General features: G+C 40.5%; 49 protein-coding genes and 1 other annotated feature (1 of these 50 running past the window's edge). Of the genes, 17 read left to right on the top strand and 32 right to left on the bottom strand.

The window, feature by feature from the left end:
- Window positions 1-324, bottom strand: partial view of a tonB-system energizer ExbB gene (gene exbB, locus ACLPIE_RS08010; RefSeq protein ID WP_430260996.1) — the 5' portion only. Its footprint begins 600 nt before the window's first position; only the first 324 of its 924 coding nucleotides appear in the window; the start codon lies at window positions 322-324; its stop codon lies beyond the left edge, outside the window.
- Between the two features lie 449 nt (window positions 325-773).
- Here exbB and metC point away from each other — a divergent pair, with 449 nt between their 5' ends.
- Window positions 774-1,958 carry a cystathionine beta-lyase gene (gene metC, locus ACLPIE_RS08005; RefSeq protein WP_430260995.1) on the top strand — a complete coding sequence of 395 codons (1,185 nt, stop codon included), beginning with the start codon at window positions 774-776 and terminating at the stop codon, window positions 1,956-1,958.
- A gap of 160 nt (window positions 1,959-2,118) precedes the next feature.
- Complete coding sequence (locus ACLPIE_RS08000) at window positions 2,119-2,796, top strand: DedA family protein (RefSeq protein ID WP_430260994.1); 678 nt, start codon at window positions 2,119-2,121, stop codon at window positions 2,794-2,796.
- A 204-nt stretch (window positions 2,797-3,000) separates the two neighbouring features.
- On the opposite strand, the gene ACLPIE_RS07995 is transcribed toward ACLPIE_RS08000, so the two are convergent.
- The 9 genes from ACLPIE_RS07995 to ribF form a co-directional block, all read right to left on the bottom strand.
- Complete coding sequence (locus ACLPIE_RS07995) at window positions 3,001-4,026, bottom strand: MerR family transcriptional regulator (protein WP_004905612.1); 1,026 nt, start codon at window positions 4,024-4,026, stop codon at window positions 3,001-3,003.
- Window positions 4,027-4,229: 203 nt separating this feature from the next.
- Window positions 4,230-7,451: a carbamoyl-phosphate synthase large subunit gene (gene carB / locus ACLPIE_RS07990; protein WP_430260993.1), complete on the bottom strand. Its 3,222-nt coding sequence runs from the start codon at window positions 7,449-7,451 to the stop codon at window positions 4,230-4,232.
- Between the two features lie 13 nt (window positions 7,452-7,464).
- Window positions 7,465-8,628 carry a glutamine-hydrolyzing carbamoyl-phosphate synthase small subunit gene (gene carA, locus ACLPIE_RS07985; protein ID WP_430260992.1) on the bottom strand — a complete coding sequence of 388 codons (1,164 nt, stop codon included), beginning with the start codon at window positions 8,626-8,628 and terminating at the stop codon, window positions 7,465-7,467.
- 444 nt (window positions 8,629-9,072) lie between these two features.
- A complete protein-coding gene (gene dapB / locus ACLPIE_RS07980; protein WP_430260991.1) occupies window positions 9,073-9,894 on the bottom strand; it encodes a 4-hydroxy-tetrahydrodipicolinate reductase in 822 nt (273 codons plus the stop codon).
- 388 nt (window positions 9,895-10,282) lie between these two features.
- On the bottom strand, window positions 10,283-11,236 hold the full coding sequence (gene ispH, locus ACLPIE_RS07975; RefSeq protein ID WP_430260990.1) for a 4-hydroxy-3-methylbut-2-enyl diphosphate reductase: 954 nt from the start codon (window positions 11,234-11,236) through the stop codon (window positions 10,283-10,285).
- The gene (fkpB, locus tag ACLPIE_RS07970) at window positions 11,217-11,687 is read right to left on the bottom strand and encodes an FKBP-type peptidyl-prolyl cis-trans isomerase (protein ID WP_430260989.1); all 471 of its coding nucleotides are present in this window, start codon (window positions 11,685-11,687) and stop codon (window positions 11,217-11,219) included. Before fkpB ends, ispH begins: the two co-directional genes overlap by 20 nt.
- A gap of 82 nt (window positions 11,688-11,769) precedes the next feature.
- Complete coding sequence (gene lspA / locus ACLPIE_RS07965; protein WP_430260988.1) at window positions 11,770-12,273, bottom strand: signal peptidase II; 504 nt, start codon at window positions 12,271-12,273, stop codon at window positions 11,770-11,772.
- Window positions 12,273-15,083, bottom strand: coding sequence for an isoleucine--tRNA ligase (ileS, locus tag ACLPIE_RS07960; RefSeq protein ID WP_430260987.1), 2,811 nt, complete (start codon window positions 15,081-15,083; stop codon window positions 12,273-12,275). Before ileS ends, lspA begins: the two co-directional genes overlap by 1 nt.
- 28 nt (window positions 15,084-15,111) lie before the next feature.
- Window positions 15,112-16,050 (bottom strand): bifunctional riboflavin kinase/FAD synthetase, encoded by a 939-nt coding sequence (gene ribF, locus ACLPIE_RS07955; protein ID WP_430260986.1) that lies wholly within the window; start codon window positions 16,048-16,050, stop codon window positions 15,112-15,114.
- A gap of 589 nt (window positions 16,051-16,639) precedes the next feature.
- On the opposite strand from ribF, the gene rpsT reads away from it, so the two are divergent.
- Window positions 16,640-16,900 (top strand): 30S ribosomal protein S20, encoded by a 261-nt coding sequence (rpsT, locus tag ACLPIE_RS07950; protein ID WP_004914688.1) that lies wholly within the window; start codon window positions 16,640-16,642, stop codon window positions 16,898-16,900.
- A gap of 45 nt (window positions 16,901-16,945) precedes the next feature.
- On the opposite strand, the gene nhaR is transcribed toward rpsT, so the two are convergent.
- Together nhaR and nhaA are read right to left on the bottom strand one after the other, a co-directional pair.
- On the bottom strand, window positions 16,946-17,875 hold the full coding sequence (nhaR, locus tag ACLPIE_RS07945; RefSeq protein WP_430261153.1) for a transcriptional activator NhaR: 930 nt from the start codon (window positions 17,873-17,875) through the stop codon (window positions 16,946-16,948).
- Between the two features lie 189 nt (window positions 17,876-18,064).
- Window positions 18,065-19,240, bottom strand: a complete 1,176-nt coding sequence (gene nhaA, locus ACLPIE_RS07940) for a Na+/H+ antiporter NhaA (RefSeq protein ID WP_430260985.1) — start codon at window positions 19,238-19,240, stop codon at window positions 18,065-18,067.
- A gap of 387 nt (window positions 19,241-19,627) precedes the next feature.
- Between nhaA and ACLPIE_RS07935 the strand changes: the two genes are divergently transcribed.
- A complete protein-coding gene (locus tag ACLPIE_RS07935; protein ID WP_430260984.1) occupies window positions 19,628-20,476 on the top strand; it encodes an EamA family transporter in 849 nt (282 codons plus the stop codon).
- Window positions 20,477-20,518: 42 nt separating this feature from the next.
- On the opposite strand, the gene ACLPIE_RS07930 is transcribed toward ACLPIE_RS07935, so the two are convergent.
- From ACLPIE_RS07930 to ACLPIE_RS07920, 3 genes are read right to left on the bottom strand one after another with little or no spacing between them, the layout of a single operon-like run.
- A complete protein-coding gene (locus ACLPIE_RS07930) occupies window positions 20,519-21,430 on the bottom strand; it encodes an alpha/beta hydrolase (protein ID WP_430260983.1) in 912 nt (303 codons plus the stop codon).
- A 1-nt stretch (window position 21,431) separates the two neighbouring features.
- Window positions 21,432-22,289, bottom strand: a complete 858-nt coding sequence (locus ACLPIE_RS07925; RefSeq protein ID WP_430260982.1) for an alpha/beta fold hydrolase — start codon at window positions 22,287-22,289, stop codon at window positions 21,432-21,434.
- Window positions 22,290-22,314: 25 nt separating this feature from the next.
- A complete protein-coding gene (locus tag ACLPIE_RS07920) occupies window positions 22,315-23,373 on the bottom strand; it encodes a sugar phosphate isomerase/epimerase family protein (RefSeq protein WP_430260981.1) in 1,059 nt (352 codons plus the stop codon).
- A gap of 180 nt (window positions 23,374-23,553) precedes the next feature.
- Here ACLPIE_RS07920 and ACLPIE_RS07915 point away from each other — a divergent pair, with 180 nt between their 5' ends.
- Both ACLPIE_RS07915 and ACLPIE_RS07910 read left to right on the top strand, forming a co-directional pair.
- On the top strand, window positions 23,554-24,156 hold the full coding sequence (locus tag ACLPIE_RS07915; protein ID WP_430260980.1) for a TetR/AcrR family transcriptional regulator: 603 nt from the start codon (window positions 23,554-23,556) through the stop codon (window positions 24,154-24,156).
- A gap of 25 nt (window positions 24,157-24,181) precedes the next feature.
- Window positions 24,182-25,582, top strand: coding sequence for an amidohydrolase (locus ACLPIE_RS07910; protein ID WP_430260979.1), 1,401 nt, complete (start codon window positions 24,182-24,184; stop codon window positions 25,580-25,582).
- A gap of 66 nt (window positions 25,583-25,648) precedes the next feature.
- Here ACLPIE_RS07910 and dnaJ read toward each other — a convergent pair whose 3' ends face one another.
- Both dnaJ and dnaK read right to left on the bottom strand, forming a co-directional pair.
- Window positions 25,649-26,785, bottom strand: a complete 1,137-nt coding sequence (gene dnaJ, locus ACLPIE_RS07905; RefSeq protein ID WP_430260978.1) for a molecular chaperone DnaJ — start codon at window positions 26,783-26,785, stop codon at window positions 25,649-25,651.
- A 112-nt stretch (window positions 26,786-26,897) separates the two neighbouring features.
- On the bottom strand, window positions 26,898-28,811 hold the full coding sequence (gene dnaK, locus ACLPIE_RS07900) for a molecular chaperone DnaK (protein ID WP_430260977.1): 1,914 nt from the start codon (window positions 28,809-28,811) through the stop codon (window positions 26,898-26,900).
- 337 nt (window positions 28,812-29,148) lie between these two features.
- On the opposite strand from dnaK, the gene satP reads away from it, so the two are divergent.
- On the top strand, window positions 29,149-29,715 hold the full coding sequence (gene satP, locus ACLPIE_RS07895; RefSeq protein WP_430260976.1) for an acetate uptake transporter: 567 nt from the start codon (window positions 29,149-29,151) through the stop codon (window positions 29,713-29,715).
- A gap of 46 nt (window positions 29,716-29,761) precedes the next feature.
- Here the strand turns inward: satP and mog are convergent, their stop codons facing one another.
- Together mog and tal are read right to left on the bottom strand one after the other, a co-directional pair.
- Window positions 29,762-30,343 (bottom strand): molybdopterin adenylyltransferase, encoded by a 582-nt coding sequence (gene mog / locus ACLPIE_RS07890; RefSeq protein ID WP_430260975.1) that lies wholly within the window; start codon window positions 30,341-30,343, stop codon window positions 29,762-29,764.
- A gap of 201 nt (window positions 30,344-30,544) precedes the next feature.
- The gene (tal, locus tag ACLPIE_RS07885; protein WP_430260974.1) at window positions 30,545-31,498 is read right to left on the bottom strand and encodes a transaldolase; all 954 of its coding nucleotides are present in this window, start codon (window positions 31,496-31,498) and stop codon (window positions 30,545-30,547) included.
- Window positions 31,499-31,840: 342 nt separating this feature from the next.
- Here tal and yaaA point away from each other — a divergent pair, with 342 nt between their 5' ends.
- Complete coding sequence (gene yaaA, locus ACLPIE_RS07880; RefSeq protein WP_430260973.1) at window positions 31,841-32,617, top strand: peroxide stress protein YaaA; 777 nt, start codon at window positions 31,841-31,843, stop codon at window positions 32,615-32,617.
- A 184-nt stretch (window positions 32,618-32,801) separates the two neighbouring features.
- Entirely contained in the window at window positions 32,802-33,797 is a 996-nt protein-coding gene (locus ACLPIE_RS07875; RefSeq protein WP_430260972.1) for an aldo/keto reductase, read from the top strand.
- A gap of 55 nt (window positions 33,798-33,852) precedes the next feature.
- On the opposite strand, the gene ACLPIE_RS07870 is transcribed toward ACLPIE_RS07875, so the two are convergent.
- Genes ACLPIE_RS07870 through ACLPIE_RS07850 form a run of 5 tightly spaced genes read right to left on the bottom strand, consistent with a single transcriptional unit; the run spans window position 33,853 to window position 40,540 of the window.
- Entirely contained in the window at window positions 33,853-34,275 is a 423-nt protein-coding gene (locus tag ACLPIE_RS07870; RefSeq protein ID WP_430260971.1) for a DUF411 domain-containing protein, read from the bottom strand.
- Between the two features lie 42 nt (window positions 34,276-34,317).
- Window positions 34,318-37,455, bottom strand: coding sequence for an efflux RND transporter permease subunit (locus ACLPIE_RS07865; protein ID WP_430260970.1), 3,138 nt, complete (start codon window positions 37,453-37,455; stop codon window positions 34,318-34,320).
- A gap of 3 nt (window positions 37,456-37,458) precedes the next feature.
- Complete coding sequence (locus tag ACLPIE_RS07860; protein ID WP_430260969.1) at window positions 37,459-38,727, bottom strand: efflux RND transporter periplasmic adaptor subunit; 1,269 nt, start codon at window positions 38,725-38,727, stop codon at window positions 37,459-37,461.
- 17 nt (window positions 38,728-38,744) lie between these two features.
- Window positions 38,745-39,086 carry a copper-binding protein gene (locus ACLPIE_RS07855; protein WP_430260968.1) on the bottom strand — a complete coding sequence of 114 codons (342 nt, stop codon included), beginning with the start codon at window positions 39,084-39,086 and terminating at the stop codon, window positions 38,745-38,747.
- A gap of 11 nt (window positions 39,087-39,097) precedes the next feature.
- Window positions 39,098-40,540: an efflux transporter outer membrane subunit gene (locus ACLPIE_RS07850; protein ID WP_430260967.1), complete on the bottom strand. Its 1,443-nt coding sequence runs from the start codon at window positions 40,538-40,540 to the stop codon at window positions 39,098-39,100.
- A gap of 108 nt (window positions 40,541-40,648) precedes the next feature.
- Between ACLPIE_RS07850 and ACLPIE_RS07845 the strand changes: the two genes are divergently transcribed.
- From ACLPIE_RS07845 to ACLPIE_RS07825, 5 genes are all read left to right on the top strand, one after another.
- A complete protein-coding gene (locus tag ACLPIE_RS07845) occupies window positions 40,649-41,332 on the top strand; it encodes a heavy metal response regulator transcription factor (protein WP_430260966.1) in 684 nt (227 codons plus the stop codon).
- Entirely contained in the window at window positions 41,325-42,716 is a 1,392-nt protein-coding gene (locus tag ACLPIE_RS07840) for a Cu(+)/Ag(+) sensor histidine kinase (RefSeq protein ID WP_430260965.1), read from the top strand. Before ACLPIE_RS07845 ends, ACLPIE_RS07840 begins: the two co-directional genes overlap by 8 nt.
- A 115-nt stretch (window positions 42,717-42,831) precedes the next feature.
- Window positions 42,832-43,299 carry a hypothetical protein gene (locus ACLPIE_RS07835; protein WP_430260964.1) on the top strand — a complete coding sequence of 156 codons (468 nt, stop codon included), beginning with the start codon at window positions 42,832-42,834 and terminating at the stop codon, window positions 43,297-43,299.
- Window positions 43,300-43,518: 219 nt separating this feature from the next.
- Complete coding sequence (locus ACLPIE_RS07830; protein WP_430260963.1) at window positions 43,519-43,746, top strand: hypothetical protein; 228 nt, start codon at window positions 43,519-43,521, stop codon at window positions 43,744-43,746.
- 45 nt (window positions 43,747-43,791) lie between these two features.
- Window positions 43,792-44,433 carry a hypothetical protein gene (locus ACLPIE_RS07825; RefSeq protein WP_430260962.1) on the top strand — a complete coding sequence of 214 codons (642 nt, stop codon included), beginning with the start codon at window positions 43,792-43,794 and terminating at the stop codon, window positions 44,431-44,433.
- 99 nt (window positions 44,434-44,532) lie between these two features.
- On the opposite strand, the gene thrC is transcribed toward ACLPIE_RS07825, so the two are convergent.
- From thrC to thrL, 4 genes are all read right to left on the bottom strand, one after another.
- A complete protein-coding gene (gene thrC / locus ACLPIE_RS07820) occupies window positions 44,533-45,828 on the bottom strand; it encodes a threonine synthase (protein ID WP_430260961.1) in 1,296 nt (431 codons plus the stop codon).
- A 3-nt stretch (window positions 45,829-45,831) separates the two neighbouring features.
- Window positions 45,832-46,761 carry a homoserine kinase gene (gene thrB, locus ACLPIE_RS07815; RefSeq protein WP_430260960.1) on the bottom strand — a complete coding sequence of 310 codons (930 nt, stop codon included), beginning with the start codon at window positions 46,759-46,761 and terminating at the stop codon, window positions 45,832-45,834.
- Window positions 46,762-46,764: 3 nt separating this feature from the next.
- Window positions 46,765-49,224, bottom strand: coding sequence for a bifunctional aspartate kinase/homoserine dehydrogenase I (gene thrA, locus ACLPIE_RS07810; RefSeq protein ID WP_430260959.1), 2,460 nt, complete (start codon window positions 49,222-49,224; stop codon window positions 46,765-46,767).
- A gap of 24 nt (window positions 49,225-49,248) precedes the next feature.
- Window positions 49,249-49,370: a sequence feature (Thr leader region), on the bottom strand.
- Window positions 49,309-49,377, bottom strand: coding sequence for a thr operon leader peptide (gene thrL / locus ACLPIE_RS07805; RefSeq protein ID WP_071548816.1), 69 nt, complete (start codon window positions 49,375-49,377; stop codon window positions 49,309-49,311). (Overlaps the previous feature by 62 nt.)
- A gap of 1,094 nt (window positions 49,378-50,471) precedes the next feature.
- Between thrL and arcA the strand changes: the two genes are divergently transcribed.
- On the top strand, window positions 50,472-51,188 hold the full coding sequence (gene arcA, locus ACLPIE_RS07800) for a two-component system response regulator ArcA (RefSeq protein ID WP_004905684.1): 717 nt from the start codon (window positions 50,472-50,474) through the stop codon (window positions 51,186-51,188).
- A gap of 61 nt (window positions 51,189-51,249) precedes the next feature.
- On the opposite strand, the gene creA is transcribed toward arcA, so the two are convergent.
- Window positions 51,250-51,726: a protein CreA gene (gene creA, locus ACLPIE_RS07795; protein ID WP_430260958.1), complete on the bottom strand. Its 477-nt coding sequence runs from the start codon at window positions 51,724-51,726 to the stop codon at window positions 51,250-51,252.
- A gap of 191 nt (window positions 51,727-51,917) precedes the next feature.
- Between creA and robA the strand changes: the two genes are divergently transcribed.
- Window positions 51,918-52,832, top strand: coding sequence for an MDR efflux pump AcrAB transcriptional activator RobA (gene robA / locus ACLPIE_RS07790; protein ID WP_430260957.1), 915 nt, complete (start codon window positions 51,918-51,920; stop codon window positions 52,830-52,832).
- 43 nt (window positions 52,833-52,875) lie between these two features.
- On the opposite strand, the gene gpmB is transcribed toward robA, so the two are convergent.
- Window positions 52,876-53,523 carry a 2,3-diphosphoglycerate-dependent phosphoglycerate mutase GpmB gene (gene gpmB, locus ACLPIE_RS07785; RefSeq protein ID WP_430260956.1) on the bottom strand — a complete coding sequence of 216 codons (648 nt, stop codon included), beginning with the start codon at window positions 53,521-53,523 and terminating at the stop codon, window positions 52,876-52,878.
- Window positions 53,524-53,575: 52 nt separating this feature from the next.
- Here gpmB and yjjX point away from each other — a divergent pair, with 52 nt between their 5' ends.
- Window positions 53,576-54,112 (top strand): inosine/xanthosine triphosphatase, encoded by a 537-nt coding sequence (yjjX, locus tag ACLPIE_RS07780; protein ID WP_004914743.1) that lies wholly within the window; start codon window positions 53,576-53,578, stop codon window positions 54,110-54,112.
- A gap of 480 nt (window positions 54,113-54,592) precedes the next feature.
- Here the strand turns inward: yjjX and trpR are convergent, their stop codons facing one another.
- The gene (trpR, locus tag ACLPIE_RS07775) at window positions 54,593-54,910 is read right to left on the bottom strand and encodes a trp operon repressor (protein ID WP_430260955.1); all 318 of its coding nucleotides are present in this window, start codon (window positions 54,908-54,910) and stop codon (window positions 54,593-54,595) included.
- Between the two features lie 252 nt (window positions 54,911-55,162).
- Window positions 55,163-57,091, bottom strand: a complete 1,929-nt coding sequence (gene sltY, locus ACLPIE_RS07770) for a murein transglycosylase (RefSeq protein ID WP_430261151.1) — start codon at window positions 57,089-57,091, stop codon at window positions 55,163-55,165.
- Window positions 57,092-57,671: the final 580 nt, after the last annotated feature.

Below are 57,671 nucleotides of genomic sequence, written 5' to 3'. Positions count from 1 at the left end.
AGCAATCACTAACCCAATCATCACTGTTTTAACAACATTATCGGCGTTTTGGTACATTCCCCAAACAGATAAATCTTGGTCAAAACCGCCCGTTGGCGCCTCAGTCGCAATGTCAATATTTTCACTGACAACCTCGGTATTTACCGCTTGTCCTTGGTCGGGCTCAGAAGGTACTGATGAAACTTCAGCATTGAGTTGTGGTGTTGCCGGTGCTGCATTTGATGGTGTATTTTGAGACGCAGCGGGTGTTATAGGTGTGGTTTCAGCGACTGCCGTGCCCATCAAGCCGAACGCCAATAGAATAGAAGCTGTTAGTTTACGCATCAGTTGGCCTTTACTCTCTTTCTAGTGTTGTAGAATAAAATTTATATCGATGATTGTGCCATTCATCGACTAACCTTTAAAAGCGAAATTTGACTCGCGTTGTTTGTCCCTTTTAAAAAAGACGCTGCTGATGATATCAAACATGGCGCGAATTGATAGTAATTATCATTAGTATTCGCGAATTTTTTATCTTTTTTTGTTCTTCGACAAAGAAGCCCACATCGACTATACGGTTAGTCCCATCTTATTCTAATTCATTAAACACACTCATTCAGCGAAGGTATGTTTCCTTTACTAATGATAATGATTTAATTATGTTCATTTGCGCCATAAAGGTCACACTTACCTTAGTTGAAGAATACTCAGGTTACATTTCTTTCAGGATCATTTAACTTCTTAACATTACATATTTTAAATTTGGTAAATTGACATTCAGTGTAAGGAAAATCATGGCAAACATTAAACCTGAAACACAATTAGTCCACATAGGCCGGAACCCTAAATTTACACAAAAAGGGGTAAACCCTGTTATCCAGCGGGCATCTTCAATTATTTTTGATTCACTCGAAGAAAAACGCCATGCCACTCGTCATCGTGCAAACGGAGTTCTTTTTTACGGACGTCGAGGAACACAAACACATTTCGCATTTCAAGAAGCGATGACTGAATTAGAAGGAGGGGCGGGCTGTGTACTTTACCCTTCTGGCGCAGCGGCAATTACCAATGCTATTTTGTCTTTTATTTCTGCTGAGGATCATATTCTAGTCACCGGCTCTGCTTACGACCCTACACAAAACTTTTGTGACCGTATTTTAGCCAAATTGAATGTCCAAACAACGTATTTTGACCCACTCATTGGCGCTAATATTGTTGATTTAATTCAGCCAAATACTCGCATTGTCTTTTTGGAATCTCCCGGTTCTGTGACCATGGAAATCCAAGATTTACCCACTATAGTTAAAGCGATCCGCGCTAAATCCCCTGAAATTATCATTATGATTGATAATACTTGGGCAGCCGGTATCCTGCTAAAACCTTTATTATTAGGCGTTGATATCTCCATCCAATCTGCCACTAAATACATTAATGGTCATTCTGACGGTATGCTAGGCCTTGCTGTCGCTAATCAACGCTGCATCGAAATATTACGTGAAAACTCATACTTACTCGGCCAAACGGCAGACCCTGACACCGTTTATATGGCCAATCGTGGCCTTCATACCTTGCCAACCCGACTCAAGCAGCATCAAGTTAATGGCTTGCAGGTCGCTAATTGGTTACAACAACGCTCTGAAGTAGAACAAGTTTTTCATCCAGCCTTTCCTTCTACACCAGGTCATGAGTTCTTTGTGCGCGACTTCTCCGGCTGTAATGGTTTATTCTCTTTTCAGCTAAAAGCACGGTTAACACCTGAACAATTCACTGAATTTCTTAATAATTTTAACCATTTCAAGATGGGATACTCATGGGGGGGGTTCGAATCTCTCATTTTGGGTTATCAAAAAGAAGACTTACAAAGCATGCGTCAATACAACTTTACCCCAAAAGAAGGAACGTTCTTTCGTGTTCACATTGGACTAGAACACCCCGATGACTTAATTGAGGACTTGCAATTAGCATTTGAAAGAATTTAACTTAAATAAATCAAATAATTAATTGCAGGCTAACGGTATATCGTTACCTGCAATTACGTCACTAAATCGCTAATTCATCAAACAAATCAAACTTGAAGCATTTTTTTCCTGTAATATAAGTAATAACGAAATTCGCTTTTACACATATACAGGAACGATTATGGAAGTCCTACGCGAAATCGTACAGGCACTTTGGAACCACGATTTCCTTAAACTCTCCAACCCTGAGGTTCTTTGGGTTATTTATACCGTACTTTTTGTTGTCATAGTCTTAGAAAATGGCGTTTTACCTGCGGCATTTCTACCTGGGGACACCTTGCTTATCCTCTCAGGCGCGTTGATCGCTAAGGGAGTATTGCACTTTATTCCAACCATTTTATTGCTGACAACAGCCGCGAGTTTAGGTTGCTGGCTAGGCTTTTTACAAGGTAGGTGGTTAAGTGAAACTAAAGTTATAAAGCGTTGGTTATCACAAATACCTGAAGAATATCACACCAAAGCCAACAACATGTTTAATAAGCAAGGATTATACGCCCTGCTTATAGGTCGCTTTTTGGCATTTGTAAGGACTATATTGCCTTTGCTCGCTGGATTATCAGAATTAAGTCACCGCCGTTTCCAGTTTTTTAACTGGTTAAGTGGTTTGTTATGGGTTGGCTTGATTGTCACCTTAGGGTATGCCCTAAACCAAATTCCTTTTGTGAAAGAACACGAGCAAATTGTGATTAGTGCGTTGATGATTATCCCAGTTATCCTACTGATTAGTGGCCTAATTGGCTCAATTGTAATGTACTGGAAACACCGCAAAGCACTCTCGAGTAGCAAAGAGAAATCATAATATGACTGAACAATGGCCGCTAGTCAGCGGCCATTCAGACTGCTGACAAACATATTATGTTTGGCGGCAAGTCGAATAGGTTTTGAAAATAAACTAGGAAAATCAATTTATTGATTTTCGGCTGATAACACAAAGCGGGAAAATCCACGCTTTTATCCCGCTTTGTCAACAACCTCAATGGCCGCTAGTCAGCGGCCATTTGGTTTATTCAGTCATCAAACTACTAATAGCAGAAAATAAGTACTGACCAATTTCTGCAGTCATCCATGTCCCTTGAGAAATTTTGGGATCTTCACGATAAATAGCCCGAATTCTCTCTTGTAGCTCAGGATCTCCCCCCGTAAACTGGTTGAACATCGTTAACCATGTTTGTGCTAATTGTTGTACTTCAGGTGAATCTGGGGATTTTTGGGCTTTTAATGCATTATATAAACCCGCAATTAACTCAGGCCACACCTGCCCTGAAGCAAAATAATGTTGCTGAACAAAAGCAAATTGCTCCGCGGTTAAATGGGGTTTAAACAGTGATAATTGGTATTCACTAAAACCCTCTGCAACAAATTGGATCATTGCGACAGAAATGCCTGATGAATAAGCTAACGTGTTATCCGATAAATGAATTTGATTCAGTCGTGCAAAGAAATCAGGGTTTCCTCCAGTATCTCTTTCTAACGCTGTCATCCATTCATGTGCAATTTGTTGCACCTCTGTAGATTGAGGTGTTGCACCTTGTTCCATCAGCTTGCTTACCGTTGCTACGCGCTGTTGCCACTCTTGGTTTTTCAGCGTATGCGCCGTATATAATGGCAATTGTTCCAATTCTTGAGGGGTAAAATATTTATCAAACATCGACATCATCTCCAATACAGAAAACCAATCAGCCTGAGTTAAAGTATTCCCCGTTTGCATTTGCCTGTGTAATTGCTCTAATCGATTACGTAATGTCGCCATTTGCTCCATTTGTTCCGTTAATAATGCAATTCGCTCTTGCAGCAAACTCGTCATATCTCCACTCTGGCCATCCAGTAATTCACCGATGTTTTTCAGTTTGACTCCAACTTGCCGTAACAATTGAATTTGCGTTAAACGCTCTATGCATTGCATGTTGTAAAGCCGATAACCTGCATCGGTTCTTGCAGTTGGTACCAATAAGCCAATTTCTTCATAATGATGAAGTGTACGGATGGTTAATCCTGTTTTTTCCGCGATCTCACCAACTTGAAATAGCATATGTTCCTCCTGTAATTGCGACTAAGGTTAGTGCCTCACGTTACGTGAGAGTCAATCACTACTTTGTACTTTTTATTAAAATTCCATCTTATCCATTATATCAGCAGACAATTTCTCTCTCGTCAGGAGATGGCTTTATAGAATAGCAATAAAAAAGCCCCAGTAGATTGAATACTGAGGCTTATATAGATAACGTTAAATTATTACTTAATTAATGCATGCATTTCTTGTACAGAGATTACCGTATCGGTTGGGCCTGCACTGAGCGACATCGTAGTGGCAAACCCACCATTTAATGTCGTGTCATAGTGAACTTTATATTGTAAGGCACTACGGCGAATTAACTTAGAATCTTCAATCGCTTGACGCCCTGCGGTGGTATTCACGATATAATCGTATTCACCGTTCTTAATTCTATCTTGAATGTGCGGACGACCTTCATGAACCTTATTCACCAACCTAGGATTGATCCCGGCTTCACCTAATACAATCGCAGTGCCGTGTGTCGCATCCAGCTCAAAGCCGTGTTTTAACAGCTTAGCGGCTAAATCAACCACGCGAGTTTTATCTCCCTCACGAACAGATAACAGTGCACGGCCTGATTTTTTCATCGTCGAGCTACTGCCTAACATCGCTTTAGCAAAGGCTTCAGCAAATGTCCGGCCGACGCCCATTACTTCGCCTGTTGAACGCATTTCAGGCCCAAGAATTGGGTCAACACCAGGGAATTTATTGAATGGCAATACCACCTCTTTCACAGAGTAATATGGTGGAATAACCTCTTCCGTCACCCCTTGCTGTGCCAAGGTTTGCCCTACCATCACACGCGCTGCAACTTTCGCTAATGGCACACCCGTTGCTTTAGAGACAAAAGGCACAGTCCTTGCCGCACGTGGATTGACTTCAATTAAGTAAACTTCATTATTTTTGACTGCAAACTGCACGTTCATCAAGCCACGCACACGTAACTCAAAGGCAAGGTTACGAACTTGTTCACGCATGACATCTTGGATTTCTTGGCTAAGCGTATAAGCAGGTAGAGAACATGCGGAGTCACCAGAGTGCACACCAGCTTGCTCAATGTGTTCCATGATACCGCCGATCAGTACCATCTCACCGTCACAAATCGCATCTACGTCAACTTCAACCGCATCGTCTAGGAAACGGTCAAGTAGTACTGGCGCATCGTTAGAGACACTTACCGCGGTTTGGAAATAGCGACGTAAATCGACTTCGTCATAAACAATTTCCATTGCACGGCCCCCTAACACATAAGATGGCCGAACCACCAGCGGGTAACCTATTCCTGCGGCTTTTTCAACTGCTTGTTCTATCGTTGTCACCGTTGCATTTTGGGGTTGTTTCAAATTTAAACGGTTGACGGCTTGTTGGAAACGCTCGCGGTCTTCGGCACGATCAATCGCATCAGGGCTTGTTCCTATCACAGGAACACCCGCGGCCTCAAGCGCTCTAGCTAATTTCAGTGGGGTTTGACCACCATATTGAACAATGACACCTTGTGGCTGTTCGATGCGTACAATTTCAAGTACGTCTTCCAATGTGACAGGCTCAAAATATAAGCGATCTGATGTGTCATAGTCTGTTGAAACTGTTTCAGGGTTACAGTTAACCATAATGGTTTCATAACCATCTTCACGTAAAGCCAAAGAGGCATGAACACAGCAGTAATCAAACTCGATCCCTTGACCAATACGGTTCGGGCCACCGCCTAATACCATCACTTTTGGCTTACTGTTATTTGGATTAGATTCGCACTCATCCTCGTAGGTGGAGTACATATAAGCGGTATCCGTGGCGAATTCGGCTGCGCAGGTATCAACACGTTTATAGACTGGGTGTAAACCGTAACCTTGACGTAGTTTACGTAACTCCGCGTCAGAAACCCCCACTAACGTGGCTAAACGCGCATCGGCAAAACCTTTACGTTTAAGAATGCGCAGGAAATCTTTTGTCAGACCATTGATGCCTAACTCAGCGACTTGTTCCTCTAAACGAACGAGCTCTTCAATCTGCACTAAGAACCAGCGGTCAATATTCGTTAAGTTAAAGACACCATCAACAGACAGACCTGCGCGAAAAGCATCGGCAATGAACCAAATGCGTTCTGCACCCGCGTCTTTTAATTCACGACGGATACGTGTTAATGCCTCAGGGTCTTCTTGCGTCACTTTAGGGTCAAAACCCGTTGCTCCGACTTCTAACCCACGTAGTGCTTTTTGCATTGACTCTTGGAAAGTACGCCCAATGGCCATCACTTCCCCTACTGACTTCATTTGCGTCGTCAGGCGGTCATTCGTACCCGCAAATTTTTCAAAATTAAAGCGTGGAATTTTTGTAACAACGTAGTCAATGGAGGGTTCGAAGGATGCAGGAGTACGTCCCCCTGTGATGTCATTCATCAACTCATCGAGGGTATAACCAACGGCCAGTTTCGCGGCAATTTTAGCAATTGGGAACCCTGTTGCTTTCGATGCGAGTGCCGATGAACGTGAAACTCGTGGGTTCATTTCAATCACAATTAAGCGGCCATCTTTAGGGTTAACTGCGAACTGAACGTTAGAACCCCCCGTTTCGACACCGATTTCACGCAAAACAGCCATCGAGGCATCGCGCATAATTTGGTATTCTTTGTCTGTTAAGGTTTGTGCTGGCGCAACAGTAATTGAGTCACCCGTATGAATCCCCATTGCATCGAAGTTTTCGATAGAGCAAACAATAATACAGTTGTCTTTTTTGTCGCGGACAACCTCCATTTCATACTCTTTCCAACCAATCAATGACTCATCAATTAACAACTCATTTGTTGGTGATAAATCTAGACCACGGGTACAGATTTCTTCAAACTCTTCACGGTTGTAGGCGATACCTCCTCCTGTTCCCCCCATCGTAAATGATGGGCGGATAATACATGGAAAGCCAACTTCATCAGCCACGGCATAGGCTTCTTCCATATTATGAGCAATCCCTGAGCGAGCAGTACCCAAACCGATTTTTTTCATTGCTTTATCAAAACGTTGGCGATCTTCTGCTTTATCAATCGCATCCGCCGTCGCCCCAATCATTGTCACGCCAAATTCAGCTAAAACCCCTTTGCGTTCCAACTCAAGTGCGCAGTTCAAGGCGGTTTGCCCCCCCATCGTCGGTAACACAGCATCAGGACGCTCTTTTTCAATAATTTTGCGTACAACTTCCCAATGAATTGGCTCAATATACGTGGCATCCGCCATTTCAGGGTCGGTCATGATTGTCGCTGGGTTCGAGTTAACTAGGATGACTCGATAACCTTCTTCACGTAACGCTTTACACGCTTGCGCACCTGAGTAGTCAAATTCGCATGCTTGACCGATAACAATTGGGCCTGCGCCTAAAATCAGAATGCTTTTTATATCAGTACGTTTTGCCATTTTTTGCTCCCGATTATTTTGCGTTTTGACGTGAGGTGTTTTGACGATACTCATTAATTAAATCAATGAAGTGATCGAATAAATTTGCCGCATCATGTGGCCCTGAACTTGCTTCAGGGTGGCCTTGGAAACTAAATGCAGGTTTATCTGTACGGTGAATACCTTGCAATGTTCCATCAAACAGTGACTTATGCGTCACTCGCAATGTCTCAGGAAGTGTAGACTCATCGACTGCGAAACCGTGGTTTTGCGCAGTGATCATCACTACATCACTATCCAAATCTTTAACTGGATGGTTAGCGCCATGATGACCAAACTTCATTTTCATGGTATTTGCACCGCTGGCTAACGCTAGCAGCTGATGCCCTAAACAGATACCAAAGATAGGAATTTCGGTTGTTAAGAACGTTTTAATCGCTTCAATTGCATAATCACAAGGGGCAGGGTCACCCGGTCCATTCGATAAGAAAATACCGTCAGGTTCCATCGCCAAAACAGTTTTTGCTGGAGTTGTTGCTGGCACAACGGTTAAACGGCAGCCACGGTCAACTAACATGCGAAAAATATTACGTTTAGCACCAAAGTCATATGCCACGACATGTAATGGTAATTCTTCGACAGGCTTAGCGCCCTGTTGGCCATTTTCTAATGACCAAGTGCCTTGAGACCACTGATAAATTTCTTTGGTGCAGACTTCTTTTGCCAAATCCAACCCATTCAACCCTGAGAAGCTACGCGCTTTTTCAAGTGCCAGTGCAACATCAGGATACTCCCCTGCAATAATGCAACCGTTTTGCGCCCCTTTTTCTCTTAGCAAACGCGTTAATTTACGTGTATCGATATCTGCAATTGCAACAACATTATGGTGTTTCAGATATTCAGATAACCCTCTTTGCCCACGAAAGTTACTGTATACCAATGGTAAATCTCGAATTATTAAACCTTGAGCATGAACGTTGGGAGATTCTTCGTCGTCTGCATTAGTGCCGACATTACCAATATGAGGATAAGTGAGAGTAACAATTTGGCGGGAATAGGAAGGGTCTGTAATTATTTCTTGATATCCGGTCATTGACGTATTGAAAACGACTTCTCCAACTGCGGCGCCCTCTGCACCGATGGCACGCCCGTGGAATTGGGTTCCGTCTTCCAGAACCAATATAGCTGACTTAATCAAAACACCCTCCGGAGAATAATAAATCACGTTTTTTGCATATTAATTCAGATTTTGCGATCTAAATCAATGCCAAAATGAGTTTTTAATCAAATTTTTGGCAAATTGCGCGCATTCTAATGATGAGACGGGGTCTTGTCTAGAAAAAAATGCTTTTTTTTCACTTTTATCTTACATTTTTACTTAACTACCTATCTTTTATCTTAATAACCATTATAAATCATAACAAATGCAATTTAGTAAACGATTGCATATGAAAATAATTGAATTATTGATAGATGAGTAGTTAAAAATAAGACAAAAGGAAAAGTAACGGCCTAAAACGTAGATTTTCAACCAGAAAAAACAAAAAATAACAACTTCAAACGAAATAACACAAAAACAAAGAATAAATCAGGTTAACTAAACTATTAACCTGATTTAAAAGAGTTTTAATATGACAATTAATTACAAATCCTCAAGATTAAGAACATCTTTCATATCATATAACCCCTCTTTTTTAGCAAAAACCCAAGATGACGCCTTAATTGCTCCATTTGCGAATGTCATCCGGCTAGATGCTTTATGTGTAATCTCGACTCGCTCGCCAATATCAGCAAACATCGCCGTATGTTCACCAACAATATCTCCAGCGCGAACAGTGGCAAAGCCAATTGTCCCTGACTCACGTTCTCCGGTATAACCTTCCCGAGCATAAACGGCGCAATCTTTTAGGTCTTTCCCTAACGCGCTAGCAATGGACTCCCCCATCGCTAATGCAGTGCCAGAAGGCGCATCAACCTTATGGCGATGATGAGCTTCGACAATCTCAATATCGGTATAACTTCCCATCACTTTTGCTGCTTTTTCTAGCAATTTCAGAACTAAATTAACACCAACACTAAAATTTGCAGCAAATACAATCGGGATCAGCTTAGCAGCGTCTGCGATAGCTTGTTTACCCTGCTCATCGAATCCAGTCGTACCAATTACCATCGCTTTTTGATTTGCTTTACAAAAAGCTAAGTAATGCAATGTGCCTTCTGGTCGTGTAAAATCAATAACTACATCAAAATCATCAACAACTTTATCAAGTGAATCAACAATATGAACGCCCAATTGGCCAATGCCAGCAAGTTCACCCGCATCAACCCCAATTAGCGACGAGCCCTCACGTTCAATAGCTGCACCTAATTGAACACCTTCTTGTTCTTGTGCAGCCTGAATTAATTGCCGCCCCATACGCCCACCCGCGCCAACTATTGCAACTCGTACCACTGAATTTGCCATGGTTTATCCTTTTCATTATTAATGCAAATATCTAAATATGAACCGCGAGTAACACCCCCGCAGTTTAAAGAATGATTGTGATACAGATTAACGACCCTAACTGCATTCTGCTAGTGAAAATGCAGAGTTATTAACAAAAGCGTAGAAAGCGGAAGGATTATCAGTAAAAGTTTTAATCAAGAAAGGCATACTTAACTAGTTAATTGATATTGAGTTTATTCAATCTTAGTGCGTGTAAATGAGAAAGTATTGGATACCGATGGTAGGTATTACAGTGGTAAATGACTATTTTTACCGTATAAAAAAGATAATTATTGATACCATAAAATGAAAAACAGCTTCGAAGCAAAGCCAACGAAGCTGTTTTTCATAAATCGAAGCCAATTGATTAGTTAATCTCTTTCACTTCCACACGTAATTCTTTAGGCACTTCAAAAACAATATTTTCTTCACGGCCTTGTAACTCAACAACAGAACCTGCACCTAACTCTTTTAGCCTATCAATAACTTGCTGGACTAAAATATCAGGTGCAGAAGCACCGGCGGTCAAGCCAATAATATTTTTACCTGCTAGCCACTCTGTTTTAATGTCTTGTGCGCCATCAATTAAAAATGCAGGCTTTTGCATTCTAGATGCAAGTTCTGCCAAACGGTTTGAGTTTGACGAGTTTTTCGACCCCACAACTAAAACAATATCTGCACGCTCAGCTAATTCTCTCGCAGCTTCTTGGCGATTTGTTGTTGCGTAGCAAATATCATCTTTCCGAGGCCCTACAATGTTTGGAAAACGCGTGGTCAAAGCATCAATCACATCCGAAGTATCATCTACAGAAAGTGTTGTTTGAGTCATAAAAGACAAATTGTTTTCATCTTTCACCTTTAATTTCCATACATCTTCTGGGCTTTCGACAAGGTACATGCCGCCTTCAGGATTACTATATTGCCCCATTGTTCCTTCGACTTCCGGATGTCCTGCGTGACCAATCAAAATAGCCTCTTTTCCTTTACGGCTAGCTCTTGCCACTTCCATATGAACTTTAGTCACTAGCGGGCAAGTTGCATCAAACAACATAGTCAAATCACGGGAACGGGCTTCCTGACGAATGGCTTGTGAAACACCGTGAGCTGAAAAAATTAAAATAGAACCGTCTGGCACCTCTGAAATTTCTTCAATAAAAATAGCACCACGTTGACGGAGATCATCCACAACATAACGGTTGTGAACCACTTCATGGCGAACATAGATTGGCGCGCCATAAAGTTCTAACGCTCTTTCTACAATGCTAATTGCGCGGTCTACACCGGCACAAAATCCACGAGGGTTAGCCATTAATATTTGCATTGTGGTTCTCCAATTGCGGGTCTACTTCGAGCACTTCTATGTCAAAACTAATTTGTTGCTCAGCGAGTGGATGATTGAAATCAACAGTGATCGACTCGCCTTCTATTGATTTTACTATACCAGGCATTTCACTGCCATTCATGGCAGTAAACAGCATGATTGTACCAATTTCAGGAATACCCGTCTCAGTAAAATCACGCAATGAAAAGTATTGAACTAAATCTGGATTATGTTTACCAAAAACAGTATGCCCCGGTAATGAAAAACTTTTCTTTTCGCCTTCACTAAGACCTAAAAGTTGCTCTTCAAGTTCCGGAGATAAAGAATCATTCCCTAAGACAAACAACGCAGGCTTTCCTTGTGCCTGAGAAGAATCGGCTGTCGAGCCATCTTCCAGTTTCAGTGTGAAATGGAGTAAAACAGAGCTCTGAGCCTGTATTTGAGTAGACATAAATCAAACCTATTTGACATAAAATACAGCCCAGAAAATCTGGGCTGTGAGATATTGCATTGTAACCTAATATGCCGCCATTCTATTTTGCTTTTTCTTGCTTAGATTTATCTGGCAAGAAACCTTCAATAATGACTAATGCAGCACCGATACAAATAGCCATATCCGCAAGATTAAAGGTTGGCCAGTGCCAATTACCGACGTAAAAGTCTAAGTAATCAACAACAAAACCATGCACTAGTCGGTCACTAAGATTGCCGATAGCGCCACCAATAATTAATGCGTAAGCGATATTAGATAAGCGCTTTTGTGCACTTTGCCGGAACATCATCACCATCAAAATAATGGAAATGCCAATCGCAATACCTGCAAAGAACCAACGCTGCCAGCCACTCTCATCTGCCAAGAAACTGAATGCTGCACCAAAGTTCTGCGCATACATTATGTTAAAAAATGGCATTATTGGATGCGGCTCGTACAGATTCAGGTCTTTTAACACTAACTGTTTAATCCCTAAATCTGCAACGATGATCACAATGGTTAGCCATAACCAACGCAAACCGGTAGAACAAATTGGCGCTTTCATTAAGCAAACTTACGAACTTCGCCGTTACCGGCTACGTTAGTGACACAGCGACCACAAATTTCTGGTTGCTCGCTAGAAGAACCAATATCACTCGCATAATGCCAACAACGAGGACATTTCTCACCAGCTGCTTTGCTAAAGGCGATTTTCAGGCCTTTTAATTCACTTTCTTGTGCATCCGCAGGTGCTGTATCAATATCTGCAACTTTCACTTGTGATGTCAGCAATACAAAGCGTAATTCATCACCTAAGCTGTGCAGCTTAGCAGCAAGGTCTTTATCTGCATACAATGTTACAGCAGCCTCCAAAGAACCACCAATCAGTTTATCAGTACGAGCTTGCTCTAATACTTTATTGACTTCACCGCGTACCGCTAGTAATTGTGCCCAGAAATGGTTATTCATTTCATTTGACTCATCTAAGCCAAATAAGTCGTCATACCACTCTTCAGTCAGGACAAATTGAGTCCGCTTACCTGGCAGCTCATTCCAAATCTCATCAGATGTGAAGGAAAGAACAGGTGCAATCCAACGCACTAATGCTTCAACGATATGGAATAAAGCAGTTTGGCAGCTACGACGCGCTAAGCTATCACTTTTCGCTGTATACTGGCGATCTTTGATGATATCCAGATAGAACGACCCCATCTCGATAGAACAAAAATGCATTAAGCGCTGAATAACGGATAAGAAATCATACTCATCATAAGCTTTAATTATTTCTTGTTGTGCTTCTAAAGCACGGCTGACAGCCCAGCGATCTAAGACCACCATATCTTCTGGCTTCACCATGTCTGTTTCTGGGTTGAAACCATTAAGGTTAGCCAATAAGAAACGAGCTGTATTACGAATACGACGGTAAGAATCTGCAGCACGTTTCAATATTTCATCAGAAACCGCAATTTCACCCGTATAATCGGTTGATGCAACCCATAAGCGTAAGATATCCGCACCCAGTTTGTTCATCACATCTTGTGGGCTTACCGTATTGCCTAAAGATTTAGACATTTTGCGGCCTTGCCCATCAACGGTGAAACCGTGAGTCAGAACTTGTCGATAAGGCGCTTTACCTTTCATCGCTGTTGATAACATCAATGAAGACATGAACCAACCGCGGTGCTGGTCAGAACCTTCTAAATACATATCTGCTGCATTACCGTGGAATTCAGGACGTACATCAACAACCGCAAAATGTGTTGAGCCTGAGTCAAACCACACATCAAGCGTATCGGGGACTTTACGGTAAATTTCTGCTTCATCACCCAGTAATTCCGCAGGGTCCAGATCCCACCATGCTTGAATACCGTCAATTTCAACACGCTTAGCCACTTCTTCCATCAACTCTAAAGTACGAGGGTGAAGCTCTTCGGTGTCTTTGTGAACGAACAAAGACATTGGTGTGCCCCATGTACGTTGACGGGAAATGCACCAGTCAGGGCGATTTTCAACCATCGATTCAATACGTGCGCGACCCCAACCAGGTATCCACTGAACTATATCGATCTCTTTCAAAGATTGTTCACGTAAACCGTTTTTATCCATGCCGATAAACCATTGTGGTGTCGCACGGAAAATAACTGGAGTTTTATGACGCCAGCAACATGGATAGCTATGTTGGATCGCTTGCTTAAACAACAATGCGCCTTTTTCGTTCAATAATTCAACGATAAGGTCATTAGCTTTAAAAATAAATACGCCATCTAATGTTGGGTAAGTATTAGGTAAAAAACAGCCGTCTGGTCCCACAGGGTTTGCTGTTTCCAAACCATACTGCTGACCAACCACGTAGTCTTCAGGACCGTGGCCTGGAGCCGTATGTACCGCACCTGTACCTGCATCTAATGTAACGTGATCACCTAAGATAGCAGGGACATCAAAGCCCATAAATGGATGTTGGAAACGTAAAAGTTCAAGTGCAGAACCTTCACATTCCCCTAAAACCGCCCACGCCTCAACCCCTATCGTTTTCATCACCTCTTCGACAAGGTCAGCAGCTAAAATGAGTAATTCGCCATTTGCTTCGATTAAATTATATTTAAACTCAGGATTTAACGAAATCGCGCGGTTCGCTGGCAGTGTCCAAGGTGTCGTTGTCCAAATAACCAATGACGGTGTTTTATCGCTTACCACGCCAAATTTTTCACACACAGCTTTGCTATCTACTGCCGGAAAACGAACGTAAATAGAAGGCGATGTTTTATCATAGTATTCAACTTCAGCTTCAGCCAGTGAAGAACCACAGGCCGTACACCAGTGAACAGGCTTAGCCCCTTTCACCAAATGACCATTGGCGATAGTTTTCGCTAGTGCTCTAATAATGTGTGCTTCAGTTTTGAAATCCATGGTTAAGTAAGGTTTATCCCACTCACCTAAAACCCCCAGACGCATAAAGTCTGCTTTTTGCCCTTCAATCTGCTCTTTGGCATATTGGCGGCATTGTGCACGAAATTCAGCGGCGGAAACTTTTTCACCTGGTTTACCTACGATTTGCTCAACTTTATGTTCAATAGGTAATCCATGGCAATCCCAGCCTGGGATGTAAGGTGAATCATACCCCGACAACCCTTTGGACTTAATAATAATATCTTTGAGAATTTTGTTAACTGAGTGACCAATATGAATACTGCCGTTAGCATACGGAGGGCCATCGTGCAGAATAAATGTCTTCTTGCCCGATTTTGCTTTACGGATTGCCTGATACAAACCTTCTTTGTACCAGCGCTCTAACATCTGTGGTTCGCGTTTAGCGAGGTCGCCACGCATTGGGAACCCTGTTTCTGGTAGATTCAGGGTATTTTTATAGTCACTCATCGATTCTCAGTTCCAATTTTCCGCTAAATTATCTGATTCCTATTGCGCAGAGGTATTCTCTTGCTGCAATTACATCATTAGCAATTTGCTCCTTAAGCGCTTCCAACGAAGCAAACCGCTGCTCATCACGTAATTTCTTACGCAACACTACATCAATATGACGCCCATATAAATCCATAGTGGCGTCAATCAGATGAACTTCTAACTGCGTTCCTTTTCCAGATACAGTCGGCCGTGTGCCAATATTAGCCACACCAGGTAAAGGTTTATCACCTAACCCATAAACTTCTACAGCATACACACCAGTAACCGGTGTGACTAAACGTTTTAACGGTAGGTTTGCTGTCGGAAAACCTATTGTTCTGCCGAGTTGATTGCCATGTACAACCCGTCCGCTAATCCGATAAGTGTGCCCTAACAAGTTTTCTGCAAGCCCAAGATTGTTATCTTGAATTGCTTTTCTAATGGCTGTACTGCTGATACGAAGCCCTGAATCACAAAAGCTTTCTGTATCTGCAACTTCAAAACCGTATTCTTCACCCGCTTGTTGTAAAAACGCAAAGTCACCCATGCGATTTTTTCCAAAACGAAAATCGTCCCCAATAGCGAGGTATTTCACACCAAGTTTACTGACCAGCAAGTCAGACACAAACTCAGAAGGTGTCAATGAGGCAAAGTGCTGGTTAAATTCAACACATAAGAGGTAATCAATACCACTGTCTGCAAGATATTTCACTTTATCTCGTAAACGTGTCAAACGCGCTGGCGCTTTATCACCCATAAAAAACTCTAAGGGCTGTGGTTCGAAAATCATCACAACCGAAGGCAAGCCTAATTGTGCACCTTTACGTTTTAAATTTTGAAGTAACACCTGATGTCCACGATGGACACCATCAAAATTACCAATAGTCAGCACGCAACCATGATGGCACGCCCGGATATTCTGTATACCGCGAATTAGCTCCATAACAGGCTCAATACCGAGGAAATTGCAGGATTATACCTTGTACGACGCATAAGGTTAACCTTAGTTCGCAAAAGGTTTCATTAAACCCTAATTTTTTGATCTCCACACGACTTATTACCGACTAATTTTATGCGATCCGTCGATCATAATGCTACCCAAACAAAGCTATTGGGTACGAATATCAAAAACGTTGGGATAACCAATGGATTATCAATACAACAAATTTGTTCTGAGGTCTCTAAAAATATTATATTTTTTGGGTTTTATCATCAAAGGCCATAGCTAAATATAGCTTTTGCTCAATAAACAACCAATTGCCGTGCAAATTTTATACGGGACTCTGATTGATAACTCAAAATTTTTTTTCAGTTTTAATTCTTTTCAAATATCTATCATCAATTACGCATTTTTTCACGCTAAGATCTGTATTCTTCTCATATTTGCTGATAGAATCTTGCACCATTCACAACGCATATACATCGAAGTACACGATGTTTATTTGCACAAATCCATTGACAAATGAAGGGCGAAAGGGCATATTCCTCGACCTTTGAATTGTCCTCAATAGAATACATTTGGGAGTTGGACCTTGGCTAATATCAAATCAGCTAAGAAACGTGCCGTTCAGTCAGAGAAACGTCGCCAGCATAACGCTAGCCGTCGCTCTATGGTACGTACTTTTATCAAGAAAGTTTACCTTGCTATCGCTGCAGGCGATAAAGAAGCTGCTCAGAAAGCATTCAATGACATGCAACCTATTGTTGATCGCCATGCAACTAAAGGCCTGATCCACAAAAATAAAGCAGCACGTCATAAAGCTAACTTAGTTGCTCAAATCAAAGCAATGTAATTTTGCTTCTTGATTAGCTAAAAAAACCGGCTTCTGCCGGTTTTTTTATGCACTAAACTTTTTCTCAACACGCTCAATAGGTACTGGAAATAAATCTGAAAAATCTTTATTACAAACTCGCTGTACAGCAGGATGCTGGATCATTCTTTCTGCAAAAATAACATAGTATTCTTCTTTTACACTATCTAGACGACCCAGTTCTACAATATCATCACCACCCAATAAGTCAGGGGTGTATTGGGACGGCGCAACAAAAATCGCATTGTAATGCATACCGAATGCTTTCATTAAGGCCGCATCATCAAACTCACCTAATACTTCAACTTGTAAATTTTTATTACGTATCCAAGTCAGTATATGCCGACCTAACAAATAACGCCTGCCCGGAATTAATAAGCGGCGCTCTTCTAAACACTCAGGAAATGGTTTCTTTGGAATTGGCTGACGACAGAAAAAACTCATGTTACATTCACCCAATTTTACAGAAAACAAACCTTCTTGCTGTGATGAGTCAACAGGACAATCGGATAAAATCATATCCAGTTTATGCTGGCTAAGTTGCTCCAACAGTAGTTCATGGGTTGACTCAAAGCAACGTAAATGGATTTGTTCATGTTCAACAACTGCGGTTTCTAATATTTTACTCACTAGTTGTTTTGATAGTGTATCAGCCACTCCTACATCAAACAGTAGATTAGACTCACGGCTATAATTAACAATATCTAGCATTTCTTGGCTAAGCATAAACATTTTATCGGCATAGCGAAAAATGAGCTGCCCAAGCTCAGAAGGTACTAACCCACGCCCTTGCCTTTTAAACAATTTTCCACCTAAGCGCTCTTCTAACGCTTTTATTTGCCCTGTAATAGTTTGCGGAGTCAGGTAAAGTGCTTCCGCAGCACCAACTACAGAGCCTTCTTTGCATACATGCCAGAAGTAGTAAAGGTGGTTAAAATTAAGATGTGAAACCCGCATATCGATTCCTTTTGTACCGCCAACAGCAATCATTTCTCACCATTGACCATACACGTTTACCTGTACTCCATTAGTGAGGAGCTTTTATTGTGAATACCGCTGCATGTTCATAACATACCACGGTATATCATAGTGTATTAGCTCGGAAATTATTACTAATAATTCACAAAATTACGTTGATAATATGAACTACGCTGACTCTTTTTGTTTCGGTAACACCACCCTTAACATAAAATAACCTAAGAGTGCGGCTAATGTAGAACCAATTAAAATACCTAGACGAGAATAGGTACTATACGCCTCATCAAGGCCATCAAATGCGAGCCCAGTAATAAAAATAGACATAGTAAAACCGATCCCACAGAGTACAGAAACTGCGAAGACTTGTTTTAAGTTAATCGACTCAGGTAGTTTTGCAAACCCAAGTTTTACCGAAACCCAACTAAACAGAAAAATCCCGATTGGCTTACCAAATATCAACCCTGCCGCTACCCCTAGAGGTAATGGGGTTAATAAGCCATCAAAGGTTACCCCTTGTAACTGTACCCCTGAATTTGCAAATGCAAAGATAGGTAGGATCAAATAAACAACCCACGGATGCAATACATGCTCTAACTCTTCAGAAGGCTTTGTTTGATTTGTTCCACGTAATGGAATCAAAAAACCAACAATGACCCCTGCTAATGTCGCATGCACACCGGATTTTAAAATGCACACCCACAGTATTAGACCGATCACCAAGTATGCGGCAGTATTTTCAACTCTACGCCAATTCATTACACATAGCACTGCAATACATAATGCAGATAACCCCAAAGCCACCAGTGACACAGAGCTTGTGTAGAAAAAAGCAATAATGACGATGACACCGAGGTCATCAATAATCGCCAATGCTAATAAAAATACCTTGAGTTCTGTCGGCACTCGCTTGCCTAATAACGCCATGACACCTAGCGCAAATGCAATGTCTGTTGCCGCAGGGATTGCCCATCCTTGTTGGGTAACACTGTCCCCCCCATTAAATAAAAGGTAAATTAATGCAGGTGCAATCATTCCCCCCAAGGCCGCAATTGCTGGAAATATGGCTTTATCCCGCCCCGAAAGAGATCCTTCTAATAATTCACGTTTTACTTCAAGGCCAACTACCAAGAAAAAAATGGCCATTAGAAAGTCGTTAATCCATAATATCAGTGGCTTATCTAAACCAAACTCCGATATTTTAATCGATACTGGAACATCTAAAAATTGCTGATAAACCCCTTGCAATGGCGAGTTAGCCATTATTAAAGCGACGATGGCAGCAATAATCAGGAGTAAGCCCCCTGCTGCTTCTAACCTTAAAAATTTACGAATAATTGCTGTCATATAATTAACCTCAATATTTTTTGAATGTTAATGTTATGCTAATAATTAACTCGTAAAAAATCGTTTATTTATCCATTAAACATCGGAATTAACGAATCATTTGAGTTAGAGATCACGTCAGATGATAAAAAAACGTTAATTTGGCTATAGACAAATTTTATAAAAATAAATAATAAATTTTGTTAAAAACAGACTTTATAAATTCAATTTTTTGTTGCATGCCAATCTACCGTTTTTAACTATCAGGTAAAAACATTCCTATTTCGTTGTTCGACACCTTTCGTAAAAATTTTAAATGTGGGAGACTTCTTGCAAAAGGTTTACTAAGCGCTTCGCAAAAAAACGTAGCTCATTTACCCATAAAATATTCGTGATTACCCTTTAACGATGACAACTTACGTATTATTTGCCGTACTTTTTGCTGCTTTTTGCCATGCAAGTTGGAATGCCTTAGTCAAATTTGGCAACGATCGCTTTTTTGGCCTTGTCATGATTTCCTTTTTTTCAGGAGTATTGGCCATTCCAGCGCTCCTTTGGTTCGGCTTACCTTCCCCTGAAGCTATCCGCTGGTTAATTCTGTCTGTATTATTTCATATTGGCTATACCTACTTCTTAAGCCAAGCTTACACTCATGGTGATTTAGGCCAGATTTATCCAATATCTCGGGGCTCAGCGCCCTTAATTACCGCCTTATTGAGCGCAATATTATTCCATGAGTTAATCCCATTATTTGGCCTCATCGGTATCTTAATGATTATCAGTGGCGTAGTTCTGATTGCTTTCGCAGGAAAAAAATTCACGTTAAATATTAAAGGAAAAGCATTATTTTTTGCTTTGTGTACCGCCTTTTTTACCGCTTGTTATACCTTATCTGATGGGCACGGTGCACGGGCCAGTGAAGACCCTATTGTTTATACGCTATGGCTATTTTTATTAAATGGGATTGTTTTAACCATTGCTGGAGTCATTAAATACCGAGGGGCTTTATTACTCGGAGTCCAACAATATTACCGTTCAGGGTTATTGGGTGGGTTAATGCAACTTATTAGCTACGGTATTGCGATATGGGCAATGAGCCAAGCACCTATTGTTGTCGTTGCAGCCATAAGGGAAACCAGTGTGTTATTTGCTATGTTCTTATCTATTGTCTTTCTAAAAGAAAAATTCAATATGATGCGAGTCATTGCCTGTACTATTATTTTGGGTGGTGTATTACTTGCCAAGCTTAGTGTATAGAAGTAAGAGGTTGGACATCCAGTCCCCCCTTACCTGTAACCATTAAAGCTCTATTTTTTGGTAGATCTCTATAGCCGCTTCACTAACATCCATCATATGAATAGCACCATGGAGCATCCCTTCTAACATAATGAAATTGACGGGTATACCCGCTTCTAACAAACGAGTTTTATATAACTCCCCATCACTGCGAACGGGATCATATTCACAGACCAAAATTGTTGCCGGAGGCACCCCCGTCAATGAGGAAGCCATCAATGGATTTGCAAGTTCATTCTTACGTTCTGATGAGTCTCCCAAATAGTTTTCCCAACAATAAGCCATGGTGTTTGCTGTTAAATCATAACCTTCACCATATTGCTGGTAAGAATCCCCTTCCATCAACGCATCCAGCGCAGGATAAAATAATAATTGATGTCGAATATGCAGATCAGGCCTTTTTCTTGCCATTAAACACGCCGCTGCTGCTAAGTTAGCGCCTGCACTATCCCCTGCAACCGAAATTTGTAGCTTAGACACCCCAAGCTGTTGAGCATTATTATAAATAAATCTTATTGCTGTGAAATAATCCCTAAGTGGAGTGGGAAACTTAAACTCGGGCGCTAAACGATAATCAACTGAAAACACAATATGTTTTGTTGACTCAGCTAATAAGCGACAGGCTCTATCCCATGCAGCTAGACTCCCTAGGCACCAACCTCCACCATGAGCAAACACTATCGCAGGACGGTTTTGTTGCCTTTCCATGCCATAAGGAACGTATGTTCGTACTTCTCGTTGTGCACCATCTTCCATCACGACAAAAAAAGCGCCTTGAAAATAGCTATCACGGTGCGCGCCTTGCTGTGCAATAATATCTTTATCAACAGCTTGCCTCAGTAACTTGAGGTCGTTAATCGGTTCATCGTTGACACGAGAAATGAGCCAATTCGTGATTTCAGGTCTTAAAGCCATTTCATTTACCTTGTTGTAAGAACTCAATAATTAGCGTGTTAAATTCTTCAGGTTTTTCTTCCATGACAAAGTGCCCACAATCCGCAACAAGGGCGCTAGATAGGTATTTTGCTACCTTTTTCATGGTTTGATACGGCGCATCTTTAGTTGCGTGCTCAGCACCTATCGCAAGTACAGGCATCGATAAAAGTTTCTGCTCACGTAAAAGATTTTGTGAAATAGTCTCAGGGATTGCACGATAGTAATTAAATCCCGCAGCTAGTCTCCCAGGAATACTGTACGCTTCAATATAGGTTTGTACGGCAACTTTATCGCGGTGCCATGACCATTTATCAAAAATATAATTTAAATAAATTGATTCACGCCCTGTAATCAATGTCTCGGGTAAGTCAGCCAGTTGGTTAAACATGAAATGCCATAAAAAAATATTTTCATCCGGTGAAACAAAAATAGAGGGTGCTGGTGCAAGTCCTGGAATAACAGCCTCTGTTACAATTAAGTATTCCACTTTGTCTGGGTAGTCCGCAGCTAAGGCATAACCCACCCACATCCCTATATCATGACCAATCACGGAGTAGTATGAATGCCCTAATTGACTCATTAAATTGGCCGCGATAGAGGCGATTCTTCCTGTATCATAACTTCCGATTAAAGGTGCGGAGTGCCCAGTACCTGGAGGGTCTATGGCTATCGCTTGATAGCCGTTTTCAGCGAGTGCCACCATCACATTACGCCACGCGTACCATGTCTGTGGCCAACCGGGTAAAAGTAGCACTGCAGGCCCTTGCCCTAAAGTCACGCAGTGTAATTTATTGCCATCCACATATTGATAATGATGTTTAAAATTAGAGTATTCCATAATATTTTCCATTTAAATGCTTATGCTATTTTGCGATGCCTAATAGGGTATCTAACTGAGATTGATTAACTGGGACGGCAGCAAAATCATCAAAAATTTTGTCAGTAACTCGAATAATATGTTGATTAATAAATTCAACACCTTCACGAGCGCCGTCGTCTTTATTTTTCAAACAGCATTCCCATTCCAATGTTGCCCACCCTTGATAACCATTTTGTGTTAACTTAGAAAAGATGCTTTTAAAGTCCACCTGACCATCGCCTGTCGAACGAAAACGTCCTGCTCTATCAGCCCAATTTTGATAACCACCATACATCCCTTGGCGACCTGTTGGATTAAACTCCGCATCCTTGACATGAAACATCCGAATGAAATCTTTATATATATCAAGGTATTCTATGTAATTGAGTTGTTGTAGTACAAAGTGACTAGGATCGAATAACATCTTGCAACGTGGGTGATTCCCTGTACGCTCATAAAACATTTCAAAACTGATACCATCGTGTAAGTCTTCACCGGGGTGAATTTCAAAGCACAGGTTCACGTTATACTCATCACAAGCATCTAATATTGGCATCCAACGGCGTGCGAGTTCATCAAAAGCAGTTTCGATTAAACCAGATGGACGTTGAGGGAAAGGAAACACATAAGGCCAAGCTAAAGCGCCTGAAAATGTCCCCATATCCGTTAAGCCTAAACGTTTTGATGCTGTTATTGAGTCTAATAATTGTTGTTTAGCCCATTCTGTTCTGCCAATAGGATCACCTCGAAGTGCTAAAGGTGCAAAGTTATCGCATAACACATCATAAGCAGGGTGAACGGCCATCAATTGACCAAAAATATGAGTCGTCAATTCACTTATGACTAATCCATATCGATCTAAAAGGGCATTGATTTCATCACAATACTCCTGACTAGTAGCCGCTTTGTTAACATCAAACAGGCGGCTATCCCATGCTGGAAGTTGGATCGCTTTGAATCCTGTATCTGCCGCCCATTGAGCAATGCTATCTAAGCTATTGAAAGGATAAGTATCATCACTAAATTGTGCTAAATGCACACTTGGGCCTTTAATTTTTTGCATGTTATTTACTCTATTGTTTGTCAGTCGACAAACAATAGAGACTTTGTATAATAAACACAACACTTTTTAGTGAAAAAATATCGTTAGCACACATTTTTAATTCAATCTTATTGATTTATTTGTAATAAAATTTTTTTCAATAAATAATGTGAATAATCAGAATCGTATAAAGGATAAACAATGGCAGGCAGACCACGGGAATTTGATCGAGATGAGGCGCTTATTAAGGCTCGTAATTTCTTCTGGCAACATGGCTATGAAGGCACATCAATGTCCGATTTAGTCAATGCGCTGGGAATTGCTTCTGCTCGAATTTATAAAGCATTTGGGTCTAAGGAAGCCTTATTCCGCGAAGCCGTGATCCATTATGAAACCCATGAGGGCAGCTTCGCGTTATCTGCTTTGCAAAAAAAAGACATACGCAACGCTATCGCAGAACTCTTAACTGAAGCTATCAATTTATATACCCGTGAGGATCATGCAATGGGCTGTATGGTCGTTTCTTCAGCAAATGCATTAAGCGAGGAAAATCATTTATTGCTTGAATGGATGACGCAGCAACGTATTGAACGCGGTAAAGGAATTGTGGCGCGTTTTAAACAGGCAAAGCAAGAAGGTCAGCTCATGGAAAATGCAAATCCAGAGTTACTTGGCCAGTATTATTCTTTAATTCTCCATGGGTTATCTGTGCAAGCACGCGATGGTGCAACAAAAGAGACCCTGTTCGATATTGTTAATTTTACCTTAAGCCACCTAGATCCTCTTATAAAAAATAATACTTAACTTATCATGTTAATATGAGGTAATAATGTCATTTTCCAAGTCTTTACTAGCGTTATCTGCCATTAGTGCATCTTTTACAAGCTTTGCTATAACGCCTGCTGACCTTATGATTGTTGATGGTACCGTGTTAACTATGGATAATAAAAAACAGGTTTTTAATCACGGTACTGTTGTCGTCAAAGGTAATAAAATCATCGCCGTTGGCGGCCCTGAAATATCAAAAGACTACCAAGCCGAAACGGTATTGAATGTTGAGGGAGACATCGTCATGCCTGGGCTGATCAATACTCATACCCATGCATCCATGACCGTTTTTCGCTCACTCGCCGATGATGTTCCCGACCGCCTGCACCGTTATATTTTCCCACTTGAAAGTAAAATGGTTAGCCGTGAAATGGTTCGTATCGGCGCAAATCTCGCCAACGTTGAAATGATCAAAGGCGGAGTGACCACCTATGTGGATATGTATTACTTTGAAGATGAAGTGGCTAAAACTGTTGATAAAATAGGGCTAAGAGCGGTGCTCGGTGAATCCGTGATTAAATTCCCTGTCGCTGATGCTAAAAATGCAAATGAAGGCATCAACTATGCTGTTAATTTTATTAATCAATACAAAGACCATCCAAGAATAACCCCTGCTTTCGCACCGCATGCACCTTATACCAATACAACAGAACATTTGCAGCAGGTTGCTAAATTATCACAAGAACTAGATGTTCCTGTGATGATCCACCTCGCCGAAACCGATCGTGAGCAAGAAGAAATAGCTAAACGCACCGGTGGGAAGAGCCCTGTACAATATATGGCTGATATAGGGGCTCTGAATAATAAAGTTATCGCAGCCCATGCCATTATGGTCGATGAGAAAGATATGGATTTGCTAAAGCAGTATGATGTCGGTGTCGCACATAATATCAGTGCGAATACTAAGTCAGCTAAGGGGGTTGCTCCTGTCACTGCCATGCTTGAAAAAGGGATTCGTGTTGGGTTAGGGACTGATGGGCCGATGTCGAGCAATACCCTAACAACGTTAAATGAGCTGAATTTAGTCGGTAAAATTCACAAACTTGAAAATAAAGACCGTTCTGCAATGCCACCAATTACCGTTGTTGAGATGGCAACAATGGGCTCTGCTCGCGCATTGCATATGGAAGATAAATTAGGTTCCCTCGAAGTCGGAAAATTAGCTGACATTATTGTTATTGATACTAAATCACCAAACATGGTTCCTATGTATAGTCCCTACGCAGCGTTAGTCTATGGCGCGAACGGAGCCAATGTTCGCCATACTCTTGTTGATGGTAAACTGTTGATGCAAGACCGTCAGCTACTAACCGCAGATGAGGGCGCCATTATTAAAGAAGCTCAAGATTTTGCCAATAAAGTACGTGAGACTGTGATTGCCAGCGGTGAAGTGGTTAAATAAAACAAAAAATGGCTGACTCCGCAATCTGCTAAGTCAGCCACTCTAATTTTACCAATTACTAACTAATTATTTATTAGTTAAATCATCAAAAAATTTCTTCACACCATCTAAAAAGCTTTTAGAGCGCGGGCTATTTTTCTCACCCCCCTTGCCCCCTAATGACTCACCAAACTCTTTGAGTAACTCTTTTTGTTTCTCATTAAGTTTGACAGGTGTTTCGACGACGATATGGCACATCAAATCACCTTGCAGACCACCGCGTACAGATTTTACGCCTTTTCCTTTCATACGGAAAATTTTACCGGTTTGAGTTTCTGCTGGAATTTTCAGTTTTACACGACCATCTAGGGTTGGGACTTCAATTTCGCCACCGAGAGCAGCATCCGCAAAATTAATTGGAACTTCACAATGCAGATTATTGCCATCACGTTCAAAAATATTGTGAGGTAATACATGAACCTGAACGAATAAATCCCCTGCTGGAGCTCCGTTATCTCCGGCCTCACCTTCACCTGATAAACGAACGCGATCCCCTGTATCAACACCCGCTGGGATTTTAACCGACAATGTTTTATATCTTTCAACACGGCCATGACCATGACATTTATTGCATGGATCTTTAATCACTTTCCCGCGACCATGACAGGTTGGACAAGGCTGCTGAACAGAGAAAAAGCCTTGGCGCATATGTACTTGGCCCATACCATGACAAGTAGAACATGTGTCTGCACTGGTTCCTGGCTTAGCACCATTCCCATGACACACATCACAAGTTTCAAGTGTTGGGATACGAATTTCTTTGGTCACTCCACGGACAGCCTCTTCAAGAGTCAGTTCCATGTTGTATTGCAGATCAGAACCGCGGCTTGGGCGCTGCTGTCTGCGGCCGCCTCCAAAAATATCACCGAAGACGTCACCAAAGATATCGCTAAAGTCTGCACCACCGCCGAAGCCACCACCCCCCATGCCACCTTGTTCAAAAGCGGCATGACCGTATTGATCATAAGCTGCACGTTTTTGGTCGTCAGATAGGACTTCGTATGCTTCTTTAATTTCTTTAAATTTAGCTTCTGATTCGTCTTTGCTTCCCTGATTACGGTCAGGATGGTACTTCATTGCTAAACGCTTATAAGCACGTTTAATGTCTTTGTCAGATGCGTTTTTTTCGAGGCCTAATACCTCGTAAAAATCTCTTTTCGCCATTCATTTTACCCTTAACATACGGAACGGGCGTAGAGTTTCCTCAACGCCCGTATCCGGTATCAGTAACTATTAATAAGCATATTCGCTACAGCTACTGTGCCCGCTAAGGGCATTATTTTTTGTCTTTATCGTTAACTTCTTCAAATTCAGCGTCAACAACATCATCATCTTTCTTCGCTTCTGCATCCGGCGCTGCGCCACCCGCTTGAGCTTGTTGCTGTGCAATTTCCAGCAGTTTCGCTGATGCAGTGACTAAGGCTTGGATTTTCGCTTCGATATCCGCTTTATCTTCACCTTTAGCTGCAACCTCTAACTCAGAAGTAGCTTTTTCGATATTCGTTTTATCTTCTGCTGGTAATTTATCGCCAGCTTCTTCAATTTGTTTACGAGTACCGTGAATCAATTGGTCTGCTTGGTTACGAATTTGAACCAATTCTTCAAATTTACGGTCGGCTTCTGCGTTCGCTTCTGCGTCACGTACCATTTTTTCGATTTCCTCGTCATTCAGACCAGAAGACGCTTTAATGGTGATATTTTGCTCACGACCACTATTTTTATCTTTTGCAGATACATGCAAGATACCATCCGCATCGATGTCAAAAGTCACTTCGATTTGCGGCATACCACGTGGTGCAGCTTGGATACCATCTAAGTTAAACTGACCCAGTGATTTGTTGTCACTCGCACGTTTACGTTCACCTTGCAGTACATGAATGGTGACTGCTGCTTGGTTATCTTCCGCTGTTGAGAACACTTGGCTATGTTTAGTTGGGATAGTGGTATTCTTCGAAATTAACGAAGTCATCACGCCACCCATAGTTTCGATACCTAAAGACAATGGTGTTACGTCAAGTAACAGAACGTCTTTAACATCACCTGCTAAAACACCACCTTGTACTGCCGCACCCATTGCCACTGCTTCATCTGGGTTAACGTCTTTACGCGGTTCTTTGCCAAAGAAATCAGCAACGACTTTTTGTACCATTGGCATACGTGTTTGACCACCAACCAAAATAACATCGTTGATTTCACTAACACTTAAGCCTGCGTCTTGCAGAGCCACTTTTACTGGCTCCATTGAACGTTTAACTAAATCTTCAACCAGTGACTCTAATTTTGCACGAGTCACTTTGATATTCATGTGTTTAGGACCTGTTGCATCCGCAGTAATGTACGGCAAATTAACATCTGTTTGTTGTGCAGAAGAAAGCTCAATTTTTGCTTTTTCCGCAGACTCTTTCAGACGTTGCATTGCTAACGGATCGTTACGCAGGTCAACACCTTGTTCTTTCTTAAACTCTTCAACTAAGTAGTTGATTAAACGTGTATCGAAGTCTTCACCACCTAAGTGAGTATCACCGTTAGTCGCCAGAACTTCATAAGTTTTTTCACCATCAACTTCATCGATTTCGATGATTGATAAGTCGAATGTACCACCACCTAAGTCATAAACTGCGATAGTACGGTTTCCAACTTCTCTATCTAAGCCATATGCTAATGCAGCTGCCGTTGGTTCGTTAATGATACGTTTTACTTCTAAACCAGCGATACGGCCTGCATCTTTAGTTGCTTGGCGTTGTGCGTCATTAAAGTAAGCAGGAACAGTGATAACAGCTTCAGTAACTGGTTCACCTAAGTAGTCTTCCGCTGTTTTTTTCATTTTTTTCAGAACTTCAGCAGACACTTGTGGTGGAGCCATTTTTTGGCCTTTCACATCTAACCAAGCATCGCCATTATCAGCCGCGATAATTTTGTACGGCATAATAGAAACGTCACGCTGAACTTCTTCGTCTTGGAAACGACGACCGATCAAACGTTTGATCGCAAATAATGTATTTTCTGGGTTAGTCACTGCCTGACGTTTTGCCGGCTGACCAACTAAAATTTCACCATCTTGAGTGTACGCAATGATGGAAGGAGTAGTTCTGTCACCTTCGCTGTTCTCAAGAACACGCGCGGTAGTACCATCCATAATTGCAACGCATGAGTTAGTTGTACCCAAGTCGATACCAATAATTTTACCCATCTAAAACGCCTCCAAAGGAATTCTTTTCACTATGATTTCGATATCAATCTATATGTGGCTCAATATTTCATTTTCAAGGGAGTTTTCACTCTGAGCGCAAAATTATTTTTTAAAACTCAATAATTCTGATCGATATCCGTTGATGTCTTAAAGATGGGGTCACAAATTCATTCATCAAGGGGGAGAATTAAAAAAATTTTGCATTTATTGCAAAAAAAGCAGTCTTGTGATCAAGGTTTGAACAATAAAAGCTGCGTATGATGCACCGCCAATGCTGATTTCACAGCATTTTTACCTTTATATTTACTTGAATTTCACATATTTTACCAGAGGTTATATGCTGTCAAGCTCTCTTGCAAATCCAGGCCCACTTGGTTTACTCGGCTTTGGTATGACAACCATCCTGCTGAATATCCATAATGCAGGTTTTTTCCCACTTTCATCCGTTATTTTAAGTATGGGTATTTTTTACGGTGGGCTTGCTCAATTTATTGCTGGATTGATTGAATATAAAAAAGGCAATACTTTTGGTGCAACTGCATTCACCTCTTACGGCATGTTTTGGATTTCATTAGTTAGCTTATTATTTTTACCAACGTTGGGATTAGCCGAAGCCACTTCCCCTGAATTTTTAGGTGTTTTTCTTGCTATTTGGGGTGTCTTTACCTTCTTCATGTTCTTAGGAACATTCAAAGCAAACGTAGTGCTGCAATTTGTTTTCGGCAGTTTAACCATACTGTTTGCATTATTAGCTATCGGCAATATCGCGGGCAATGCTGCCTTATTAAAATTTGCAGGATTTGAAGGGATCATCTGTGGTGCGAGCGCATTTTACTTGGCCGTTGCCGAGGTGCTCAATGAACAATATGGCAGAACAATTTTGCCTATTGGACAACGCAGGTAATTCTATTTAATCAGGTGAGCGAATACTCACCTGATTACACTGAGGCTTATTTAGAACGAAGGGCTGACTTAGGTCTAAAAGCCTTTACAACCGCAGGGTCAGTTTCGACATAAGGGCCATCCAATAATTGGATGCAATAAGGTACACTGGCGAAAATTCCAGAAACCAATACATTCCCTTCTTTATCTTTTAAACCTTCTAACGTCTCAGCTATCGCTTTTGGCTGCCCCGGTAAGTTCAAAATTAACGCTTGATTACGGATCACGCCTACCTGACGCGACAAAATTGCTGTTGGTACAAACTTTAAGCTAATCTGACGCATTTGCTCGCCAAACCCGGGCATTTCACGGTCTGCAATGGCAAGAGTTGCGTCTGGCGTCACATCACGACGAGCAGGCCCTGTTCCGCCCGTAGTTAAAACTAACTGGCAAGCAAACTCATCCACCAGCTCACATAATGTTTGCTCAATCATGATTTGCTCATCGGGAATAAGGCGAGTTTCAATACGAAAAGGGGTCGTCAGGGTTTTTGCTAACCACTCTTCTAACGCTGGAATACCTTTGTCTTCATAAATACCGCTCGAAGCACGATCAGAAACTGAAACCAGACCTATGCGCAATTCATTCATACAAACCTCAAGAAAATTATTCAATCCAAAACTGTTTATTGAAAAATAAACAGTTGGAATATCATATCATGATGAAAGATTGCATACAGCGCCCTCAATTTTATATCTTGAAATTGAGAACTAATTCAATAAAAAATATCCACAAAAAACCCAGCTAACGGGTCACCTCAATTAGCTGGGCTGAAATGGAAAAAGAATGAATTACAGTAAATCTGCAATCATTTTTTCCAGTTTTTCTTGGTCTACCGCAAACTTACGGATACCATCAGACAGTTTATCAACCGCCATTGGGTCTTGGTTATGCTGCCAATAGAACTCAGCTTCCGTCAGTTTAGCACCTGGTTCTTGAGTTTTACCTGAATCAGTTAGTTTGCGAACTAATTCGCCTTGCGACTCAGACAGCTCTTTCAGTAAGCCCGGAGAAATCGTCAGACGGTCACAGCCCGCTAACTCGATAATTTCACCGACGTTACGGAAACTTGCACCCATTACAACCGTTTTATAACCGTGAGCTTTATAGTAGTTATAAATTTCAGTCACAGAAATCACGCCTGGATCTTCTTGTGGTGCAAATTCTTTTTTATCAGTATTTGCTTTGTACCAATCAAGGATACGACCTACGAATGGAGAGATCAGGTAAACACCCGCTTCCGCACAAGCTCGTGCCTGAGCAAAAGAGAATAATAAGGTTAAGTTACAGTTGATGCCTTCTTTTTCCAGTTTCTCTGCAGCACGAATACCCTGCCAAGTTGAAGCCAGTTTAATCAAAATACGATCGTTGCTAATACCCGCGTCGTTGTACATTTTGATTAAATGACGAGCTTTAGCAATACAAGCTTCTTCGTCATAAGAAAGGCGTGCGTCAACTTCAGTAGAAATACGACCTGGAACTAATTTCAGAATTTCCAGACCGATATTAACAGCCAGTTTGTCACAAGCATCAATAATTTGTTGCTCACGATTGCTGCTTTGCTTACGCGCCCACTCTACCGCTTCATCAATTAATTTACGGTACTCAGGAATTTGTGCAGCATTTAAGATCAGCGACGGGTTAGTGGTCGCATCTTGTGGTTTGTAAAGCTTCATCGCTTCAATGTCGCCAGTATCAGCAACAACAGTTGTCAGACTACGTAAGGAGGTTAGTTTATCGGTCATTTCTTTAATCTCGTTGTTATACCCGTCATATTCCAAGTTGTAGGGTAGTTAGCTGCAACTTGAACTACTTTGCGTATTATAAAGGAATTGTGGCTATCGCCGCACCGTACACAGATAATATCATGCATCCACATTGCTGCAAGCAAGGAAATCCAGTCTAAAGCAACTATTTGATTGGCAATCGGTTTCGCATGCTGATACAGAACTGAATCCTTTTAGCTATACGCATATTCACAAGAGAGTAACAAAAAACAATATTGGTTTGGCTTATTATATCAATTCGCCATTTAGGATGAATCTTTGCTAAAGTAGCAGTTATCATTGTTTAAAAAGGGTCAAGTCATGCTGATTACTATTTCACCTGCAAAAACATTAGACTACGAAAGCCCGCTGGCAACACAGCAGTTCACCCAACCAGAGTTATTAGGGGAATCGCAAAAATTGATGAATGTGTGCCGTAAGTTAACACCTGCAGATATCGCAAGTTTAATGAAAATTAGTGATAAATTAGCGGGGCTCAATGCCGCTCGTTTCGCAGAATGGCATGCTGATTTTACACCAAGCAATGCAAGGCAAGCTATTTTAGCATTTAAGGGGGATGTTTATACGGGTATGCAAGCCGAGACTTTCTCCCAAGCTGATTTTGAATTTGCCCAGTCTCACTTACGAATTTTATCTGGCCTGTATGGTATTTTAAGGCCTTTGGACTTGATGCAGCCTTATCGTTTAGAGATGGGTATTCGTTTAAAAAATACTCGAGGAAAAGATTTATATGAGTTTTGGGGCGATATTATTACCAAGCAACTCAACCAAGCACTTGCCGAGCAAAAAGATCAAGTCTTAGTCAACCTCGCCTCCGATGAATATTTCAAATCAGTGAATACAAAAAAACTGGAGGGTGAGATTATTAAGCCAGTTTTTCTTGATGAAAAAAACGGCAAATATAAAGTCATCAGCTTTTATGCAAAAAAAGCACGCGGCTTAATGAGCCGATTTATTATCCAAAATAAATTGACAAAAACAGATCAACTTTCTGATTTCAATTTAGAAGGCTATCAATTCGACGAAAGCCAATCTAAAGGCAATGAACTTGTCTTTACTCGCCCTCAGCAAATTTAATCCCATGAAAATGGAGTTTGCATTAGGTAAATTCCATTTTTACAAGCCTCATGTTTCATGCACCGTCATAGCTTGCCGACGAAACAGCGATTATAAAAATAAATTAGCATTGATTCCTCAGTCAGCTTTTTAGGTTTATGGCAGAATTAGTTTGGATGTTGCCCACTCATTTTGGAGGTAATGTATGCCCTATATTGCATCATCAAAGCGCTATACTGAAATGGAATACCGGTTATGTGGTCGTAGTGGGTTACGTTTACCACTGATTTCATTAGGGTTATGGCATAATTTTGGTGATAACAAATCTTTCGATAATTGCCAAGCCATGCTTCGTCATGCTTTTGATCTTGGGATTACTCATTTTGATCTCGCCAATAATTATGGGCCTCCTCCTGGATCTGCCGAAGTTAAATTTGGCCAAGTCATGCAACGCGATTTCCTCCCATATCGTGATGAAATGCTCATTTCATCTAAAGCGGGCTTTACCATGTGGGATGGCCCCTATGGTGACTGGGGCAGTAAAAAATATTTAGTTGCCAGCCTCAATCAAAGCTTAAAGCGTATGGGACTTGATTATGTCGATATTTTTTATCATCACAGACCAGACCCCAACACACCTTTAGAAGAAACAATGGGGGCTCTTGATCTCATCGTTCGCCAAGGGAAGGCTTTGTACGTGGGAATATCTAACTACCCAGCAGATTTAGCAAAAGAGGCAATCACTATACTCAATGAGTTAGGAACTCCTTGCCTTATTCATCAACCAAAATATTCCATGCTGGAGCGTACACCAGAACAAGGACTTCTTGATTTACTTGAAGAAGAAGGTGTTGGTTCTATTGCATATTCGCCACTCGCAGGTGGTATCTTAACGGATCGTTATTTGAATGGTATTCCCGCTGATTCACGAGCGGCAGGTAATCCTTCTCTTCCACCTGAAAAGCTCACTTCAAGCGTTCTTTCTAAAGTTAAAAAACTCAACGAAATTGCAGCAAAAAGAGGGCAAAAGCTCAACCAAATGGCTCTCGCGTGGCTACTACGCCATGATAGGATTACATCAGTATTAATTGGTGCAAGTCGTATCAGCCAAATTGATGATGCAATGGGAATCTTAACAAACCGTAATTTTACCCAAGAAGAGCTGAAAAGTATCGAGTTGATCTTAGAAGACGCTATGTAAAAAGCCCTAAGACAAGTTGCAGAAAATATCTGCAACTTGAGCATCATCTTATAAATTAACGATATTGACCTTCTGCTTTGAATTGCACAACAGAATAAGGCTGTGTTCTTCCATCAAGTTGTTCCATCCCTAAACTGCCAATCGGCATTCCAGGAACAGAGATACCAACCACATCAGTAGATAATTCATCAATCGTATCAAGACTACTGACTGGAACATGTCCTACAATGACTTTATTTTTATAGGTTGCAATATGACAACTACGCAGATGGTGAGGGACTTTTAATTTGTTATTTAACTGACTTAACTCATCGTAGCTGATCTCATTAACCACCACATCATAACCTGCTTTATGAACCCCTTCTCCCCATAATTGGCAGCAACCACAGCTTGCATCTTTATAGAGATGTACACTTTCCCCTTGAGAAAATGCAGAGAATGACAATAACAGCATTCCACTTAAAATTAACTCTTTCATTCTAATTTACCTTATAAATAGTCACGATTAATTATTTGAAAGCTACTTTTTATTACGTGTTTGGCAGATTAACTTATACGCGGCAGGGATTATAAATAATGATAGTACTGGCGCAGTTATCATTCCTCCAATCATAGGAGCTGCAATTCGACTCATAACTTCAGAACCTACCCCTGTTCCTAATAAAATAGGTAATAATCCAGCTAAAATAACAGCCACAGTCATTGCCTTTGGCCTAACTCTAAGAACAGCGCCTTCATATAACGCACTATCTAATTCTTGTGATGATAACGTCTTAATTCCCTGCACTTTTTCTTTATCTTCTATGGCATGCCTTAAATAAATCAGCATCACAACACCAAATTCAGCAGCAACCCCCGCTAGTGCAATAAACCCTGTTCCTGTCGCCACCGATAAATTAAAATTCATCCAATACAGAAACCAAATACCTCCCACTAATGCAAAAGGTAAGCTGAGTAAAATCAAGAGTGCTTCGCTAAATCGCCTAAAAGCTAAATAAAGCAATACAAAAATAATCATTATCGTTGCAGGTACCATTAACATTAATTTTTGATTAGCTCTTTCTAACAATTCAAACTGCCCTGTGAAGGAATAGCTCACCCCCGGTTTCATTTGAACTTTAGTCCTAATTTCACTATCAATATCATTAATGACAGAAACCATATCTCGGTCACGCGCATCAATATAAATCCAGCTTGTTGGTCGTGCATTTTCAGTTTTCAGCATTGGAGGCCCCATAACTATCATCACCTCAGCGACATCACTAAGAACGATTTGCTGTTTACTTGGGGTCAAAATTGGCAATAATTTCAATGCAGATACGCTATTTCGATAATCTTGTGGGTATCTTAAACTAATAGGATAACGTTCGATGCCTTCCACCGTTTCACCGATCATTTCTCCTCCTGTCGCCATAGAAATGAAAACTTGCACGTCGTTGATGCTCATTCCATAGCGAGCAGCTTTTTCCCTATCAATCTTAACATCGACATACCGCCCTCCGACCAATCGTTCTGCCAATACGGAAACAACCCCAGGAACCGATTTAGTCACTTTTTCAATTTGTTGTGCTAATTCATCAATTTCCTCTAAATCTTTTCCTGAGACTTTAATGCCTATTGGGCTTTTTACCCCCGTAGAAAGCATATCAATACGATTACGAATTGGAGGAACCCATAAGTTAGCAACGCCGGGTAATCTAACCGTTTCATCCAACTCATCGATGATTTTTTCTAATGTCATCCCTTCTCGCCACTGCGATTGTGGTTTTAAACGAATCGTGGTTTCGAGCATTTCCATTGGTGCTGAGTCAGTTGCAGTTTCTGCTTTCCCTACTTTGCCAAAAACAGTATCAACTTCAGGAATAGTTTTAATTAACTTATCTGTATTTTGGAGTAAGAATGCGGCCTGAGCAGGAGATACTCCCGGTAATGTGGAGGGCATATACAATAAGTCTCCTTCATTAATTGACGGAAGGAATTCGCCTCCTAAATGTTTTAGTGGCCATATCACTGTAAATAGTGACAACAACGCAATTAATAATGTCGTTTTCGGCCATGCTAAAACTTTCAGTAACAGGGGGCTATATAGGGAAATTAGCCAACGATTCAGCGGATTTTTATTTTCATTTGGAATATTTCCGCGTATCCAATATCCCATTAAAATCGGGATCACGACTAAAGCTAAAGCAGCAGCGCCTGCCATCGCATAGGTTTTAGTAAATGCCAACGGACCAAATAAACGCCCCTCTTGCCCTTCCAACGTAAAAATGGGAATAAAAGAAAGCGTGATAATTAATAAACTAATAAATAATGCAGGGCCCACTTCTACGGCAGAATCCGTTATCAGTTTCCAGCGCTGCGCATTATCTAGCATTTTTCCTTCATTTTGATGTTGCCATTTTTCTAATTTTTTATGGGCGTTTTCTATCATCACAATCGCAGCATCAACCATAGCCCCAATCGCAATCGCAATCCCGCCCAAGGACATAATGTTTGCATTAATTCCTTGGTAACGCATCACAATAAAGGCAATAAACAATCCAAGAGGCAAAGAAATAATCGCCACCAGCGCTGAACGGAAATGCCATAAAAAGACGGCACAAACAAGAGCGACGACAATAAATTCCTCTAACAACTTGTAACTTAAATTATCAATCGCGTTGTCAATTAATATGCTTCTATCGTAGGTGGTAACTATTTCAATACCTTCAGGTAAACTACTTTTTAGATCCTCAAGCTTTTGTTTGACATCGTGGATCACATTACGTGCATTTTCACCCGAACGCAGTAAAATGATCCCACCAACCACTTCACCTTCACCATTAAGTTCAGCTACTCCACGACGCATTTCAGATCCTTCTTGAATGCGAGCAACATCCCGTAAATAAATAGGTATACCACTTTCAGATGTCTTCAAGTAAGTTTTATTAAAATCATCTATCGATTGAAGATAACCACTAGCACGAACCATGAATTCCGCTTCAGCAATTTCAATTGAAGAACCGCCCGCCTCTTGATTCCCCATTTCGACGGCTTGCTTTATTTCAGGTAATGTAATTGAGAATTGGGCCAGTTTAAGGGGATCGACCACTATCTGATACGATTTAACAATCCCACCAACCGTTGCTACTTCCGAAACATTTGGCAGCGCTTTTAACTCATATTTTAAAAACCAATCTTGTAATGAGCGCAGCTCTGCTAAATTATGCTTCCCTGTTTTATCAATAAGTGCATATTCAAAAATCCAACCCACCCCTGTTGCATCAGGGCCTATCGATGCTACCGCACCTTTAGGTAATTTAGTTTGCACTTGATTTAAATATTCTAAAACACGCGATCGAGCCCAATAGAGATCCGTATTATCTTCAAAAATAACATATACATATGAATCACCAAAGGCAGAAAATCCCCTTACTGTTTTTGCCCCTGGTACCGATAACATTGTCGTTGTTATCGGGTAAGTCACTTGGTTTTCAACAAGCTGAGGAGCTTGTCCGGGGTATGTTGTTTTGATAATCACCTGTACATCTGACAAATCAGGTAAGGCATCAACTGGCGTGCTACGTATGCTCCATATCCCCGCAATAACAAGAAAAGCCACCCCCATGAGCACCAAAAACCGATTCGCAACTGAGCGTCTTATAATCCATTCCAACATTATCTACTCCTTAGATGTATGTGATGAATGATTAGAAGATACAGCCTGTTTTATTGGTTCTTCCATTTTGGCTAATGCACCTGAAATATTCGCTTCCGAATCAATGAGGAAGATCCCTTGAGTCACAATGCGCTCTCCAACTTGTAACCCATCAGATATGGCAGTCATTTGCTGAGATTCTTTAATTACTCGTACTTTTTTCGGGATAAATTCACCATTTTCTCCCACAGCAATAACATGCTGTGTTCTTCCAGAATCCACTATTGCTTGAGAAGGGATTAACATGCTTTCTTGCTCTTGGGCAACAAAATTTAGATATGCGGTCATACCCGGCTTTAATAAATTGCGGCTATCAGCTATTTCTGCACGAATATTAATTGTGCGACTTGATTTATCAGCGCTAGGTAATATGAGCCAGTTGCTAACCGTAAATTTTTCAGTTGGATAGGCTGGAATAGAAAGTGATAATTGTGTCTGCTTCATCAATAGCTCAGCCACTGATTGAGATATTGATGCATTCACCCATAATGGGCTAGTCCCTTGAATTTGAGCAATAGCCACATCCTTGGATATATTCATCCCTAAGCGCAGATTTAATGCAGTAATTACCCCAGAAATAGGGGCTTGAATAGTAAAACGTGTTTGTACTTTTCCAGTTTTAATAAATTGGGAAAGCGCACCGTCCGGCATACCATTTAACCGTAAACGTTCAAGTACACTATTAAGATCTTTTTGGCTTGCATTCATTTGCTTTAATGCAAGATATTCGCTCTGCGCCTCAACCCATGCAGGGATCGTCAAGTCTGCAATTGGTGCACCTTCTTGGATCTGCTCACCAATAGAAAATGGGTACACTTTTTCAACAAATCCACTTTCTCGAGCTTGTACAATGGCAAACTGGTGGTCATTAAATGCAATTTCAGCCGGAAATGTTAGGTCATAGCTTAGTTTTCCCCATTCCACCGCAACTGTTTTTAACCCTAAATTTTGGGTTTGCGTTGGGTTGATAGTCACCCCTTTACTATTCGCTGAGGTATGATTTTCATCCGCATATTTAGGAACGAGATCCATATCCATAAAAGGTGATGGGCCGGGTTGTTCAAATTTAGTATTTGGATACATAGGATCATACCAATACAACACCGTACGCTCTTTTTTTTCCAATAATTCACTATTATTTTCTGCAACAGAGAAATAACGATAAAGTAAGATTGAAATCACACTCGATAAAATAATGACTACCAGCAATTTAGTGAGGTTAACTAATGACATAACATCTCTCTACCTATTTAGTTTATCTTTTCAATGGATGTCAATATTGAAAGGTTACCTTGTTGTACAAAGGAAAAGGCTAACTCATCATTTTCTTGTAGGCCTTTAATCATATTTTCGTCTTGGTAGCTAAAACGCATTGTCATCGGTGGCCAGCCAATACTTTCTATTGCTTTATGATTTATCGTTAATTTCTTATTATCTTTATCTATAGAAATTAACTTTCCTTCCGTACTAATTGTTGACTCAGCTACATTTTCTGGGTGGATAGAATGGTTATGTTCTGCAGCATTTACGTATCCTACAGCTGTAAATATTGCAATTGATAAAGCAAAAGTAACGCTATTTAATTTTCTCATGTTTATCCTCATTATTTTATTAAACCGCCACCTAATGCAGAGAATAAATTAATTTCATTCTTCTGCTGTTCTATTTTCAACATTAATAAATTTTGTTGTTCAGTGAATAAACTTCTTTGGGCTTCAAGTACATCAAGATAACTCAAGCTGCCATATTGGTAACTTGTCTGTTTTTGATTTAATATGTTTATTAAAGTCTGAACGTATTGCTCTTGAGCGATACCTTGTTTTTCTAAACTGAATTTTATCACCAGCGCATCTTTCACTTCACGAAAAGCGACTTGAATACTTTTTTCATAATTAACAATTGCTTTATTTTTTCGTATTTCCGCTAGCTCTAAATTTCGGCTATTTGCCCCCCCTGTAAAAATAGGTAAGGTAATTTTCGGAATGAAATTCCAAATACCATTTGAGGAATCAAATAACCCAGATAAAGAGTCATTACTATTAGCAACACTGGTATTAAATGAAATAGAAGGGAAAAATGCGGCCCTTGCTACACCAATATTGGCATTTTCAGAAATAATATTTTGTTCTGCGGCCATAATATCAGGGCGTTTTAATAATATTTCAGACGAAAGCATTAAAGGCGTGGCAATGAATGAGTCGTTAAAATCAGCATTATCAGAAAGTACTATTTCATGGCTATAGTCATTAGTTAAAAAGCTCACTAAGTTTTTATTTCTTGCAATGTCACTACGGATCTTTTCAATATTGATATCTATGGATTGAATTTGCCCTTTCGCCTGTTCTAAATCTGATAAGGAGGCTTTACCAGCAGCAACTTTTTGTATCACAATAGATTGGCTATTGAGGTAACTGTCCCTCGTCTGCTGTGCAATTAATAACAACTTTTGGTTGTATACAATATCCAAATAGGCTTGAGCCACCGTTTTAATAGTAATAATTTGAGTTGCCCGATTCATTTCTTGTGAAGCAATAAACTTCGCTTTGTCAACTTCAGTTAAATTTTGAATACGTCCCCAAAAATCTAGTTCATAACTAATATCTACACTTGTATTATATTTTTTATCAAATGAAGCACCTTGATTTAATCCTTGACTATAATTTCCACTCGCTGAAGATGAAACTTGTGGATATTTTTCAGCACCAGCTAAGCCAAATTTTACACGTGCTTCTTCCACATCCAAGGCTGTTAAATAAAGATCTTTGTTTTTTTCCAGTGCCATCTGGATCAGCGTTTTCATTTGTGGATCACGAATAAAACTTTGCCAACTTGGTATGAATATTTCCATTTCATTAGCATTCACCTTATTCAAGGGATCTGTAGCTAGTTGTTCAGGAACCTGTAATTCAGGCCTCTGATACTCAGGAGCCAATGAAACACAGCCACTAAGAATAAGGGCATTGGCTATCAATAATATCCTTGAAAAATACATGGTATAGCCATGCCTTCTAGTGATTGAAATTACTTTTATAGTAAAAAATACCACCTGTTAGATTGATGACATGAAAATGACAAATTTGTCATTTTACATTTATTGATTTCAATGCTTAGAATAAAGCGTACAACAGGTGTAATTTGGGTTATTGAGGTACTTGTGAAATTATTGATTGTAGAAGATGAACCAAAAACCAGAGAATATTTATCGAAAGGATTAACGGAGTCTGGCTTTATTATCGATGCAATAGAAAATGGCATCACAGGCCTGCACATGGCATCAACTGAAGAATATGATTTAATTATTCTTGATGTCATGTTACCTGATATCAATGGTTGGGAAATAGCAAAACACCTGCGAACCATAGGTAAAAATACCCCAATATTAATGCTTACTGCACTAGGTAATGTTGAGCACCGAGTAAAAGGCCTTGAGCTTGGTGCTGATGATTATTTAGTTAAACCTTTTGATTTCTCTGAATTGCTTGCTCGAGTAAGAACATTATTACGTCGGGGAAATAACACGATTCAAAAAACACAGTTCAGTATTGCTAACCTACATATTGATTTAATTAAAAGACGTGTAACTCGTGCTAATGAAAAAATAAATTTAACTAGCAAAGAGTTTGCATTATTGGAATTTTTTGTATTGCACCAAGGGGAAGTATTATCCCGCTCCTTAATTGCATCAAAAGTTTGGGATATGAATTTTGACAGTGATACTAATGTAATTGATGTCGCAATTAAACGGTTAAGATCAAAAGTCGATCAAAACTATGAGCCTAAACTGATCCACACTATTAGAGGAATGGGTTATTTACTTGAGATCCCAGAAAATGAATAAACTATTCAGCCACCCTATTTCTATCTCAACACGTCTCATTTTCTTGATAAGCATTACGCTTTCTCTCGCTTTACTCTTATTTAGTTGGATCATGATTAATTCCGTTATTTTACATTTTAAACAACAAGATGAATATGCATTAAGCCAAATAAGTCTCACTATACGTAGTTTTTTGAGTGAAAATACCAATTCACAAAACGAACAATTTTCACGTATCAGAACTATTTTGAATGAGCACCAAAATTTGGTTGTCTATCTCATTGACCAAAATGGAAATGTCCTGACTTCCCCAAATGCAACAATCGACATCATTTCACGTTTAAAAAATTACGATCCAACTAAAGATAATGCCGACCAATACCTTGATAATTATCGCTTAGCCGAAAGTAAAATTAAGGTATATCGCAGCAATGATATACAACAATACCGCCTAGTAACGGCACTTTCTCTTAATTTTCATCATGATTATCTTAACGCTCTGATATATAAGTTGATAATCAGTGCTATTTTATTGTGTTTATTTACGATTGCTGTAGTTTATTTTTTAGTTATCAAAGGCCTCAAACCACTTAAAGAAGTTAGCGATGAAATAAAAAATGTGACCTCTGAAAATTTAAGTATTCGCTTAGACCCAGACTCTGTGCCTAACGAACTAAAGCAATTAACTATTTCATTTAATCAGATGTTAATCAAAATTGAAGATGTTTTTGTTCGGCAGACTAATTTCTCCGCAGATATTGCCCATGAAATGCGAACACCTATAACAAATTTAATGACAGAAACACAAATTTCACTCAGTAAAAACCGGACAAAAGAAGAGCTTGCTGAGGTGCTTTATTCAAATTTAGAAGAATATAGCCGCCTTTCGAGGATGATCTCCGATATGTTATTTCTCGCTCAAGCAGATAATAATATGTTGACCCCTGACCAAAAACAGGTTGATATAAAAGCTGAAATAACATTTATTTTAGAGTATTTTGAGTTTTTAGCTGAAGATAATGATATCCAACTTAAAATGGTTGGTTCTGCCGGCCTTATTTTTGCCGATAAAGAGATGTTAAGAAGAGCAATAACCAATTTAATTTCTAATGCAATTCGTTATACACCTAAAGGTGATTCAGTCAGTATAAATCTTACCGATGTAAAAAATGGTATTGAAATCATTATCAGTAACCCAGGAAAAAAAATTCCAGAAGAACATTTGCCTAAATTATTTGACCGTTTTTACCGTGTTGACAAATCACGTCAACGAAAAAATGAAGGTAGTGGTATTGGTTTAGCAATTGTAAAATCCATTATATTAGCGCATAAAGGTTCGATATTCGTAACTTCTGATGAATATTCTACTCGTTTTACCATTTTTTTACCCTACAATTATGGGTAAACTATAATGTAAAACCCTAAAATGGCAATATTGTCATTTTAGGGTCAGCATTGAGAAAGAATATATCCATTATTATGGCCTTATTGAGATACATTTAATTAAATAAGGAAAGATAATGAACAAAGTCATTTTTACACTTAGCTTTGTATTTTTCACAACGAGTCTAGCACATGCTCAGTCACCAATTGATATGCATAAAAATGCAGCTTCTGCATTAACCTTTACAGAAAATAACAGCTCACCATCAACTCAACAAGCGATAAAAAAACATTTAAACCAAGCTGGTATAGATACTAAAACAAATATAGCCCCAGGAAAATCATTTTCTCAATTAAGCAGCGAGGAAAAAAGAGCCGTTTCATTAAGTTTCACTCAGAATAACACATCTCCAACGATACAAAAAATGACTCAAGATAGCCTGAAACACAGTGAAGAAAATAATGAATACCATACAAAATCAATCACATCTTTCAGTGATATGAATGAGCATGAAATCGCAATCATTACACTAAATTCACATAAAAATAGTGCTTCCGAACCAATTCAAAATGAAATAAAAAAACATTCAAAAATAACCAAATAGCCAAATAGCCAAATAGCCAAATAGCCAATTTAAAGGAATATTATTTTAATTTAAATAATATTCCTTTTATCGATTAAACCCCTAAAATATCTTGTCATTTTATATTAATCATTAAATAAATTTAATTTTCTGATTGTAAATTTGAATCATTGCTTGTTTTCAATAATAAATTATACTTTTTTATGCAACACCATTAATTAAATCAACCAAGGAAAAAATATGCATAAAACATCTATTTTATTTATATCGCTACTATTCCCATTATTATCTTATGCAACACCAAACTCATCTTCAACCTATGGTGTAGAAGTATCCAAAGTATATTCTACACTCGAATCTCATAATGGTGGTAATGGTGGTAACGGTGGACATGGAGGCAATGGTGGTAACGGCGGAAATGGCGGTAATGGGGGTAATGGAGGTAATGGATATTCATTAATTATATAACATTAATACTTGCCCCTTTAAATAAAGGGGCAAGTGGAGGAGCCTATGAATAATCAGTCTACTATTTTATGCTATTCATTATTATTAATGAGTATATCAATAGCAAGCCATGCAAATGATTCTATCTCTATTTTAACTAATGACTCATCCCAGCTAAAAAAAATAGCTATTGAGCAATACCTACCACCATTACCTTGCGACCTTACCAACCATAAAGAATATGACATTCAATTCGTTTCTCCGCAAACTATCAGCTATTCCATTCGAAATGGTTCGAATGGAAGAAATGGTGATGATAGGCAAAATGGTAAAAACGACTGCAATGGCGGAAACAGTTCCCCCCAGAGCCACGGAACTCACGGTGGAAATGCATCCCCAGGCAGTAATGGTAACGGTGGAAATGGCGGTGATGGGGGAGTCTATGGTGGAGATGGGGGCAATGGAGGTAGTGGAGACGGTCGAGGAAATGGCGGTAATGGAGGCAATGGTTCCGTCAATGGTAATGGTGGAAATGGGGGGAATGGCGGACTAAGTGGCGGAAACGGGGGGAATGGAGGTGATGGAGCCGGCTCTGGGAATGGCGGTAATGGCGGTAATGCAGGCTCTAATGGCGGCAAAGGTGGAAAAGGTGGGCGAGGAGGACCTAATGGCGGCCAAGACGGTACCGATGGCATCAATGCAATATAGTTCACTAATCAACCAATCAATCGATAAACAATATTGTCTCTTTAGGCTTCAGTAACGTAAAACGGAAGCCTAAGCTTCCGTTTCATGCGTAAACCCAATTTACTGCTTTGGTGCGAGCTTCATTAAAAATTCACGTAGCTTGGCAAAATCGGAAGGCAAGAAGTGAGATAAAAGAGGCAGCTCTGCACGTTCTGCTAATTCTTTTGGTAAAGGTAGCTGTTTATTTAAAATGTCCTCTACACTCTCTTTAAACTTAGCTGGGTGGGCAGTACCTAAGAATAATCCATATTCACCCTCTTGCAGTTGGTCACGTAAAACGCGGTAAGCTACAGCTGCATGAGGCTCGGATAAATATCCTTTCTTGTCTAATTCACGTACTGTATCTTTGGTCACTTCATCATTCACAGCACCAAAACCGAGATCTTTAAGTGACCAACCTTTACGGCGAAATAGCTCTTCAATTCGAGGCCAGTTATTAGGTTGACTGACATCCATCGCATTCGATAACGTTGCCACTGTTTGGTGAGGTTTCCATTCCCCATCAACAAGATAGCGAGGTACCGTATCATTCACGTTGGTTGCGGCAATGAAACGCTTGACCGGCAATCCCATGGATTTTGCTAATAAGCCAGCTGTTAAATCACCAAAGTTACCACTTGGTACAGAGATCACCAGTTGATCGCGTTTTTCTGCTGGGATCTGTGCTACCGCTTCAAAGTAATAGCAGATCTGTGCGAGTAGGCGGCTGATGTTGATCGAGTTCGCTGAATTTAAATAGAGTGCTTTCTTTAATTCTTCATCATCAAACGATTGTTTAACCAATGCCTGACATGCATCAAAATCATCTTTGATTGCGACAGTGTGAATGTTTTCACCTAATGTACAGAATAACTTTTCTTGTAATGGGCTGATTTTCCCTTCAGGGTACAGAATAACAACCTGTACATTTTTTAGGCGATAAAATGCATGTGCAACTGCCGCACCTGTATCTCCAGATGTTGCCGTCAAAATGGTGACTGGTTGCTCGCCCGCTACTTGACCTAGCGCCTGAGCCATGAAACGGCCACCGAAATCTTTAAATGCCAAAGTCGGCCCGTGATATAACTCTAACGTTGCAACATCATCTTCAACTTTAGACACTGGAGCAGGGAAAGCAAATGCTGCTTTCACCCTTGAAGCTAGCTCTTCTTGAGGGATTTCATCGCCAATAAATGCACTTAAAATTCGGCCACTACGTGTCACGAAATCTAATTTTAATAATTCGTCGATTTCAGCCACACTAAATTCAGGCAAGTCTTGAGGGAAAAAGAGCCCCTGTTGCTTACCCAATCCCTGTTTAACCGCTTGTGCAAAACTTACTTGTTCATTGTTATCTTTTAAATTATACAGTTTCATTGTTTACCCTATTGTCCTTGCCCCTGCGAGATCCAAACGGCAGATATGCACAAAGCCTTCATCATTCTGAATGTAATGTTGTTGCAAATAATCTGCCATTTTTTCAGCGATTTGTTTATCATCGCAAATAGCAAACAGCGTTGGCCCAGAGCCTGAAATACCACACGCTAACGCACCAATTTCTTTTGCATTTTTACGTGCTGCCGCAAAACCTGGCAGTAATTGTGTTCGATATGGTTCAGCCACAACATCTTGGATCATGGTTGCTGCAAGTAATGGCTGATTGGTATGACAAGCGTGAATAAAGCCCGATAAATAGCGACCGTGGTTGACGATGTCATGACGTGGGTAGCTATCAGGGAGGATTGCCCGAGCTTGTGCTGTCGACACTTTAATTCCCGGATAAGCCATAACCCAATACCAGTTTTCAAATGCAGGTACTGGTTGAGAAATAATGCCATTTTGCTCGATAATCAGTTGCAGGCCACCTAAAAAGCATGGAGCAACATTATCATAGTGAACGCTTCCTGAAATGCGACCTTCTAACTCTCCCATCATTCCTAACAGTTGAGTATCATCAAAGGGTTTTTCTGCAAACTCATTGAGAGCCATCAGCGCAGCGACAACCGAGCAAGCACTGGAACCCAAACCGGAACCAATTGGCATATTTTTTTCAAGCGTCATCGCAACGTTCAATCGTTTACCTAAGCGCTCACAAAACAACTCCCAACATTGGTAAACAATATTATGCTCATTCTTTTTTGGAAGTTTACCGACGAATTTACCTTTATTCGTCAACGAAAATATATCCGCTGCCTCAACAGTTACGCAATCACCCAGTAATGAGCCATCCGCAGGAGAAACCGCAGCGCCAAGCACATCAAACCCAACACTCACATTACCAATTGAAGCTGGTGCATAAACTTTAATCACTTATCAAACTCCCAATTTCCATGAAAGGGTACGCAGCATATCCGCAAATACACCAGCAGCAGTAACATCGTTACCTGCGCCATAACCCCTTAATACTAAAGGAATTGGTTGGTAATAGCGGGTATAGAAAGCCAGTGCATTTTCGCCATTTTTGACTTTAAAGAGTGGGTCATTTCCATCTACGGCAACAATCTTAACCTGACAGCGCCCTTCTTCAATCAATCCAACATAGCGTAACACTTTTTGTTCCGCTTCTGCGGCTTTTATGCGCTGAGCAAATTGTTCATCTAATTGCGGTAAACGCGCCATAAATTCAGGCACCGCACCGCTACTGTCAAAATCCGCTGGTAAAACAGCTTCAATTTCAATATCTTGTAACTCTAAAACATAACCTGCTTCACGGGCTAAAATTAACAATTTACGTGCAACATCCATGCCCGATAAATCATCTCGTGGGTCAGGCTCTGTAAAACCTTTTTCTTTTGCTAATGTTGTGGCTTCTGATAAAGACATACCTTCATCGAGCTTACCAAAAATAAAGGATAAAGAGCCCGATAAAATACCACTAAAGTGAACCAACTCATCCCCTGCATTCAGCAAATTTTGCAGATTCTCAATAACCGGCAAACCCGCCCCTACGTTCGTGTCATAAAGAAACTTACGTTTCGATGTTTCACTTGCCGCACGTAATTGATGATAATAATCCATCGATAATGTATTGGCTTTTTTATTAGGCGTTACCACATTAAAACCATCTTTTAAGAAATTCACATATTGTTCTGCGATTTCTTGATTCGATGTACAGTCAATGATCACTGGGTTTAAAAAGTGGTACTCACGTTCTAAACGGATCAAACGGCTTAAACTAAACGGCTCTTTTGCTTCCGTCAGTTCAGCTTTCCAGTTATCTAAATCAATCCCTTGCATATCAGTTAGCATCGCGCGTGAATTCGCAATACCACACACTCGCAAGTCGATATGCTTTTGCTTTAACCATTGCTGCTGGCGGTGAATTTGCTCAATTAGTGCGTTACCAACTCCCCCCACACCAATGATAAAGGCTTCTATAACTTGCGCGGTATTAAACAGCATTTGATGGCATAGACGAACTGCCGTTGTTGCTGACTCATTGGCAATTACAGCAGAAATGGAACGTTCAGAAGAACCTTGTGCAATAGCCACAATATTGATATTGCCGCGAGTTAATGCGGAAAAGAAACGAGCCGAAATCCCTTTCAATGTACGCATGCCGTCACCTACAACGGAAATGATGGATAATTGCTCCATCACGTCTAGTGGGTCTAAGACACCATCTTTGAGTTCTAAATAAAATTCTTCTTCCAATGCCGCTCGAGCACGTTGTAACTCACTTTGTGGCACGCAGAAACTAATACTATACTCAGAAGATGACTGAGTGATCAGCACCACTGAAATCCCTTTACGCGACATCACAGAGAAAATACGTGCCGCCATACCCACCATGCCTTTCATCCCTGGCCCTGATACGTTGATCATCGCCATATTATTTAGGTTAGTGATCCCCTTAACAGGCGTACTGTCATCAGTTTGGCCATCACCGATCAATGTGCCAGGTGCACTTAAATTAGTGGTATTTTTAATGAGGCAAGGGATTTGGAATTGAGCAATTGGAGCGATAGTGCGAGGGTGGAGAACTTTGGCGCCGAAATAAGATAACTCCATCGCTTCTTGGTATGACATCCCTTTTAACAATCGGGCATCTCGCACCAAGCGAGGGTCACAAGTATATACGCCATCAACATCAGTCCAGATCTCGCAGCAATCTGCACGTAAACACGCGGCTAATACCGCCGCTGAATAGTCGGAGCCATTGCGACCTAATACAACCAGCTCACCTTTGTCATTACCCGCAGTGAACCCTGCCATTAAGATAAAATGATCTTTAGGAATATTCAAAGCAGCAATACGTTTTGTTGACTCATTGATATCTACAGTTGACTCAAGGTAGTGACCTTTGGCTAATAAGCTTTCAACAGGATTTATTACCGTGACATTATGACCGCGCGCTTTTAATACCGATTCCATGATGGCGATGGAGAGTTTTTCACCACGGCAAATAATTGAAGCATTAATACTATCAGGACATTGACCAAGAAGAGTAATACCATGCAGTACCTGTTTAATTTGTGCAAATTCTTGTTCGGTCAGTTTTTTCAATTTGTCATATTCAAAACCAGGTTGTTGTTCTTTAAGTCCTTTTAAAAGATTTGCAAAAATTATTTCAGCATCATTCACATGCGTGATGACATCTTGACCTGAAACCGTTTTTTCAATCATAGCAACGAGATGGTTAGTGATTTTTGCTGGTGCTGATAGCACCAATGCCACTTGCCCATCCGCTAATTTACTTTCAGCGATGTCAGCAACGTTCAGTACTCGTTCATCATTTGCAACCGAAGTACCGCCAAATTTAAGCACACGCATGGTATTTCTCTCCTGAATTAACACCAAAAAAAAGCCCGCATCGGTTAAGTATGCGGGCTTTTTCATTTTTATTTTTTGGATGCGTCAGCCCGCCCCGTTTCCTGTGGTTACGGTGGTGGTGGTAATAATAATAGTCAGGCTGATATTACGCATAGATTCTGTCTGTCTCTTAGATCCTTTGGGTTTCTCCCTATACGGTTAAAGCAATTGGCATAATTTGTCAAATTTATTTGCTTAATTACAGTGCTAAAAACCTTTTTTTTGATTGAAAAACATCTAGAGAAAAGGGAAAACATCTTCAGTAAAAGAGAAAAAAATCACTATTTGCAGATAATTTGACTACTATAAATTGAATTTTAAGATTAATAATTTATTAGTGTTTTACACTGAAAAATGTTCATTAAATGACCAAGAAAAGTAAGAGCGCATCAAATACTGTGAACCCTGTTTAGGGTAAAATAAGCTTAAAATGTCTTTATGCTCACTTCTCGGAGAGAACAATTTTTAATCGTCGTTAATCTAATGGCAAACAGCTAAAACGCGTCTAAAAAGCCAGCATTACATCTATTTTTATTAATTATCTTTTTTCCCTCATGGATACATCAAAATGTTAATTTATTGTGGTGAAAAATTCATCATAGAAACAAGTTACGTAAATCCCACAATTGGGAACATGAAAATTGGGGACATGAAAAAGGACAGTTCTCATTTCTGCTCACCTTATTTCTATATATTCTTCCGTTGATTGGCTATTATTCAATAATCAATACTCGGAATTGGAGGTTAGTCACAAATTAAGTATTATCCATAATGGTATATTCACTTCTTTAAAAATGACATTCCTGAGTATTCATTTAAAACAATCCCCCACAGTGCTAGACTCATCATTTTTTTAGAAGCTATCTGATATCTAAATACCCTGTTAATTTTTATAATTAACTCCCTAACAATTTTTGTTAACGTGCTACAATTGATTTTGATATGTATCAACAAAAGTTAGTTTTTTAGGTGGTAAATGCAGTATTAGCTGTTATATTGCTGTTAACAGCCCAATATTGGGAAGTGTTTAAATTTTGGCTCGTTATTAGAGCCATTTGCTTAAAATGGCAACATTAAAGTCGCTGTTGAATTTCAAAATAAATTTATACTTATGAACATGTTTTTCCAGAAGAACAATATCAACAACCACCTAGCTGGAAACGGTTTGTAAGTTCAGTATTCTTATTTTAATACTTTAGGTAGCAACTATGCAGACCCCACACATTTTGATCGTTGAAGATGAGATAGTCACACGCAATACGCTGAAAAGCATTTTTGAAGCGGAAGGCTATGTGGTTCATGAGGCAACTGATGGCGAAGAGATGAATAATGTTCTCTCTGAGCATGACATCAATTTAGTCATCATGGATATTAACTTACCAGGTAAAAACGGCTTATTACTTGCTCGTGAATTACGTGAGCAAGAAAGCATTGCGTTAATGTTCTTAACCGGACGTGATAACGAAGTTGATAAAATCCTTGGCCTTGAGATTGGTGCCGATGACTATATCACTAAACCGTTTAACCCACGCGAACTGACTATTCGTGCTCGTAACTTACTGTCTCGTACCATGAATTTGGCAGGCGGAACAGAAGAGCGCCGTTTAGTTGAAAGCTATAAGTTTAATGGCTGGGAATTAGACATTAACAGCCGTTCATTGGTTAGCCCTGCAGGTGAACACTACAAATTACCACGTAGCGAATTCCGTGCTATGTTACATTTTTGTGAAAACCCCGGTAAAATCCAAACTCGCGCTGATTTGCTGAAAAAAATGACTGGGCGCGAGTTGAAACCACACGATAGAACTGTCGACGTGACAATTCGCCGCATTCGTAAGCACTTCGAGTCAACACCTGATACACCAGAAATTATTGCCACCATCCACGGTGAAGGCTATCGTTTCTGTGGTGACTTAGACGAATAAGCAATTTTGAATTGATGTTAAAAAACCGGCTATTACGCCGGTTTTTTTGTCTTTAAATTGCTCACCAAGGCATAATCGGTACTGCACTTATCGCATTTTTCGGTGAGCCATCGATCATCTTATCTGAGTAGGTTAAATAGACTAACGTATTACGCTTCGGATCGTAAAACCGTACAACCTGTAATTTTTTGAAGACTAAAGATGTTCGTTTTTGAAAAACAACTTGCCCTTTCGTAGGCTTACGCTTAACACGGTCACTTAGCTCAATTGGCCCGACTTGCTGACATGAAATCGCGGCATCAGCGGTATCTTCTGCTAAACCCAGTCCTCCCTTGATCCCCCCCGTTTTTGAACGGCTCAAATAACATGTGACGTTATCGACATCTGGGTCATCAAAAGCTTCAACAACAATTTTATGATCAGGCCCTAAAAACTTAAATACAGTATCGACTGAACCAATTTCTTCAGCAAATGTGACACTCGGTAACGCAGCCAATAATGATACGAGCAGAATTTTTTTTAATCCGGAACAACGCATACTGAATTTCCTATTCAACAGGAGCCTATAACACTTGTATTCTCACATAGACACAAGGCTAATTATTCACTTTTCCAACTAATTCGTAAATACACCTCATTTACTATAAACGAAAAAGTTAACTTGATATAGAATAGCAATTCATTGATAGATTGTATCTGTTCTATAAGTCGTATTGGCTGGGGATATACATGGATCAAACTAATATTATTCGCGATCTACTTCGCTGGATAGATGACAACCTAGATAAACCACTCTCGCTGGATAATGTAGCTGCAAAAGCAGGCTACTCTAAGTGGCACTTACAAAGAATGTTTAAAGACGTCACTGAGCAAGCGATTGGTGCATATATTCGAGCCAGAAGACTTTCTCGTGCAGCGGTTGCTCTACGTTTAACAAGTCGCCCCATTCTTGATATTGCTTTGCAGTATCGATTTGACTCGCAACAAACTTTTACCCGCGCATTTAAAAAGCAATTTAACCTCACACCCGCTTTTTATCGTCGTAGTGAGGAATGGTGCGCAGCGGGTATTTGCCCACCAATTATCTTAGATAATCATATTCATATTGAACATGAATTCATACAAATGCCTGAACAGAAGTTGGTTGGTTTAGAACAAAGTTGCTCTTATGCATTAGAAGAATGGTCAACCGCTTGTTCACAAATGCGCCAAACCTTTTGGCGTTATTACTTGGATAATACAACAGCTATCGCTTCAGAGGTATTTGGTTTGCATCACGCAATCCACAATACTGAAAAAGAAGATGAGCAAACCGTCTTCTATACTACAGCGGTAAAACCTGAAGATGCGAGTTTTAACACCGATAAATATACCAACCTAACCTTGCCCAGCGGCAATTATGTTAAGTTTTCATTTAATGGCGTGCCAACTCGAGATGCATTACAAGAGTTTTTGTATCAGATTTACGGGGTGTATTTACCAAAACTCAACTTAACACGTCGTCCAGGTTATGACATTGAACATTATCGATTAAAAAATATCGAACTGCATAAAATTACACCAGACAGTGATGATCCTAAAACGCATATCGATACTTTTGATTATTATGTCCCAATCAAAACAGAAACTGCGACAACACAATAAGATAAAGGAGTTTCAGTATACTGAAACTCCTTGCTGTTTATAACTAACCTTGCTGCTCATCGAGCGCAGGCTGCGTCAAATGTGTCACTTCCCCTGCCGTTTCAACTATCCAACCATTCGCAAGCCATGGACTATTTTGATAATCCACACGAGACAACGAGCAATTACGTAAACGTAGGCGCCTCTCTGAATAGGCAGGAACCCCCATAATACGGCTAATCAAGGTGCTTAACGCGATACCATGGCTGACCAATAATGGACGACTACCTTCAGGTAAATCCAAGCAGCTATTAAGTGCAGCGAACATACGCGTGTACAACTCTTCCATCGATTCGCCTTGAGGAATTCGACCACCATGAGTACCATCAATCAAACTTTTTCGCCACTGTTCCTCTTCTGAGGTCAAGGAGTCTATCGCTCTTTGCTCAAGAACCCCCATATTTAGTTCACGTAGACGCGGTTCTGTGGTAATTTCACATCCGCATACACTTGCAATTATTTGTGCAGTTTCCAGTGTGCGTCCCATATCACTAGTGATAATATGGGTAATACCTTCCGATTTTATCCTTTCAGCCACCTGCCTAGCTTGCAGTCGTCCAGTGGCTGTCAGAGGGCTATCGGATTGTCCCTGAATGCGACGCGCTAAATTCCATTCAGTTTCGCCATGGCGAACAAGATAAACCTGTAACATAGATGTGTTCCGTTATTACTTTTCGAAGTATGTGCTCAAAGGAAAATAATTAATGTACCAAGTTATAGCTGCAACGACTAATCCTGCCAAAATTAAAGCGATACACCTTGCTTTCGATGCTGTTTTTGGGGCTGGCAGTTATCAAATTGAAGATATTAATGTCGATAGCAGTGTTCCACAGCAACCTATCGGTAATAATGAAACTCGTACAGGGGCTAGGCAACGTGTGATGGCCTCAAGACAAGTTCGCCCTGAAGCTGATTTTTGGGTCGGTATCGAAGCAGGTATTGAAGATGATATGACATTTGCTTGGATAGTGATTGAACATAAGCAAATACGCGGTGAATCTCGCTCTGCAAGTATTATGATCCCAGAAAAAATTCTGGCGGGTATTCGTGAAGGGCGTGAACTCGGCGACGAAATGGCCTTTTTGACCGGTATCGATAATATCAAACAACAAGGTGGAGCCATTGGCTTTTTCACCGACGGCGTGCTTACCCGCACCAGTGTTTACCAACAAGCCTTGATACTGGCACTGGTTCCCATTAAGCATGAAATTTATAAAGAGCTAAACCAAGTCGAAGACTAATTATACCCAAAATAATTAAAATTGCATGTAGGATAAAGTGCCACTTTTTCACACTAAAGTATGGGAAACCATACTTTTTTTGTGCCTAATGACCTACCTAACAATATGAATCCTCAAAGTAGTTCGGATTGTAGGTAGGCGGCAAGTAGCGCTCAGCCCTAGGTGCATACACAAGTCTGTGACCCAAGTAGCCGGGAACAGCCAACAACCTCACTGTGCGAAGTAGGACGAATATTCTAGATAGTTCGTGCTAGTGACTAGGCGGCCAGCGAGGATAACTTGGGGAGCATACACAAGTCTGTGACCCAAGTAGCCGAGAACAGCCAACAACCTCACTGTGCGAAGTAGGACGAATATTCTAGATAGTTCGTGCTAGTGACTAGGCGGCCAGCGAGGATAACTTGGGGAGCATACACAAGTATGTGACCCAAGTAGCCGAGAGCAGCCAACAACGTCACTGTGCGAAATATGACGAATATTTTAGAGAAGCTGAGACTCAAGCCACGCCTTCACATCAAGTGGGGCTGATTTTAAGCTATTTGAACCTCGAGTTATGGTCGCAATTCCTACTCCAAGCTCATTTTTCAGCTCTCGTTGGCTCATTTCTCCCCGCATTAGTTCTTGCACAATTTTAACCCGAGTTGCCAACGCAGTGCGTTCGTCAGGAGTTAACAATAATTGCAGAACTGGCAATTGAATATTTTGCTCGAATGCCAGTTGCAATAAATTCACAAATTGCAGCCAGTCAGCGTTCTCATCAGCGGTCAGTGCTGGATCGTGTTGTTGATTTGCTGTCATCGTTTACCCACCCATACTATTGAACTAGTACAAATAATAACACACTCTTATTAGAAATCATCAACCAAACGCTTTTCACGTTTTAAGAATACAAAAAACAACCAAATTCCACTTAACTACGACACACCAATACGCTAAACCGCTCGGATTATAGGTAGGCGGCAAATACGCTAAGCCCTCGAAGCACGACACAAGTGTGTGACTAGCGCTAACGCAAGAACCCCCTACAATGCGAAATATGAAGAGTATTTTTTAGTATTTCATATTCCATTCATTTGGGAGAAGCACCTTGCTATTCTTTTGCCCCATAAAATGTCGATAGAACAAATCATACGATAATACGTTTTTCACATAGCCCCGAGTTTCAGAAAAAGGAATACTTTCTACGAATGCCACTGCATCAATGCGCCCGGCACTGTTACCCAACCAACGAGTCACCCTTGATGGGCCTGCGTTATAAGCCGCACTAGCTAAAATACGGTTATTACCAAATTTCTGATACACTTCTTCCAAATAAGCTGTACCCAGTTCAATGTTGGTTGTTGGGTTCATTAATTGGCCTGCATTCACATAATTAATGCCTTTTTTCTGTGCGGTATGTTTTGCAGTTGCAGGCATTAACTGCATTAAGCCTGTTGCCCCCACGGGGGAACGAGCCTGTGGATTCCACGCGCTTTCTTGACGAGCGATCGCCATTGCATAACTCTTCTGAATATCTTTCGCTTTAGTATAAAGTGTAAACTCTTTATCCCATGCTAATGGAAAACGTTCTTCTAGATGATCCCACAATTTAGCCGTGATCGTCGCTTGAACGCTCAGGTCGGCCCACTTATTATCAAATGCAAAACGAGCTAGTTGCTCCTGTTGATTAGCTGGTAGTGATGCGACTAAACTCACCCACTCGGAACGGGCAAGGTTATCCATTTCCCAGTACATTAGCTCACGAACACGCTGCACTTCGGGCAATTGGTTAATGCTTGAATTAGGCTTAGCTGTTTTTTTCACATACACAGGATAGTCAATTTCTAATACTTGAGCTGCAACCATCGGGTAAAAACCACGTTTTTGCGTTAACTGACGTAACAGCGTTTTCCCTTCAGCTTTTTTGCCTTCATCAATTAACGTTATCGCTTGCCAATATTGCCATTCTTCTTTGTTCTTCACGTCCGCAGGCAACCGTTTCAACCATGATGCAACACCTCTCTTATCCCCTTCCCCTAAAGCCAGACGAACACGACGTTCTTTAAGTGCTGTTGAATGACTTTCTTGAATGGCTTCATCACGCCATTGCGCTTGTTCAGGGGTCACTCCCCCCATATATTGCCACGCAATACTGTCTTTAAGTAATTGGTTTTCCGCCATATTCATTTTTTGTGCGGTGCTAACACTGCGTAATGCGGTACGGGCTGCATCTGGTGACTGACGAGCATAACGGCTAAAGCCGGCTATTGTGGCTTGGCGAGTAAAATCCGTTGGTGTTACCGTTTTCGCAAAATTCACTACAGAAGCGGGATCATTTTGTAATTTGACTAATGCATCGCCAATCGTTTTGTAACTTGCTGGCAAGCGTTTTGCTAAATAGCTGACAATGAAAGTATTCCCTTCTTTAATGGCTAGATGGATTCGCTCTAGTACCATCTCTGCGCTTAAATAACCGGCTTTTTCCCATTCATTGAATAATTTATCGCAAGCCGCTGGCATTGAATGGCCATTTAGCCAAGCTTTTTCAGCGCCTTGCCATGCAAGCTGAGTATTTCCTGTTGCCCAATTGGCAAAATAGAAATTGCATTGGGCTTCTGCGGGGTTTGGCGCTTCAGGGCTAAATTCAAGCAATGATTTCCACTCTTGGCGGCGGGCTAGTTCATTCACAAATCGCGTTTTTAGGTTTCTAGCAACAGGCAAGGTTGGGTATCGATTAATGAACTCCTGAACTTGACGTGGTGAGATAATATCGAGATCTTGAGTGAGCTCACGATAGGCTAAATAAGGATAAAGTGGATAATCATGTAACGTCGGTAATAAGCGCTCCACTTCGTCCATTCGATTCGCATCCCAAGCAGTCTTAACAGCTTGATAGCGCTCACGCTGCGCTTGTAAGGAATCCGCCCATACAGCGCTAGAAACTAGCATCATAGTCACAGGAACCACTGCTAACCAACGTTTCATATTCACTCGCTCCATCGCTAAACTTAAGTCATATTGGGTTAAATATAACCCATAAATATTAAACATATATCAATTATGTTAATGCTACCGAAAGTTTTTATATTACAATAGTGGAGAGCTCTTGAATTTATCGACTTTACAGTCTTTTACTTTCGATTTAGGGTGCATACTCCTTTCTTGTTCTGATAGCTGAGAGTCCGTTAATGAACTCTCAGCTAGGGGAATTTATAACCACTGGCTCTGATTGAATATAGCACTGTTCGTTTTGAAGCTAACTTTCACCATCTGTTTCGATTCTATACTGACAACCAGTCCTTTAATGCGCTTTTGGATAGAGCAATGAAGCTCTCCCCATCTTGAATCGCCCCACAAAAGTTGAAATGCTTTAATCGGGCGAGATATAGAACACCCACCACCAAAAGACAATAAACTCGCCCTAGATAAAATATAATAACACTGTAAATATCAGGGACTTCCCTTGTTATGGTGGCTGATAATATCATAATGCATATTTTATGATCAGGGATTACTATCATGGACGAAAAGTCTCTTTACGCCCGAATACTCAATTTATCCCCTCCTTGGAGTGTCGCTT

It is taken from the genome of Providencia sp. Me31A (assembly GCF_050487165.1).
Lineage (GTDB): Bacteria > Pseudomonadota > Gammaproteobacteria > Enterobacterales > Enterobacteriaceae > Providencia.
This window is presented reverse-complemented; position numbering and strand designations above follow the sequence as displayed.

Excerpts from the sequence above, each read along its gene's own strand:
- ribF (WP_430260986.1), bottom strand. The coding sequence starts at position 16,050 with ATGGAGCTAATTCGCGGTATACAGAATATCCGGGCGTGCCATCATGGT.
- satP (WP_430260976.1), top strand. The coding sequence starts at position 29,149 with ATGCTGTCAAGCTCTCTTGCAAATCCAGGCCCACTTGGTTTACTCGGC.
- creA (WP_430260958.1), bottom strand. The coding sequence starts at position 51,726 with ATGCGTTGTTCCGGATTAAAAAAAATTCTGCTCGTATCATTATTGGCT.
- ACLPIE_RS07910 (WP_430260979.1), top strand. The coding sequence starts at position 24,182 with ATGTCATTTTCCAAGTCTTTACTAGCGTTATCTGCCATTAGTGCATCT.
- ACLPIE_RS07830 (WP_430260963.1), top strand. The coding sequence starts at position 43,519 with ATGCATAAAACATCTATTTTATTTATATCGCTACTATTCCCATTATTA.
- ACLPIE_RS07860 (WP_430260969.1), bottom strand. The coding sequence starts at position 38,727 with ATGTCATTAGTTAACCTCACTAAATTGCTGGTAGTCATTATTTTATCG.
- yaaA (WP_430260973.1), top strand. The coding sequence starts at position 31,841 with ATGCTGATTACTATTTCACCTGCAAAAACATTAGACTACGAAAGCCCG.
- ACLPIE_RS07995 (WP_004905612.1), bottom strand. The coding sequence starts at position 4,026 with ATGCTATTTCAAGTTGGTGAGATCGCGGAAAAAACAGGATTAACCATC.
- trpR (WP_430260955.1), bottom strand. The coding sequence starts at position 54,910 with ATGACAGCAAATCAACAACACGATCCAGCACTGACCGCTGATGAGAAC.
- yjjX (WP_004914743.1), top strand. The coding sequence starts at position 53,576 with ATGTACCAAGTTATAGCTGCAACGACTAATCCTGCCAAAATTAAAGCG.
- nhaA (WP_430260985.1), bottom strand. The coding sequence starts at position 19,240 with ATGACAGCAATTATTCGTAAATTTTTAAGGTTAGAAGCAGCAGGGGGC.
- dnaK (WP_430260977.1), bottom strand. The coding sequence starts at position 28,811 with ATGGGTAAAATTATTGGTATCGACTTGGGTACAACTAACTCATGCGTT.
- ileS (WP_430260987.1), bottom strand. The coding sequence starts at position 15,083 with ATGAGTGACTATAAAAATACCCTGAATCTACCAGAAACAGGGTTCCCA.
- ACLPIE_RS07865 (WP_430260970.1), bottom strand. The coding sequence starts at position 37,455 with ATGTTGGAATGGATTATAAGACGCTCAGTTGCGAATCGGTTTTTGGTG.
- tal (WP_430260974.1), bottom strand. The coding sequence starts at position 31,498 with ATGACCGATAAACTAACCTCCTTACGTAGTCTGACAACTGTTGTTGCT.
- carB (WP_430260993.1), bottom strand. The coding sequence starts at position 7,451 with ATGGCAAAACGTACTGATATAAAAAGCATTCTGATTTTAGGCGCAGGC.
- mog (WP_430260975.1), bottom strand. The coding sequence starts at position 30,343 with ATGAATGAATTGCGCATAGGTCTGGTTTCAGTTTCTGATCGTGCTTCG.
- dnaJ (WP_430260978.1), bottom strand. The coding sequence starts at position 26,785 with ATGGCGAAAAGAGATTTTTACGAGGTATTAGGCCTCGAAAAAAACGCA.
- ACLPIE_RS07875 (WP_430260972.1), top strand. The coding sequence starts at position 32,802 with ATGCCCTATATTGCATCATCAAAGCGCTATACTGAAATGGAATACCGG.
- robA (WP_430260957.1), top strand. The coding sequence starts at position 51,918 with ATGGATCAAACTAATATTATTCGCGATCTACTTCGCTGGATAGATGAC.
- arcA (WP_004905684.1), top strand. The coding sequence starts at position 50,472 with ATGCAGACCCCACACATTTTGATCGTTGAAGATGAGATAGTCACACGC.
- lspA (WP_430260988.1), bottom strand. The coding sequence starts at position 12,273 with ATGAAAGCGCCAATTTGTTCTACCGGTTTGCGTTGGTTATGGCTAACC.
- ACLPIE_RS08000 (WP_430260994.1), top strand. The coding sequence starts at position 2,119 with ATGGAAGTCCTACGCGAAATCGTACAGGCACTTTGGAACCACGATTTC.
- ACLPIE_RS07925 (WP_430260982.1), bottom strand. The coding sequence starts at position 22,289 with ATGGAATACTCTAATTTTAAACATCATTATCAATATGTGGATGGCAAT.
- ACLPIE_RS07920 (WP_430260981.1), bottom strand. The coding sequence starts at position 23,373 with ATGCAAAAAATTAAAGGCCCAAGTGTGCATTTAGCACAATTTAGTGAT.
- dapB (WP_430260991.1), bottom strand. The coding sequence starts at position 9,894 with ATGGCAAATTCAGTGGTACGAGTTGCAATAGTTGGCGCGGGTGGGCGT.
- ACLPIE_RS07935 (WP_430260984.1), top strand. The coding sequence starts at position 19,628 with ATGACAACTTACGTATTATTTGCCGTACTTTTTGCTGCTTTTTGCCAT.
- ACLPIE_RS07825 (WP_430260962.1), top strand. The coding sequence starts at position 43,792 with ATGAATAATCAGTCTACTATTTTATGCTATTCATTATTATTAATGAGT.
- fkpB (WP_430260989.1), bottom strand. The coding sequence starts at position 11,687 with ATGTCTACTCAAATACAGGCTCAGAGCTCTGTTTTACTCCATTTCACA.
- ACLPIE_RS07915 (WP_430260980.1), top strand. The coding sequence starts at position 23,554 with ATGGCAGGCAGACCACGGGAATTTGATCGAGATGAGGCGCTTATTAAG.
- thrA (WP_430260959.1), bottom strand. The coding sequence starts at position 49,224 with ATGCGTGTGCTTAAATTTGGCGGTACTTCGGTTGCAAATGATGAACGA.
- ACLPIE_RS07855 (WP_430260968.1), bottom strand. The coding sequence starts at position 39,086 with ATGAGAAAATTAAATAGCGTTACTTTTGCTTTATCAATTGCAATATTT.
- thrC (WP_430260961.1), bottom strand. The coding sequence starts at position 45,828 with ATGAAACTGTATAATTTAAAAGATAACAATGAACAAGTAAGTTTTGCA.
- ACLPIE_RS07835 (WP_430260964.1), top strand. The coding sequence starts at position 42,832 with ATGAACAAAGTCATTTTTACACTTAGCTTTGTATTTTTCACAACGAGT.
- sltY (WP_430261151.1), bottom strand. The coding sequence starts at position 57,091 with ATGGAGCGAGTGAATATGAAACGTTGGTTAGCAGTGGTTCCTGTGACT.
- ACLPIE_RS07930 (WP_430260983.1), bottom strand. The coding sequence starts at position 21,430 with ATGGCTTTAAGACCTGAAATCACGAATTGGCTCATTTCTCGTGTCAAC.
- ispH (WP_430260990.1), bottom strand. The coding sequence starts at position 11,236 with ATGCAAATATTAATGGCTAACCCTCGTGGATTTTGTGCCGGTGTAGAC.
- gpmB (WP_430260956.1), bottom strand. The coding sequence starts at position 53,523 with ATGTTACAGGTTTATCTTGTTCGCCATGGCGAAACTGAATGGAATTTA.
- ACLPIE_RS07870 (WP_430260971.1), bottom strand. The coding sequence starts at position 34,275 with ATGAAAGAGTTAATTTTAAGTGGAATGCTGTTATTGTCATTCTCTGCA.
- metC (WP_430260995.1), top strand. The coding sequence starts at position 774 with ATGGCAAACATTAAACCTGAAACACAATTAGTCCACATAGGCCGGAAC.
- ACLPIE_RS07840 (WP_430260965.1), top strand. The coding sequence starts at position 41,325 with ATGAATAAACTATTCAGCCACCCTATTTCTATCTCAACACGTCTCATT.
- nhaR (WP_430261153.1), bottom strand. The coding sequence starts at position 17,875 with ATGCGGGTTTCACATCTTAATTTTAACCACCTTTACTACTTCTGGCAT.